The 57,671-nt window shown below is 44.3% G+C and carries 47 protein-coding genes (2 of these 47 cut by a window edge); 25 read left to right on the top strand and 22 right to left on the bottom strand.

Annotation, left to right across the window (positions count from 1 at the left end; genetic code table 11):
• From VNM22_10970 to VNM22_10945, 6 genes are all read left to right on the top strand, one after another.
• Positions 1 to 112: the final stretch of a hydantoinase/oxoprolinase family protein gene (locus VNM22_10970; protein HWP47673.1), read on the top strand. 1,925 nt of this gene lie to the left of the window's left edge; the window shows 112 of its 2,037 coding nt (coding positions 1,926-2,037); its start codon lies off the left edge, out of view; its stop codon occupies positions 110 to 112.
• Between the two features lie 334 nt (positions 113 to 446).
• Positions 447 to 1,724 carry an amino acid ABC transporter substrate-binding protein gene (locus VNM22_10965; protein ID HWP47672.1) on the top strand — a complete coding sequence of 426 codons (1,278 nt, stop codon included), beginning with the start codon at positions 447 to 449 and terminating at the stop codon, positions 1,722 to 1,724.
• A gap of 97 nt (positions 1,725 to 1,821) precedes the next feature.
• On the top strand, positions 1,822 to 3,096 hold the full coding sequence (locus tag VNM22_10960; protein ID HWP47671.1) for a hypothetical protein: 1,275 nt from the start codon (positions 1,822 to 1,824) through the stop codon (positions 3,094 to 3,096).
• Positions 3,097 to 3,279: 183 nt separating this feature from the next.
• Positions 3,280 to 4,068, top strand: coding sequence for an SDR family oxidoreductase (locus VNM22_10955; protein HWP47670.1), 789 nt, complete (start codon positions 3,280 to 3,282; stop codon positions 4,066 to 4,068).
• A 130-nt stretch (positions 4,069 to 4,198) separates the two neighbouring features.
• A complete protein-coding gene (locus tag VNM22_10950) occupies positions 4,199 to 5,068 on the top strand; it encodes an intradiol ring-cleavage dioxygenase (GenBank protein HWP47669.1) in 870 nt (289 codons plus the stop codon).
• 68 nt (positions 5,069 to 5,136) lie between these two features.
• Positions 5,137 to 5,925, top strand: a complete 789-nt coding sequence (locus tag VNM22_10945; GenBank protein HWP47668.1) for a fumarylacetoacetate hydrolase family protein — start codon at positions 5,137 to 5,139, stop codon at positions 5,923 to 5,925.
• Positions 5,926 to 5,955: 30 nt separating this feature from the next.
• Here the strand turns inward: VNM22_10945 and VNM22_10940 are convergent, their stop codons facing one another.
• The 4 genes from VNM22_10940 to VNM22_10925 form a co-directional block, all read right to left on the bottom strand.
• Complete coding sequence (locus VNM22_10940) at positions 5,956 to 6,180, bottom strand: hypothetical protein (GenBank protein ID HWP47667.1); 225 nt, start codon at positions 6,178 to 6,180, stop codon at positions 5,956 to 5,958.
• A gap of 21 nt (positions 6,181 to 6,201) precedes the next feature.
• The gene (locus VNM22_10935; protein ID HWP47666.1) at positions 6,202 to 6,978 is read right to left on the bottom strand and encodes a DUF1566 domain-containing protein; all 777 of its coding nucleotides are present in this window, start codon (positions 6,976 to 6,978) and stop codon (positions 6,202 to 6,204) included.
• A 76-nt stretch (positions 6,979 to 7,054) separates the two neighbouring features.
• A complete protein-coding gene (locus tag VNM22_10930) occupies positions 7,055 to 7,363 on the bottom strand; it encodes a putative quinol monooxygenase (GenBank protein ID HWP47665.1) in 309 nt (102 codons plus the stop codon).
• A 63-nt stretch (positions 7,364 to 7,426) separates the two neighbouring features.
• Positions 7,427 to 8,608: a mandelate racemase/muconate lactonizing enzyme family protein gene (locus VNM22_10925; GenBank protein ID HWP47664.1), complete on the bottom strand. Its 1,182-nt coding sequence runs from the start codon at positions 8,606 to 8,608 to the stop codon at positions 7,427 to 7,429.
• An 860-nt stretch (positions 8,609 to 9,468) separates the two neighbouring features.
• Between VNM22_10925 and VNM22_10920 the strand changes: the two genes are divergently transcribed.
• Complete coding sequence (locus tag VNM22_10920) at positions 9,469 to 10,788, top strand: right-handed parallel beta-helix repeat-containing protein (protein ID HWP47663.1); 1,320 nt, start codon at positions 9,469 to 9,471, stop codon at positions 10,786 to 10,788.
• Positions 10,789 to 10,967: 179 nt separating this feature from the next.
• On the opposite strand, the gene nudC is transcribed toward VNM22_10920, so the two are convergent.
• Positions 10,968 to 11,819 carry an NAD(+) diphosphatase gene (gene nudC, locus VNM22_10915; protein ID HWP47662.1) on the bottom strand — a complete coding sequence of 284 codons (852 nt, stop codon included), beginning with the start codon at positions 11,817 to 11,819 and terminating at the stop codon, positions 10,968 to 10,970.
• The gene (locus VNM22_10910) at positions 11,816 to 12,658 is read right to left on the bottom strand and encodes a class I SAM-dependent methyltransferase (protein HWP47661.1); all 843 of its coding nucleotides are present in this window, start codon (positions 12,656 to 12,658) and stop codon (positions 11,816 to 11,818) included. Before VNM22_10910 ends, nudC begins: the two co-directional genes overlap by 4 nt.
• Positions 12,659 to 12,849: 191 nt before the next feature.
• Between VNM22_10910 and VNM22_10905 the strand changes: the two genes are divergently transcribed.
• From VNM22_10905 to VNM22_10885, 5 genes are all read left to right on the top strand, one after another.
• Entirely contained in the window at positions 12,850 to 13,614 is a 765-nt protein-coding gene (locus VNM22_10905; protein ID HWP47660.1) for a hypothetical protein, read from the top strand.
• Positions 13,611 to 16,631: a DNA translocase FtsK gene (locus VNM22_10900; GenBank protein HWP47659.1), complete on the top strand. Its 3,021-nt coding sequence runs from the start codon at positions 13,611 to 13,613 to the stop codon at positions 16,629 to 16,631. Before VNM22_10905 ends, VNM22_10900 begins: the two co-directional genes overlap by 4 nt.
• A gap of 92 nt (positions 16,632 to 16,723) precedes the next feature.
• The gene (locus VNM22_10895) at positions 16,724 to 17,536 is read left to right on the top strand and encodes a hypothetical protein (GenBank protein HWP47658.1); all 813 of its coding nucleotides are present in this window, start codon (positions 16,724 to 16,726) and stop codon (positions 17,534 to 17,536) included.
• A gap of 244 nt (positions 17,537 to 17,780) precedes the next feature.
• Positions 17,781 to 17,927, top strand: a complete 147-nt coding sequence (locus VNM22_10890; GenBank protein ID HWP47657.1) for a hypothetical protein — start codon at positions 17,781 to 17,783, stop codon at positions 17,925 to 17,927.
• A gap of 329 nt (positions 17,928 to 18,256) precedes the next feature.
• Positions 18,257 to 19,444: a glycosyltransferase gene (locus VNM22_10885; protein HWP47656.1), complete on the top strand. Its 1,188-nt coding sequence runs from the start codon at positions 18,257 to 18,259 to the stop codon at positions 19,442 to 19,444.
• Here VNM22_10885 and VNM22_10880 read toward each other — a convergent pair.
• Positions 19,441 to 22,035, bottom strand: coding sequence for a PA14 domain-containing protein (locus VNM22_10880; protein ID HWP47655.1), 2,595 nt, complete (start codon positions 22,033 to 22,035; stop codon positions 19,441 to 19,443). The genes VNM22_10885 and VNM22_10880 overlap by 4 nt on opposite strands.
• 222 nt (positions 22,036 to 22,257) lie before the next feature.
• Between VNM22_10880 and VNM22_10875 the strand changes: the two genes are divergently transcribed.
• From VNM22_10875 to VNM22_10855, 5 genes are all read left to right on the top strand, one after another.
• Positions 22,258 to 22,554 (top strand): hypothetical protein, encoded by a 297-nt coding sequence (locus VNM22_10875; protein ID HWP47654.1) that lies wholly within the window; start codon positions 22,258 to 22,260, stop codon positions 22,552 to 22,554.
• Positions 22,555 to 22,798: 244 nt separating this feature from the next.
• Positions 22,799 to 23,710 (top strand): MBL fold metallo-hydrolase, encoded by a 912-nt coding sequence (locus tag VNM22_10870; GenBank protein HWP47653.1) that lies wholly within the window; start codon positions 22,799 to 22,801, stop codon positions 23,708 to 23,710.
• Between the two features lie 12 nt (positions 23,711 to 23,722).
• On the top strand, positions 23,723 to 24,034 hold the full coding sequence (locus VNM22_10865; GenBank protein HWP47652.1) for a hypothetical protein: 312 nt from the start codon (positions 23,723 to 23,725) through the stop codon (positions 24,032 to 24,034).
• 417 nt (positions 24,035 to 24,451) lie between these two features.
• On the top strand, positions 24,452 to 25,459 hold the full coding sequence (locus VNM22_10860; protein HWP47651.1) for a M23 family metallopeptidase: 1,008 nt from the start codon (positions 24,452 to 24,454) through the stop codon (positions 25,457 to 25,459).
• A 197-nt stretch (positions 25,460 to 25,656) separates the two neighbouring features.
• Complete coding sequence (locus VNM22_10855) at positions 25,657 to 26,775, top strand: alanine--glyoxylate aminotransferase family protein (GenBank protein ID HWP47650.1); 1,119 nt, start codon at positions 25,657 to 25,659, stop codon at positions 26,773 to 26,775.
• A gap of 175 nt (positions 26,776 to 26,950) precedes the next feature.
• Here the strand turns inward: VNM22_10855 and VNM22_10850 are convergent, their stop codons facing one another.
• Entirely contained in the window at positions 26,951 to 27,382 is a 432-nt protein-coding gene (locus tag VNM22_10850) for a hypothetical protein (GenBank protein HWP47649.1), read from the bottom strand.
• Positions 27,383 to 28,035: 653 nt separating this feature from the next.
• On the opposite strand from VNM22_10850, the gene VNM22_10845 reads away from it, so the two are divergent.
• From VNM22_10845 to VNM22_10835, 3 genes are all read left to right on the top strand, one after another.
• Positions 28,036 to 31,530, top strand: a complete 3,495-nt coding sequence (locus tag VNM22_10845) for a tetratricopeptide repeat protein (protein ID HWP47648.1) — start codon at positions 28,036 to 28,038, stop codon at positions 31,528 to 31,530.
• A gap of 86 nt (positions 31,531 to 31,616) precedes the next feature.
• Positions 31,617 to 33,464, top strand: a complete 1,848-nt coding sequence (locus VNM22_10840) for a hypothetical protein (protein ID HWP47647.1) — start codon at positions 31,617 to 31,619, stop codon at positions 33,462 to 33,464.
• Positions 33,461 to 34,141 carry a tetratricopeptide repeat protein gene (locus VNM22_10835; GenBank protein ID HWP47646.1) on the top strand — a complete coding sequence of 227 codons (681 nt, stop codon included), beginning with the start codon at positions 33,461 to 33,463 and terminating at the stop codon, positions 34,139 to 34,141. Before VNM22_10840 ends, VNM22_10835 begins: the two co-directional genes overlap by 4 nt.
• A 5-nt stretch (positions 34,142 to 34,146) precedes the next feature.
• Here VNM22_10835 and VNM22_10830 read toward each other — a convergent pair whose 3' ends face one another.
• Positions 34,147 to 35,520 carry a ribosomal protein L7/L12 gene (locus tag VNM22_10830; protein HWP47645.1) on the bottom strand — a complete coding sequence of 458 codons (1,374 nt, stop codon included), beginning with the start codon at positions 35,518 to 35,520 and terminating at the stop codon, positions 34,147 to 34,149.
• 176 nt (positions 35,521 to 35,696) lie between these two features.
• Between VNM22_10830 and VNM22_10825 the strand changes: the two genes are divergently transcribed.
• Positions 35,697 to 36,980, top strand: coding sequence for a CCA tRNA nucleotidyltransferase (locus VNM22_10825; protein ID HWP47644.1), 1,284 nt, complete (start codon positions 35,697 to 35,699; stop codon positions 36,978 to 36,980).
• Positions 36,981 to 37,067: 87 nt separating this feature from the next.
• On the opposite strand, the gene VNM22_10820 is transcribed toward VNM22_10825, so the two are convergent.
• On the bottom strand, positions 37,068 to 38,180 hold the full coding sequence (locus tag VNM22_10820; GenBank protein ID HWP47643.1) for a M23 family metallopeptidase: 1,113 nt from the start codon (positions 38,178 to 38,180) through the stop codon (positions 37,068 to 37,070).
• A 415-nt stretch (positions 38,181 to 38,595) separates the two neighbouring features.
• On the opposite strand from VNM22_10820, the gene VNM22_10815 reads away from it, so the two are divergent.
• Both VNM22_10815 and VNM22_10810 read left to right on the top strand, forming a co-directional pair.
• The gene (locus tag VNM22_10815) at positions 38,596 to 39,444 is read left to right on the top strand and encodes a hypothetical protein (protein ID HWP47642.1); all 849 of its coding nucleotides are present in this window, start codon (positions 38,596 to 38,598) and stop codon (positions 39,442 to 39,444) included.
• Positions 39,441 to 39,890, top strand: coding sequence for a hypothetical protein (locus VNM22_10810; protein HWP47641.1), 450 nt, complete (start codon positions 39,441 to 39,443; stop codon positions 39,888 to 39,890). The genes VNM22_10815 and VNM22_10810 overlap by 4 nt, the downstream gene beginning before the upstream one ends.
• Before the next feature lie 47 nt (positions 39,891 to 39,937).
• On the opposite strand, the gene hslO is transcribed toward VNM22_10810, so the two are convergent.
• The 3 genes from hslO to VNM22_10795 form a co-directional block, all read right to left on the bottom strand.
• Positions 39,938 to 40,816: an Hsp33 family molecular chaperone HslO gene (gene hslO, locus VNM22_10805; GenBank protein ID HWP47640.1), complete on the bottom strand. Its 879-nt coding sequence runs from the start codon at positions 40,814 to 40,816 to the stop codon at positions 39,938 to 39,940.
• 90 nt (positions 40,817 to 40,906) lie between these two features.
• A complete protein-coding gene (locus VNM22_10800) occupies positions 40,907 to 41,740 on the bottom strand; it encodes a carbohydrate ABC transporter permease (protein ID HWP47639.1) in 834 nt (277 codons plus the stop codon).
• Between the two features lie 87 nt (positions 41,741 to 41,827).
• A complete protein-coding gene (locus tag VNM22_10795; GenBank protein HWP47638.1) occupies positions 41,828 to 42,775 on the bottom strand; it encodes a sugar ABC transporter permease in 948 nt (315 codons plus the stop codon).
• 442 nt (positions 42,776 to 43,217) lie between these two features.
• Here VNM22_10795 and VNM22_10790 point away from each other — a divergent pair, with 442 nt between their 5' ends.
• On the top strand, positions 43,218 to 43,487 hold the full coding sequence (locus VNM22_10790; GenBank protein ID HWP47637.1) for a GlsB/YeaQ/YmgE family stress response membrane protein: 270 nt from the start codon (positions 43,218 to 43,220) through the stop codon (positions 43,485 to 43,487).
• 122 nt (positions 43,488 to 43,609) lie between these two features.
• Here the strand turns inward: VNM22_10790 and VNM22_10785 are convergent, their stop codons facing one another.
• The 7 genes from VNM22_10785 to VNM22_10755 all read right to left on the bottom strand — a co-directional run bounded on the left by VNM22_10785 (position 43,610) and on the right by VNM22_10755 (position 53,037).
• Entirely contained in the window at positions 43,610 to 45,298 is a 1,689-nt protein-coding gene (locus VNM22_10785; protein HWP47636.1) for a hypothetical protein, read from the bottom strand.
• 46 nt (positions 45,299 to 45,344) lie between these two features.
• Positions 45,345 to 47,108, bottom strand: coding sequence for a M20/M25/M40 family metallo-hydrolase (locus VNM22_10780; GenBank protein HWP47635.1), 1,764 nt, complete (start codon positions 47,106 to 47,108; stop codon positions 45,345 to 45,347).
• A gap of 162 nt (positions 47,109 to 47,270) precedes the next feature.
• Complete coding sequence (locus tag VNM22_10775) at positions 47,271 to 49,469, bottom strand: acetate--CoA ligase family protein (GenBank protein HWP47634.1); 2,199 nt, start codon at positions 49,467 to 49,469, stop codon at positions 47,271 to 47,273.
• A 69-nt stretch (positions 49,470 to 49,538) separates the two neighbouring features.
• Entirely contained in the window at positions 49,539 to 50,465 is a 927-nt protein-coding gene (locus tag VNM22_10770; GenBank protein ID HWP47633.1) for a MaoC/PaaZ C-terminal domain-containing protein, read from the bottom strand.
• A gap of 67 nt (positions 50,466 to 50,532) precedes the next feature.
• A complete protein-coding gene (locus VNM22_10765) occupies positions 50,533 to 51,468 on the bottom strand; it encodes an amidohydrolase family protein (protein ID HWP47632.1) in 936 nt (311 codons plus the stop codon).
• A gap of 48 nt (positions 51,469 to 51,516) precedes the next feature.
• Positions 51,517 to 51,732, bottom strand: coding sequence for a hypothetical protein (locus tag VNM22_10760; protein ID HWP47631.1), 216 nt, complete (start codon positions 51,730 to 51,732; stop codon positions 51,517 to 51,519).
• Positions 51,733 to 52,275: 543 nt separating this feature from the next.
• Positions 52,276 to 53,037: a hypothetical protein gene (locus VNM22_10755; GenBank protein ID HWP47630.1), complete on the bottom strand. Its 762-nt coding sequence runs from the start codon at positions 53,035 to 53,037 to the stop codon at positions 52,276 to 52,278.
• A 783-nt stretch (positions 53,038 to 53,820) separates the two neighbouring features.
• On the opposite strand from VNM22_10755, the gene VNM22_10750 reads away from it, so the two are divergent.
• Positions 53,821 to 55,218 (top strand): hypothetical protein, encoded by a 1,398-nt coding sequence (locus tag VNM22_10750; GenBank protein ID HWP47629.1) that lies wholly within the window; start codon positions 53,821 to 53,823, stop codon positions 55,216 to 55,218.
• An 84-nt stretch (positions 55,219 to 55,302) separates the two neighbouring features.
• On the opposite strand, the gene VNM22_10745 is transcribed toward VNM22_10750, so the two are convergent.
• Together VNM22_10745 and VNM22_10740 are read right to left on the bottom strand one after the other, a co-directional pair.
• Positions 55,303 to 55,740 (bottom strand): DUF1232 domain-containing protein, encoded by a 438-nt coding sequence (locus tag VNM22_10745; GenBank protein ID HWP47628.1) that lies wholly within the window; start codon positions 55,738 to 55,740, stop codon positions 55,303 to 55,305.
• A 187-nt stretch (positions 55,741 to 55,927) separates the two neighbouring features.
• Positions 55,928 to 57,671: the 3' portion of an FG-GAP-like repeat-containing protein gene (locus tag VNM22_10740; protein HWP47627.1), read on the bottom strand. It continues 314 nt past the right edge of the window; the window shows 1,744 of its 2,058 coding nt (coding positions 315-2,058); the start codon falls outside the window, past its right edge — the gene reads right to left on this strand; its stop codon occupies positions 55,928 to 55,930.

Raw genomic sequence — 57,671 nt, 5'->3', positions numbered from 1 at the left:
CCAGGGACCGGCTATTATCCTGGAAGCCCATGCTACCACGGTTATCCCTCCAGATTGTAGGGGGGAGGTAGATCGATATGGAAACCTGCTCATAAATATTGGAGTTAGATGAGCTTTATGGAAAGTCCGGGCGCCCCGCCTGCCTCAGATAAGTTTCCAATCCCGAGAACTTTTTATTGACAGCTTTCTATAAGAAGTGCCAAGATGTAATTTTAGCAAATCTGAATGGAAAGTTCCGATTCCCTGAGATCCCGGTGTACGTTCTGTCCTTATCAGGAGCGATGTGAGCCGAAGCAAAGGGAATCAAGTAATCTGTTTTTTGCGCTGGGACTTTGGCGGATTTCGGGCTTCTGATCAAATCCGAATTTTGATTTCCCATATACCGGCCTGGGAATGAAGGTTCAATTCCGCAAAAGTATCGGTATTTCAAATAAAAGGAGAAACTTATGATTTGGAAGGAAAAATTGCCGTTATCAAGGCGCATTTTGCTTGGAGTAGGGATAGGAATTCTGGTTTTTGGCTGGGTTCATATTTCTTCTTCCATGGCCCAGCCGAAACCCATTAAAATCGGCTTTAGCATGGGGCTTTCAGGATCGTTAGCTTCAGCCGGAAAAGCGGCAGTACTGGCCATGAAAATATGGGCTGAAGATATCAATGCAAGGGGCGGACTCCTGGGAAGACCTGTAGAATTGGTGTATTACGATGATCATTCTAAACCTGCCGATGTTCCTGCCATCTATACCAAACTCATTACCGTGGATAAGGTCGATTTTGTGGTTTCTCCCTATGGAACTCCCCTCATTGCGGCTGCCATGCCTATAGTGATGGAACATCAGATGGTATTTCCCTGTCTCCTGGGCCTGGGATCCAATCAGGCCTTTAACTATAAATACCATTTTGAGATTATGCCCTCGGGTCCAGACCCTTATGTAGACTGGAGCGAAGGCTTCTTTGCCATTGCAAGCCGTCAGGAACCCAAACCCCAAACCATTGCCTTCCTGCATGTAGATAGTGAATACGGTGCCAATAATCTTTCCGGCACAAAGAAACTGGCCGAGAAGTATAACTTTAAGGTCGTCTATGAAAAGAAATATCCCCCGGGAACCGTAGACTTTACTTCAATCCTCCGATCCATCAAAGCCGTTAATCCCGATATGGTCTATGTGGCTTCTTATCCTACCGAATCGGCAGGGATTGTCCAGGCAGCCAAGGAGGTGAATTTAAAACCTAAAATCTTCGGAGGGGGTATGGTGGGTTTACAGTATACCTCCATCCAGACCAACCTGGGTCCAACCCTCAACGGCATTGTGACCTACTGGTTTTGGGTACCTGAACCTACTTTAAAGTTTGCCGGGATTGAAGAATTCTTGAAGAAGTATCAGGCCAGAGCCGGACAAGAAGGGGTGGATCCCCTGGGATATTATTTACCACCCTGGGCCTATGCGTATGTGGAATTATTAGGACAGGCCATTGAAGCAACTCAAAGTCTGGATCAGGTAACGGTTGGGGAGTATATAAGAAGCCATGAATTCAATACCATTGTAGGGAAGGTGAAGTTTGCCCCCAACGGGGAGTGGGAGAAAGGTCGGGTACTTTGGGGTCAATATCAGAACATTGAAAGCCGAGATATCAGCGAATTTTCCAAATCTGGGAGAATGGTGGTGATATATCCAGATGAATACAAATCGGGGGAGTTGATTTATCCATTCCCCGGCTGGCAGTAAAAATAGATGGTCAAATCTGCATTAGGCTTCGGGGCAGTAAGCTACTTTTTAAGGCACTTTCCGGGTATTTCAGGGGTAAAAGTAGGAGGTTCAGATATTGAATAGTACGGTAACATCTCCAGGTGTGGCCAGAGGTTTAAAAGTTGCTGTAATAGGAGGATCTATTGCCGGTTGTGCGGCTGCTATAGAACTATCACGGGCCGGTTGTTGGGTAACTGTTTACGAGAGATCTACCGGGAAGTTAAAGGACCGGGGTGCCGGGATTACCCTTTCTTTGTCGTTGTTTAAAACCCTCGTAGAGCGCAACCTCGTTGATCCGGATATGCCCCACTTTCCCGGTACGAAGCGCCCCTTTGTAATCCGCTCCGGTAAGGAGGAATGTGATTCCGGACGTATTCTCTGGGAGCAGCCCATAGCGGTTGTTTTGACCAGTTGGGATGTGTTATACCGTAATTTACGCAGTCGGGTACCCGACAATATTTACCATCAAGGATGTGAAGTCACCGCCCTGCAGGAGATAGACGGAAATTCTGTATCCCTGCGACTGGGGAACGGTCAAGAATTTCTCTTTGATTTGGTTGTTTGTGCAGATGGTCATAACTCGCTGGGGCGTCGTATGTTGTTTCCTGAACAGTCCTTACACTACGCCGGCTATATTGCCTGGCGTGGACTCATAGAAGAGAAGCTTGTACCGGATATAGAATTATTTGAAGGTCGCCTTACCTTTGCCGTCTATGAAAGAGGTCATTGTGTCCTGTATATTGTACCAGGTCGTCAGGAAGAAACCCAGGTAGGTAAGAGGCGACTGAACTGGGTCCTCTATGAAAATGTAGCGGATAAGGATCTACCCGCTATGCTTACCGATAGCCAGGGTTTTGTCCATAAAACCTCACTTCCGCCGGGTAAGGTCCCCGATGCGAAAGTGGCGTATGTCCATAACCTGGCCAGACACCACCTGCCGGGTTGTGCCAGGAATGTGATATGTGCCACCACCCAACCGTTCATTCAGGCTATTTTTGAAGTAGGCATACCTTACTATCGTAAGGGTCGTATTTGTCTTATTGGAGATGCCTCGGTCATTACCCGCCCCCACACGGCGAGTGGGGTCGTTAAAGCGATAACTAATGCCATTACACTGGCCGATTCATTAACCACCCACAACTCTTTAGATACGGCTCTTAGCCGATGGGATAGCGAACAAAGTGCAGCAGGTAACAAACTGGTTACCCTGGGGCAAACCCTGGGTACGGCCTTAGTTCAAAAGGTACCCGATTGGAAGAAGATGAGTAAAAAGGACATGGAGCAATGGTGGACGGTTGTCATGAGTGGCAAATACTGGTATGCGACAGATGAGGGTCGGGAGCAAAGGTAATTAACAACGATCCCCTCCAGTTGCTACTTACTATTTTCTGTTCGCTTGTGACAAGGGTAGCGCGTAGCGGTTACACAGTTGGGTAATTGTTTTCTGGAAATGGAACTCCCTCCTCGCCCACGGGGAGGATAAGGAGGGGAATGTTACAAATTTAGGTAATTATTTTTGGAAACGGAGGGATTCATGAGGTTGGTAAATAAAGTGGCCTTAATCACCGGAGGAGGTACCGGAATCGGAAGAGCTACGGCAGAACTGTTTGCCCAGGAGGGAGCTAAAGTGGCTATAAGTGGGCGTCGTAAAGAGAAGCTGGAAGAAGCGGTGACGGCGATTACCTTAAAAGGAGGAGAAGCCATCGCCATTCCGGGAGATGTGACCCGACAGGAAGATACTCAACGGATGGTCAGGGAAACGGTGGCCCGCTGGGAGAGACTGGATATTCTGGTTAACAATGCCGGAGCGGTCGATCGGACCAAGATGATGGAATCTACGCTGGAAAACTGGGATCGTATCATGGATATTAACGTAAAGGGAGTTTTCTTAACTTCCAGATCTGTCATTCCCCAAATGATAAAACAGGGTGGAGGAAGCATCGTTAACGTGTCTTCCGTCGCAGGTCTCCGAGGAGGACTTCCAGATGCTCCCTCTTATTCTGCAGCCAAGGCCGCCGTTATCACCTTAACGAAAACCATGGCGGTGGACTTTGCTCGATACCGCATCCGGGTCAATGCCGTCCTACCCAGTCTGGTCGAAACAGATGTGGCCCGAACCCGGGTCAAACCGGGCCAGACCTGGGAGGAAATTAAAGAGAAATTGATTCCCCTCTATCCCCTGGGCCGTTTAGGGACTCCAGAGGATATCGCCCAGGGAATCCTCTACCTGGCCTCCGATGCTGCTGCCTGGGTCACCGGTATTGAATTAATTATCGATGGGGGATTTACGGCAAAGCTTTATCCCGATCCAGAGTCTCAATAAGTTTTCCGGTTATAAAGTGGTTTCAACCCAATCAGTCCAGGATTTTAAGCTATCGAAGCTCCCCCGGGATCAAAATCCATACCCCATACAAGCCCGGCGGACTTCGACTTTAGGGGGAAATGTAATAAACATGCGTAACCTGACAGAAGATAACGTAACCGAGGCTGTACTTCAACAAATCAAGACCGATAACCCACGTCTTCAGCAAATCATGAATAGCCTTATCCGAAATCTGCACAATTTTATCCGGGAGGTGGAGCTCACCGAAGAAGAATGGTCCTATACCATCCAATTTCTAACCCGCGTAGGACACCGGTGCGACGATCGTCGCCAGGAATTTATTCTCCTGTCAGATACCTTAGGGGTCAGCATTTTGGTGGATGCCATTAATCATCGTAAGCCTGCGGGAGCAACGGAAAGTACTATCCTGGGTCCGTTTTATCGAGCAAAGGCTCCAAACCTGGAGTTAGGTGCCAACATAGCCCTCAAGGAGGAAGGAGAACCGGTCGTAGTGCGGGGGCAGGTGACCGATCTGGATGGAAAACCCATTGCAAACGCGCTATTAGATGTCTGGCATGCCTCAGCTCAGGGTTTGTACGATATTCAAGATCCAAGCCAGGAAATAAGTATGCGGGGTAGATTTCTCACAAATACCAGGGGAGAATATTGGTTTCGTACCATCAAACCATCTAGCTATCCTATTCCCCATGATGGCCCGGTCGGGGAAATGCTGGCGGAGTTTAGACGGCACCCTTATCGCCCTGCGCATATCCATTTTATCGTCTCAGCGGAAGGCTATGAAACGGTGGTGACCCACATTTTTGTGGAAGGGGACCCTTATCTGGATTCTGACGCCGTGTTTGCTGTGAAGAATTCCCTGGTTGCAGACTTTGTATTAAACGACTCGGTGGAAGAAGCTAAGAGGTGGGGAGTAGTGGCTCCTTTTTATACTGTTGAGTATAACTTTAAGCTGGTCCCTGTGAAAAAAGCCCGTCCTTGATTTCATCCCTAAAAATCTGTTTAACCAGAATCCCTTATGCAAAGGGAAAACGGGAACTGAGGTAAGCTATGGATCCTATACAGGTACATCTGGCAGCCCAAATGCTTTGGAATGCCTGGCAGGAAGGTCTAAAAATCGAGAATCTACCTGAAGCCTGCCGCCCTCGAACCCTGGAGGAAGGATACGCCATTCAAACAGCCCTGGTGACCTGTTCCGGCCGGCCTGTTTTGGGTTGGAAGATAGCGGCAACCAGTCAAGCCGGACAGGCGCATATCGGTGTAGACAGACCGTTAGCAGGGAGATTGTTGGCGGGAAAGATAAGTACAAGTCCGGCTACGTGGCCTTTAGGTACCAACAGAATGCGTGTGGCAGAGCTGGAATTTGCCTTTCGCCTGGCCCGCGATTTTCCCCCTCGGGGTCGGGATTACACCGTGGAAGAAATTATGTCTGGTGTGGCAAGCCTTCATCCGGCCATTGAGATACCCGACTCCCGATTCAAGGATTTTGATCGGGTTGGAGCGCCACAACTTATTGCCGACAATGCCTGCGCCTGTTTCTTTGTGTTGGGAAATGAAACTACTGCCGATTGGCGAAGCACAGAGCTTTCGACCCATCCCGTTTCGCTCATCCTGAACAGCCTGCATACCGACCAGGGATCTGGAGCCAATGTTTTGGGCGATCCGCGAATTGCCCTTACCTGGCTGGCCAATGAGCTAATAACCCGGGGTGAAGAACTCAAAGCCGGCCAGATCGTTACCACAGGAACCTGCCTCCGACCTGTCCGGATAAAACCCGGGGATCGGGTAGTCGGGGATTTTGGTTTGTTCGGAACGGTTGAGGTGGTATTTACCGACTAGCCAGGGAGTAGTAGAAAATTCCTGAAGGATCTACTCCTCATGCCGGATTTTTTTCCAGGTATTTCCACTGAGCAACCAGGCATTCCCCGTTAACTTATCAAATTTAATCACCTGTCGAGAAGAATTACTGATCTCATAACGATTGGAAGATCCGGTGAAAAGGAGAATCCCTATGATTACTCCAAAAGTTAGACCATAAATGAAACTTTTCCAATCTAATTTTAGATGGCCTAAAAAATTGAGTAAACTGCGCATTCCGTCCTGTTTCCTCCATAGCTACAGTGAGCGAACTGCACGGACGTAGAGGGGATTGGTCAGAAGACCATTGGACACAAAACCCAGGGCGAAGTAAACTCCCCAGGCAGCCGAAGCACCCTTCACGAAATCGGCACTCCAGCACCAGATTTGTGTCGGATCGAATGCGGGGTCTATGTAGAGATTTCCATTTTTTTCTTTAAATTCCATCAGGGAAGCCAGCTCTTCCACCGTAGGTAGACGCCAGTCTAGATAACCTGCATAATGCTTTTTATTCAGTTGATCGATATAATCTCTGGCCTTCTCCCAGGTTAATAAGTTTGAGGAACCTGATTGTTGCCACATAAGACCCGTAACCTGATCTACGACCACTTTGTCGCCGTTTAGGATCAAGGATACATATTCATGTTGAAAATCTCCTCTGACTCGATGGGCCAGATCATATTCCCAGAGATCGTAGGGGTGGTTAAACCCTCGTTCTTCAATCATCCGGACAATTTCATCGTTGGAGAGGGTTGTAGGCTTGCTCCGAAGCCGAACTTTAGGTTGGTTATAACCGGAAGAAGACGTAGTTTGTTTGCTTCTTCGATAAGCTTCAATTTCTTCGTAAGCCTGGTTGATTTCCTTTAGTTTTTCCTGGGCTTTTTGTTGGAGCCGGGGGTTATGATGAAAACGATCTGGATGCCAGACGCTGACCAGATCTTTGTAAGCCTGTTTCACCTCTTCTGGAGAGGCTCCAGGTTTTAAGTCTAAAATTTCGTAGTAATGATTGAGATCTTCCATACTTTGTGAGCCCATTTTTGTCTCCCTTCTGTCGGAAGAATCAGTCTGATAAAATCTCTTTGGGTAGTTAAAAATTCTGCAAAACCATTTTTTAGGCGGGCTGAAGAATCTGCAGACTGGAACTGACCACCCAGTCTTTGACTTTCCTACGATATTCCAGTACATGGGGTGCGTTGAGGTGCGCTTGCAGAAATGGGATATCTTCCCATTTTTCCATGATGACTACCACGTTATCCCGAATGGGTCCTTGAGCAGCAAGGGTTGTCTTTACATCGATGGCAGGTCCATATTCCAGACATCCTTTTTCTGCTCTAACTTGGGGAACTATTTTACGAAATTCTTCAAGAAAGGCTTCCCGTTTTCCTTCGAGTAGTTGAATGGTGGCAATGACGTAGATCATACTCTGCTATAGACAATGGACCATGACCCAGGTCATGGTCCATTGCTCCAGGTTCATAGGTTGTTATTCGGTGTTCTGGTTCTGGGCTCGCTTATGCCAGTCTGGATTCACAAACATATTTAAGCCCGGATCTTGGATAACGCCATCTATTTCTTTGGGCTTATGGGATTCTAAAAAGTCATAGTTTAATTCAACTCCCCAACCTGGCCCCTCGGGTAGGCTAAAATGCCCATCTATAACTTCAGGGTAAGGACGTCCGGCCTGCTTGACCTGTACATCGGCAAAGTCATTAAAGTGTTCCACGATTTTACCATTGCGTAATCCGGCCATCAGATGAAGGACCGCCGTCGTCGAGATAATCCCTCCCACATTATGAGGGGCAACCATCACAGAATAGGTTTCGGCCGTCGAAGCGATCTTCTTTACTTCTAAAAGACCCCCACACTGATTAATATCCGGTTGAATGATGTTTACACAGCGCATGGGGAAAAGATCCCGGAACTGCGCAGCGCGGTACAGGCGTTCACCGGTAGCGATGGGGATCGAGGTATGTTGGGCAACCATCTTCAATGCTCCTAAATCCTCTGGACGGCAGGGTTCTTCGATCCAGCCGGGGTTAAATCGTTCAATCTCTTTGGCGATCTCAATCGCCTGATGGGGAGAAAACCGACCATGCATTTCTATAAAAATTTGTACATAATCCCCTGCTACCGAATGAACTGCTTCAATCAACTCTATGGATCGAAAATACTCCTTCCGGGTTAATTCCATATCTCCATTCCCAAAGGGATCAAATTTCATGCCCAGATAGCCTCGACTGACCACCTTTTCGGCTGCCTTGGCAAATTGTTCTGGCGTACGTTCAACGGTATACCATCCGTTGGCATAGGCGGGAATCTTGGTTCGAACCTTGCCGCCCAGTAATTTGTAGACCGGAAGATTTGCTTTTTTACCAATACAATCCCAGCACGCCATTTCAACTAAAGCCAGGCCTGTCATAACAACTTCACCTGGAGATCCAAAATCCAATAATGTAAATCTCCGGTAAAGGTCTTCAATGTCATAAACATCGTGTCCCACAAAATGACGTTTGACGTCTTTCAAGTACTGAAGCACCGTGTGGGTTTTCCCTAAAACTCGAGCCTCACCGACCCCCCGAATCCCTTCATCGGTTTCGATTACCAGATACGTTAAGTTGCGCCAGGGAGTTCCTACCACGTAAGTTTGATAGTTGATTATTTTCATTGCAATCCTCCTTAAATTAACCCGATGTTGGAAGTTTTGCCAACATACCTGGATGAATTTTATCCTTAAAAGCGGGTCATTTAAATCTGAGAGGATCTTAAAACTTCTCAGGAAGAATGTCAAAGAAAATAACTTGCTCTTTCTCTTCTTCAGCCGATTCCTTCTCATTCACCAAACTTATAGAATTTTAGGTTAATCTTAAACAAATTTAGAAATAAGATCATATTGGCAGAAAAATTTTAAGTTCTTAAAAAATAAGTGCCATTTTGACTCTAAATTTTTTTTGTAAAAAAACACTTGACTAAAAAGTAATCATCGAGTACTCAAGTTTCCCTATGTTGGGTAGGACTCGAAAGAGCGAAGTGATAACCTGTTTAAGAGGTTGAATGGAAAAACAGGCGATCTGGCTTATCCTTCTTACCTGCTGTTTATTTCTCTGCTCATCTTGTGAAGAGTACCTGGTAAGGTTAATTTTGGGTCATTCACTGCCCTCACCTCCGGCCCCTCTCCCACAGCGTGGGAGAAGGGAGCCGACAAATCTCCAGGTCAACTTCTCAACCCCTCTCCCGAAGCTTCGGGAGAGGGGGTTAGGGGTGAGGGTAGAATAGTTATTCAAATTTAACTTTACAAAGTAACAGTCCCAATTTGTATTTTATGGGGTCCCTATACAGGCCTTAGGGAGGGATCGGTTTCAAACCGGCTTCTACGGTATGAAATACAAATTGGTATGAAAAATCATCGGGGAAGCGGCAACTTCCCTTTGGTTATGTCTAGATCAAACCTTACTCTTCTGGGCCCTGGAATAGGATTTTGTGTTTTCTTATTTCAGAGGATACGAGAGGGGTCGGGTTTTGGAAGGTATGTTAAATAAGATTCATCGGCTGCGTTCCTTACAACCCCTAAATTTAGAGAAATCCTTGGAATACTCCTGGCTAGCAAACCCTCCAGAAGATAAGTCTTACCGGATAACTCAAAGGATCTTTTTGGGATCTACTCCTCAAACCATCTACCTTATCTTCCTGACCATTTGGATTCTTTTATTTTCCTGCACCCGGGCCTATGCTTTGGATGTGGTGGTAAGCAATGTTTCTCAACTCGTCAATGCCATCGCTAATATAAGTCCGGGTCAACGAATCATCCTGATGCCAGGTACCTATGTTCTGACCGATCGGCTTAGATTCCCCTCCAGTCGATCCGGAACCCAGGCGGCTCCTGTGAGGATTATGTCAAGGGATGGTTTGGGAAGTGTGACCATTGATGCGAATGGGAGTGAAGAGGCTTTTTACTTCACAGGAGCCAGATTTGTAATTATTGAGGGATTAAGAATTACAGGAGGAGCTTATCATGGTATCAAAATAGACGCACCGAGCACAGATATTGTCATCAGAAATAATATCCTGTTTGATAATACCCGGGCCAATTCCCAAAGCCAGACCAGTGCCATCAAGGGAGGGGGTACGGCTCCGGTAAATGGCGTTTATGCCAGTCGGGTAACCATTCAGAATAACGAAATCTATCAGCTAACTCCCTTCCGGGGAAGTAACTTCCAGGGCATAGATTGCAATGCCTGTAAAGATTGGGTTGTACGGTACAACTACATCCATGACATTTGGGGGGCAAGGTTGGCAGGTACCTGCATCCAGTTTAAGAGTGGGTCGGCAAATACCATCATAGAAGGGAATCTCATTACCGGCTGTGGTCTTGTGGGAATCAGCTATGGAGGATTCGGCAACCCAAGCTGGGGCGGAGAGACCTATGAACATGTGGGAGGTATCGTCCGAAACAACAGGATTGCCATTTGCGCCGATGCAGGGATCTCCGTGATCAAGAATAAAGATGGAAAAATTTATAACAATACCCTTTACAACAATGGGTTTACCCCGGATGTGAGGGTCAGTGCCCTAAACGTAAAATACATCAACAACATCTTAGACAGGCCCTTGAATTTAAGGGATGGAACCATCGTTACGCAAAGCAACAATCTTGTTCTATCCTGGCCGTCAGATGGTAGTCTGTTTGTGAATGCACCGAGATATAATTTTCATCTAAAGTCGACGGCTGTTTTGGCCATCGATCGTGGTTACAATCTAGGTTCAGAAGTTCCTATAGATTTTGAGGGTAATCCCAGACCTCAGGGTCCGGCCTTTGATATTGGAGCCGATGAACTTGTTAAATACTAAGGGAAAAGCAGGTTCTTTTCTTGCCCAAAGCGGAAGGTAGCGAAAGTTTTCGTCGGCCATACAGTCGATTAAAACCAGGTAAACGGATCTTCCCCTGCTGTGAGACTTGACCCCATGAGGGTGAGAGCTATGTGTTGGAGCTCAAAGCCCGGGAAGATCCCTGTTCCTTGGGGTCCCGGTCAGGTAGCCTTGCCTTGCTTCGCCAAAAACCAGTCTATCAACTTGCGTGCAATACTGATTTTATTAGGTAAAGCGGGCAGGTTGTCGGCCGTAAACCAACCTGCTGCTTCAATCTCTTCATCCTCTACAACGATCTCACCCCCTGCATAAACCGCCGTAAATGCAATCATGAGGGAATGGGGAAATGGCCAGGGTTGACTGCCGAAGTAATGGATATCTTTGACATCAATTCCCGTTTCTTCCTTGACTTCTCGCACCACGGCTTCTTCCAGGGTTTCGCCCGGGTCTACAAAGCCTGCAATGACACTGTACATACCCGGTGGAAAACGGTGGGATCTGGCCAGCAGGATTTGAGAGTCGCGTTCAACGAGAACGATAATAGCCGGAGATAAGCGGGGATAGTTTACTAAACCACATTGGAGACATTCCTTGGCCCGTTCCCTGGATCTGGTTATCATTCTGGATCCACACTTTCCACAAAACTGATGGGTTCGATCCCAGTCTACGATCTGCACAGCCCGTCCGGCTATCCAGAAAAGGTCTTCTTCCAAACGATTGAATAACTGACGTAAACCTTGAAAAGCCATGCCTTCCGGCGGTTTGGTATCTTCAGCCAGTTCAATTGAGTAACAGGGGCGCCCTTCTAGAAGACCCAAATAATGTTGCCGGATGGCGGTTACCCCTAATCGGGAAAAGTCCACCTCACAGGGAATACGGACCGAAGAATCTTCCAGGTAAACCAGAAGATTATTTCCCTGGAAGGCAAACCACCAGGATAATCCCGTATACTTGGTTGGAGGTACGATACCGGGGATAAAAGTCTTTTGTAAGGAAAGGTTGGGAGCCGTCATATTTGTTCCAAAAGGACAAAGGTATAGGTATTACGAAAAATTTCTTGTTTCTCCTTAAATATCTTAACCAGAAACCGCCAGAACCATGCAAAGGGCATTTCTCGTTTCAGGCGACGACCTTCTTCTACCGAAGATCGAACTTCCAGGACCTTCCAGCCATACGGATTGAAAAAAGTAGCCCCTTCCACCGGAGCGAAGTGAAAGGCAATACGACCTGTACCAAGTTGCTTCTTCCATAATTTCTGAATTCGTTGAAGCGCAAGGGGAGATATTAAATCCAGTAACCACCACCGGAAAGTGGGTTGGGTGGAAAGATCCTGGGCCAGGGAAGCAATCTGATCGGAGGTGAGATAGGGGCTAAGACCTTCACTTACCACAAGTACACGTCGAGAGAGGGCACCTATCTGGTTGAAAAGAGCCCGCCGCGCGGTGACGTCCATCAGGTCCATCTTTACAATTTCCAAAGAACAGGCCGGCCTTATATCGACCAGCTTTTTTTCCTTATAGGTAAGGATATCGGGTAAATCCACTTCGATCCATCTTAATGAAGCGGGTAAGGGGAGCCGGTAAGGCCGGGTATCGAGACCTGAGGCGAGATTCAAAACAGTATCCACCTGTTGAGTCTGAACAGCCCACAGGATCATTTCGTCAAATACACAGGTACGTACAATTACGGCCCAGGCGCTGGACATACCTCGTGGTAAAGTTCGAACGATCCTTTCCCCCTGTTCCCCGGCTAAGAGACGTGCATAGGGGTCTCGAAAATGGGCATCCGTCCTTTCCGTCTCCATCGCACGATATACAGCAACCCAACGGGCCGTATCGGATATATGTTCCATGGGGGTCGTCCTGCTAAGTTTCCGGTAATTACAAGCAATTCCTATCTTACACCCTGAACCTGCAGGACGTCAAAATATTTTTAGGAAAATTTACCCCGTAAGAATCTGCTTGCTTTTTTATCCTGAAAGAGATACAAAGCTATTTTGAGATTCTAGACGGTTCTAAACCCTGTTGGGATACCGTTAATCCCATGAAAAAGAGAATAATTCACGGAAAATTTTTACCTGACATGGAAAATTATACTCCGTCCCATATCGAAAAAGAAATTCTGGATTTATTAAAAAAGAAAAACCGGGATTACCTTACGGTTAAACAAATTGTAGACGGAATTTCTTCCACCTCGCGGAAACACTTGGGTCTCTCCAGGGAGGCGACAAATTCAGAGATCCTGATTAAATTGACTTCCCATTTGGGCGATGGTTTACAAATTTACCAGGCGGCGAGGTCTACCTACATTGGTTACAGAAAATCGGTGGAAGAACTTATTCTAAACAAAATCAGACAAAAACCGGGCTTATCTTCCAGACAATTGGGTCGAGAGCTTCCCGTGCTCAAGAAAAATTACCTCAAGGCCCTCAACCATCTCCTGGAGAAAAGTTTTGTTGTTTGTATTCTTAAAGAAGATCATTCGGTTTCTCTCAAGATTTCTGATAAAGTTCCGATACCTGGGATAGACAAAGAAGCCCCTACAGATGATCGGACGGCTTTTAAGCAAGCTTATTACCGGGTTGGTAAGGGGCGTAGTTTTATTCCGATTCATCAAATTCGCGAGTATCTTCGCTGGCCTCGGGAACGGTTTGATAGGGTTCTTACGGAGTTGATGGCCGATTATGCCGTAGAACTCCATGGAGGAGATCCTTCAACGATGACCGAAGCGGAGATAAAAAACTCTTTTATGGATGAGAGCGGGATGCTTTATATAACCTTAAGTTGGAGAGGTGAGGAAATAAGATGACGACCGAGGAGAAACTTGAAATTTTAAGATGGAGGAATCCCTTTACTTCCTCCAGTGTTGGAGATCCCCGGGAAGGAGTCTATCCGGATGTTCCTTCCATTAATGAACATGCTTTCAAGGGACTTTGCCAGCTTATTAAACAGAAATCCCAAAACCCGGGTCTCAACTGTGGAGCGCTAGTACTCGGAGAAGTCGGCAGCGGTAAAACGCATCTGATCGGTAAAATCCTTCAGTATACGGAACAGATACAGTCGGAACCGGGCACACCAGGTCTCTCCTTCGCCTACATTCAACCCATCGAGGATCCGGAACAGACCTATCGCTATCTTCTGAGGGAAATCATCGTTAATCTTTGTTATCCGATACATGCAGCTTCTCCGGTAACACAACTGGAGAAGATTATAGACGAAATTTACCGGGAAGTAGTCCAGAAGTATGGGTCCACGCGGGATAAACAAAGGAATATGCTGGGGACTTTGATTTTTAAATATATTATTCCCCATCGGTTTAAAGAGGTTGAAGATAAAGCCCTCGATCTGTTGAGTAGGGCCTACCCGGAGATTTCCACCAGTTTTTTAAAGGTTTTGTTCCAATATCGGATTCCGAGTAAGCGGGTAGCGGCTTTAAACTGGCTTAAAGGTTACGTTCTGGATCAGGCCGATGCAGCTTTACTCCAGGTATCAGATCGCTTTCAAGTATCGGAGGACCAAACCGGTCGTTCCAACCTCCTTGAGCAAGAAGCACGGGATATTCTAATTTCCCTGGGCCTTTTGCTGGCTCGTTACCGTCAAACCCTGATCATTTGTTTCGACCGCTTAGAGAATTTAGAAACCGAAGGGAAAATATATGCCCTGGGGAAGATGTTGGAATTCCTGATAGATAAAGCCAAAGCCATGTTGCCTATTGTCTGCTTCCGGGGGGGAGAATGGGAGGGAAAATTCCGATTAAAGTTAAACCAGCATATTATCACGCGTCTTGAGACGAACCGATTTGAGCTGCGGGGTTGTACGGCAGATCAGGCTATGGCAATTATCCAAAATCGTCTGGCTTCGGTACTTGGAGAAGATCAAACCAACCCGTTTTTTCCCTTTGACCGGGAAGAATTATATAAAACCTTTAGAAAACAGTTGTATATCCCCCGGTTGGTCATTGCTGAGGCCAATAAGCGGTTGAGGCAAATATTGGATCAAGGGCCTTCGGTCGAAGTTTCTCCTTCTCAAACCCTCGAGGAAGAATTTGAAAATCAATATCGAACGATTTTACAAGATTTTGATCGTTATCAACCCGATCGAGGCCGGTTAAGACGAGCTTTAGAGGTTTATCTCAGCTATGGACCCACTAAAATCGGAAAGTCAGGCCAATCTGTAAAATCCCGTACTGCGGAAACGTTTCAGGCGGGTTCCTTTCAAGTTGAATCTTTACAGCGTCCGGAGGGTAAAGAAAAGTATATTGACTTTACAGGTACTCTCCGGGTTTCTTCCTCCTCAGAGGTTCCCGTGATTTTTATGATCGATGTGGAGCAGAATCCTATGGCGGTAGGGGCCTGTCTTCTGAAGGGGATTGAGTTTTTAAAGTCTCATCCCTCAGGGAAAGCTTTTTATATTCGAGATGCCCGCTGTCCTATTCCACCCCCTCCCCAGTGGAAGGCAACCAATGAGAAACTTCAACTTTTTAAAGATCTGGGGGGTCACGTGATTATTTTAGATTCGGAGCAGGCCGCCCGATGGTATGCCCTGGCCCTGCTCAGTTATGCGGTTAAGGAAGGAGATGTAACCCTGGTCGGTTTCGATAATCGGGTGAAATCGATCACAGCGAACGAGTTTGCTACGTTTATAGGGGAGAAACTCCATGGTCAGAAGCACTCAGGGTTTCAAGGCTTCGAGGAAGTCTTGGGAACATCTCCTGGGGAAAAATCTGAGACTTCCCGGTCTTCTGTTTCAGATCCCAATTCCAGAGAAACGACCCAGGAAGCGGAGCAAGGCTTGAGGGCCCTTATTCAGGCTTTGGATACGTTAAAGCTACCCGTTGAGCCTGTAGGTTACATAGCCGGGCCGCGATTTATCCGATATAAGATCAAACCCAGGCTGGATCAAGGTGTTACCGTTAAGAAGCTGGTCAATCAAGCCGAAAATCTGCAGGTGGCTTTGGGTTTACAGGTTGCTCCTCTGATTCAGCCCCAGGCGGGTTATGTGAGTGTGGATATACCTCGGAAAGTCCGGGTTCCCCTTACCCTGGGAGAGGTGTGGCAAAAGGGACAACGTAACCGACCTCCTTCTAAAGTTGCATTTCCCCTGGGTATGTCTATTGACGGCTCGATTGTTTGGGCGAATCTCAGCGATCCCACCATGAGTGGTATGCTGATAGGGGGCACCTCAGGAAGCGGCAAAAGCATTTTTCTGAAAGCCAGTGCCGTAGGCCTGGCTCTAAATGCAAAACCTACCGAAGTTCGATTGATTTTGATTGACCCTAAGCGGGTGGGTTTTATGGACCTTGCCTCCCTCCCCCATCTTTCCGGATCTATCTTGATGGATACCGAATCGGCCCTTGAAAAACTGCACCAACTGGTCGATGAGATGGAAGAGCGTTATCGTACGTTTGAAAAAAAGGGGGTATCGGATATCCACGCCTATAATCAACTGGGCGGATCTTTAAGCCATCAGGTCATTATGATTGATGAATATGCAGATCTCATGGCAGACAAAGATACCCGGACAGAATTGGAAACCTCCATTCAGCGCCTCGGACAAAAAGGCCGTGCCGCAGGCATTCACCTGATTCTGTCTACCCAGCGGCCAGATGCTCGGATAGTCACGCCGATTATCAAAGCCAATCTCCAACTTAAAGTGGCTCTTAAAGTTACCAGCGCCGCCAATAGTACCATTATCCTGGATACGCCGGGTGCAGAATACCTGATCGGGCATGGAGATATGCTGATTGGGGGGAGCGTTCCTCTTCAGAGGCTTCAAGGCCCACTGGTCACGAAGACCGAAATTGAAATGGCTATGCATAATCAATAGAAACCATCCCATAAAGCTGTCCTATTTTTAATGACCCAGGACATAGAACAGCTCTATGCGGTTACTTTCACCCTGGAAAGGAGTCAAAATATATGCCATCTGTCATCGTCAGTTGGTCGGGTCAATGCTCTGAGTTATTTGTTCGTGAAAATCTGTGCTGGAAACTCGAGGAATTAGCAGAACTTTCTCATGGCTACTTTGAGGTTCCCCCGCCTATCCGGCATTTCGATCACACGATCCAAGGAAATATTCTTCTAAGTGGCTCTTTATTTAGCACTCCTCCTTCGAGTTCCAATCTCATCAGAGTCTACGAAAGTTTACCCCAGGAAGTCGACCCTCTGGGATTTGAACTTCGCGTTGCAGGTCCTCTGAGACAAAAATTAGTAAAGATCCATGAGGATTTATTTTCAATCCCCCAGGTTAATCTTTATGGAATTGAGTTTCGTCTTTTTGACGGTCGGTTCTTGTATGAGGAGGATGATAGGGTGAGCTTCGTTTTCCTGCGTATGGAGGATTATCCGGAGTTGGATGGGGTAATCGTTTATGTTGAAGATCATAACCAGTGCCGGTTTTACGAAAATGAAATGATTCAACAGGCCGATTGGTTTTTAGGAAAACCCCACATTCATCTTCGCTATTATTGTGAATCCTGGATGGATATGCTACTGGGTTGGATTAAACACTTCTATATCCCCAATTTGAATTACTGGCGTTACAAAGAATTACCCGGCTATGAGATTTTTTCAAATATAGATCCCACCGATTCTGAGTTAAGGGATGAGTTTTTCGAGGTTTTAAAAGAAGGTTTTCACGAAGAGGTCCGAAACTGGAGTGGGATTGCCGCAGAAGCCTCTGAATTTTGGCGAAGAATTCGGGAAATACAGCAGCAAGAAGAGGAACCTTAGGGAGCTATCTGATAAGATTTGGAGCCTTTATAAGATTTGGAGCCTTTACCAGAAGATGATTTCTTTTTCGAGGATTTTTTAGAAGAGGTAACTCCTTTTTTCTCACTTTTAAGACCCTTACCCTTAAACCCTGGAGAACTGGAAAAAGGAACCCAAACCCCCTCTTCATTAAAATATCCGTAAGGGGAGAGAGGAGGCCTGGGGGGGCCTGGTTTAGAAAAATACTCCCCATAGGGGGAATACCGTGGGGGCCGAAGATATCGAGCAGATGGAGGAGGACAGGAATATCCCAATCTTCCAAACCCTGGTGGGCAAGGAGGAATCATTCCCCAAGGAGGCGGTGAAGGACAAGGAGGATAAGAATACCTACTCCAATACCCATGTGCCGTAACTTCCTCGCTCGTGGCCACTCCGAAAAAAATCGTTGTTATAAGAAAGGACAGGAAGGATTTTATTAAATTTTTCATAAGACTTTCCTAAAAGTCACGAAAACCTATATTTAGGTAAAGTTAATGTTTTACATTTATACTTTAATTTTTTACACTGGATGAGAAAGATGTCAATAAAAATTGTTAAGCTTAGTTGAACTTATAAAGGAAACAATACTAAAAATTTGGGCAATCGAATTTGGGCATTCCCTATCAAAGCTGGTATAAAAACTGCACAAAAGAAACAGAAACTTTTGATTCATGGGTAAGCAGAAGGGAGGAGGGGAAGCGTATGCCCACACTTTCTATAGTGATTCCAGCGTATAATGAAGAAAATTCTATAGGAGCCACGATTCTGGAAGTTCTGGCGGTTAAAAAGGAAATTCTAGAGACAAAAATTGGCATCTCCGAGGTAGAAATTATCATTGTAAACGACGGCTCCCAGGATCGAACAGGTGAAATTGTTCAGGGTTATCCAGATGTGGTCCTTATCCATCATAGGAAAAATTTAGGATACGGATCTGCTCTGAAAACTGGGTTTGATAAAGCACGAGGGGAGTATATGGGATTCCTGGATGCCGATGGGACTTACCCCGCCCGGGCCTTCTTAGACCTTTGCAGGGTCTTAAGAGAAACAAACGCCGATATGGTCATCGGCTCCCGAATGATTGAAAAGAAAACCGGTATGCCTTTCATTCGACAGATCGGTAACAGGTTTTTTGCCAGACTTTTGAGCTGGATCGTCGAGCATAAAATAACAGACTCAGCCAGTGGGATGCGGGTCTTCAAACGATCTATTTTAACCCGATTATATCCTTTACCCGATGGGCTCGATTTAACTCCTGCCATGAGTACCCATGCCTTGCATGAAGGAATGAAAGTCGTAGAAGTTCCTATTGAATACAAGGAACGGATAGGAAAATCTAAACTTCATGTTATCCAAGATGGACTCCGATTCCTCTCAACCATCCTCCATACCGCCAACCTTTATAACCCGCTCAAGTTTTACGGAATGATGGGATTACTGATGATTTTCATAGGGGTATTGTTGGGAATTATGCCGGTGACTTACTATATCAAATTGCGGGAAGTAGAGGATTGGGAAATTTATCGGCTCTTTACCATTATGGTTCTGTTTATAACAGGTATCAACACCATGACCTTTGGAGCCTTTTCGAACTATATTTTGTCCATCATGCACCGAAAAGAGATTCATCAGCGTAGTTTCTGGAGCCGATATATTTTTAAACCAACGATCATGAAAAAAATAGGTCTGATCGGCTGGCTTTCCATTTTAAGTAGTATCGTTTTGAATAAAAATACCATTTATGAGTATGTAACTACCCAGCATATTCATGTTCACTGGTCCTATATCCTCACCGGAGCTACTCTATTCCTGACGGGAGTCCAGCTCGTCATGATGAGCTTTATCATCAAGACCCTGGATAATTTGAAGAAGCGCCAGAATTTCTTTTCTTAGTTTATTCCTTGATAAGGCCGGAAAGCTTCCGCCGGAATAATTTCTTTTTGACCGTCGGGTCGTATCCAATACAGGATGAGTTGGGAATTGGAAGGATGTAGTTCCTTCAACCGAATCCGAATGGAGTGATCCCCCTGGGTCAATTCCCTGGGAGTTTTCCCATCTACAACCATGGGATCCCCATCTATAGACAGATAAAAGAAAGCCCGTGGGGAAGTGATTACCTGGAAGATATAATTTCCTGACGAAGGGACTATCAGATATCCAGACCAGTCCACAGAAAAGGAAGAAAGATTCACCGGGAGAGGAAAATTTCCTACCTTGACCCGGAACATATCCAGATGTTGTATAAAAGAAAAGTCGAGTGAGGGGTCTCGTCGAATAACCCGAGGAACTCCTTCCCAGGCTTCATTATCATAATATTTACCTATCAGACCCTTTCCCGTCCAGGGTAAAGTGAAAAACATTTCATAGCCGGTAGCATTTTGCGTCTTGGGGAGAATCTCCTTAACTGAAATCCAACCTCCCATCAGGAAAAGAAAGCCTAACACTATGGGCAAGAGTAGGAGGATGGGGGTATGGGGGTATGGGGGTATGGGAGTTCTATTTCTTATACTTCCATACCTCCCTACCTCCCTGCCTCCATACTCCCACACTCCCACACTCCCATACTCCCATACTCTTTTTTTCGATTCATAGTAACAAAGTGCCAGCAAAGTTAGCGTAACACCTGCCCAGAAGAGGGTTACTTTAGGATTTTTATCTGTACCCATCATGGCAGGAAACAGGGAAGTCAGATCTAGAAAGGCACTACTATAGGTATAGAGGAGGTTACTTCGAAGTTCTTGATAACGATAAGCCATCTGGTGATAAAGCAGTAAAGGCTCTTTTAAATAGAGGCCAACCAAAAGAAAACTAAAAACGAAGAAACCGTTTCGAAGGGCTGTTGCCAGGGGCCCCCGGAAGGATTTCAAACCAAAGAGCATCAAAATACCTAAACACCAGATAACGGCTATGACCGGGCGATTCATGACACTGTATCCGCCCCATCCTGCTGTCGGTTGGGAGGTATAAAAAAAGATGTAGCTCAGAAAGATAAAAAGTAAAGCGAACATCTGAGGTCGATAGGCTTTCTTTCTCCATAGGGCTAGAATACCGGCCAGCGAAAAGAAGTAAAGGGGGCTATGAAAAAGAAGACCGATCCTTTGATCCAGGAAAACCCCAGGAATTCCCATAAGACCTCGTTTTAATTTAAATTTTAAATCCCCCAGGACTGAATAAGACCCCGGCTTTTGTCCTGGAATCGGAGAGGCCTGTCCATACATGGCGGTTGGAGATATGGTTTTGTACATGGAATAGGTAAACCAGGCATGAAGTACCCCCGACAGGATAATAGGAAATAAAAAAAGGAGAACAGATAAATAAGAAAAATGAGTCCGATATCGTATCAAACTGAACCCGGCTAAAAGAAACAGTACCAGGGATAAAATAAGGTACTTCACTCCAAACCAGGGTAGAAGAGAAATGGCCCCGCCTATGCAAAGCGGGTATAGCAAGGGTCTTCTATAAAACAAGCGCCATTTTCGGAAAGCATATAACAAAATCAATCCGGCAGGGACTTCCGGATAGATCTGGTAAGAGTAAAAAAGGACCGGCGTGGTAAACCCAAAAATAAAGGTGGTTAGCAAGGAAGCCGGAAGATTCCGGGTCATCTCATAGGCCAGCAAATAAAAATTTGTAACCAGGAGAGCCGTGAGTAAATTCATACAGGCTCTGGGAAAAAAAACCATATGATCGAATCGATCTCCTAAGCGATAAAACGGAACGAGCAGAAGGGGAAGTCCGATGCCGTGTCTAGGATAGATCCCACCATCTTTACCGATGTTACCAAATCGAGGATATTCACCTGGAAAAAAACGTAAATAGGCCTTTTCTCGATAATTATTGTTTAACCTTACATCTCCATCTTTGGAAAGGCTGTCGGTAATCATAAGATATGAGGGCTCATCTCCAACCAGAACATGGAGGGGCGAGAGAAGTTTTGTGGACAGGCTCAGGTAAAATCCGGTAGAAAGGATAAAAATAAGAACAGGTATAATCCCCCGGCGGAAGTGTGGAGACCTGGAAACAGGGAATAAGCGAAATAAAGTTAAAGGAGCGAGGATCATCCTTAAGAATCGATATTTGCGGATTAAGATAAAAATAAGAATGATGGTGGGAAGAAGGTAACCGGGTTTATAAAGGACGTAGCGGAAGCTAAGCCAGTTCAGAAGAAGTAAATAGCAAGGCAGGTAAGTTTTGGCGTCTGCATACAGACAGATGGGGAAATCTATACCGGTTGCCAGGTTCAGAGTCCGGGCATATAAGAGCCAAAAAACGGTTAACCCTGACATGCACCCTGCTAAATACCAGAGAAGTTTAAGATGGAAGAAGTTGAAATATAAATAGGTCTGGAGGTTTCCTTGATCTAGAAAAACAAGCGGATTAACCCGCATCCAGACATAAAATCCTATGGAGGCTCCGGCTGTTAGAACCCAAAAAAGGGAGGTTAACATTTTACTGACCTGTAAAGCATAAACTTTCCTTTTCATGTATGCTGTAAGTTTTACCTTTTATGTAAGGGATTGTCAAGGGAAAGGCCAAGATTTTTTGGTTTGGAAGGCAAGTTACTAAAATAGGGTTGACAATTAAAAAGGTTTATTTTACAGTTATTTTACAGGAGGTTTATTCTTCAGACCATGTTAGGAGGGAAGGGGGAATTCAATATCCCATAAGGGAAGTCCTAAAATGGCCGACAAGCAGGAGATCTAGAGATGAACGAACCCATTAAAGAACGTATTTATCTGGGAAGGTGTGGAGTTTGTAATCAACGCTTTAGAGTCAGTTTCGGTGATCCACCCTACGAGAGCCCGGACAGTATTTCTCCAGAAAAGGTTTCGATCGGGAGACAATACGAAGATGGGGGGGTGGATAAAAGGTACATATTTATCTTACCCTGTGGACATCGACTAGATCTTCGCGTTGAGAAAGAGGGATCAGATCAAGAGCAGATCAAAATTTATTTTCCCGATGACATTTCAGATGAACGTTCTAAACTACCTCGCGTATAATCCTTATAAGTTAAAATAAAATATAAATTAATTGAAATAAAATTTGGATGTAAAAATTTAACCTGGTAAGATTTAACAGATCTCGCGGGAGAAGATTTAAAAATCTTCAGGGGGGGAGCTTAAAGGTATCCTTTTAAGTGGTATAAAGATTGCCTGCAAGTAAGGCAGAGAATTTCTTTAAAAAGGGAAGATTCTTTTTAGAATTCAGGTTGAAAGTATTTGTGTTTCGAGAGAGGGTAGAGCAATGAAAGTGAAATTCTGGGGGGTCCGGGGTTCAATTCCCACCCCAGGTCCTCAGACGGTTAAAGTGGGTGGAAATACGTCCTGTGTGGAAGTGAGGACCGATGATAACCAACTTCTTATCTTTGATGCTGGGACAGGCATTCGGTTGCTGGGGCTTAGTTTAATGGAGGAAGGTTTTGACAAAGGTGGCAAGGTCGGTCATATCTTTTTTAGTCATACCCACTGGGATCATATCCAGGGATTTCCTTTCTTTGCTCCTGCCTTTGTGAAGGGGAAGTCTCATTTCCCTGCCTTAAAATCATCTGGAGATGAGGAAGAACCTGAACTGAGCAATACGTTTAACCTTTACGGAGCCAAAAGGGTTTTTGAGAAATTAGAAAATACCCTTAGAGGACAGATGGAATATCAATACTTTCCCGTATCTTTAGATCAGATGGGTGCTACGGTCAATTTCCATGAAATTCAAGATAATCCCATAAAAATCGGAGAGAATCGTATCATTCCTGGAAGGCTTAATCATCCTAATGGAGCTTTGGGTTATAGAATCGAAAATGCTAAAGGAGATAAGGTGGTTGTTTATGCAACGGATACAGAACATTATTACGGAGGAGATCTCGACCCCCATGTTTTAGCCCTCGCTAAGAATGCAGATATCTTTATTTACGATTCTCAATATACTCCCGAAGAGTATCTGGGTGATCCGGCCAATCAAAAACGCTCAAAAATTGGATGGGGCCACAGCACATGGCGAGAGGGAGTCTTACTCTCTAAAGCTGCAGGAGTCAAACAGTATATTTTGTTTCATCACGACCCTTCCCACTCCGATAGTTTCCTTTCTGAGATGGAAAAACAAGTTCAACTCCATTTTCCAAATTCTCGCATAGCTTATGAAGGTCTGGAGATCATCCTATAGCTTTAGTTGATTGTGAAACTTAAAGAGAGTATCTATAAAGCTATCCAAATTGTCTGGTATCGTCAGAAGTTAGCAAATGTAGGGCGTAAAAAAGAGAAAATTTTTATTAAACTCGGTCAACTTTATTATAATCTTCTCAAAAAAACCTTCGAAAATCCCCTTCTACATCCCTCTGTTAAGGAATATATCAACCGGATTATTTATCTTAATGAAGAGATTGAGAAACTCCAGAAAGAATTGAATGAATTAGATCGTTCATTTCCCGCCTTGAAAACTCCAATTATTGTAAAGGGCCACAAATCGGAACCTAAAGATTTAGAATAGTACATTGTTTACTTAGTTTTGTTTAACGTTTGAGCGGCCCTCACTCCTGGCCTCTCTCCCTTCACCCCCGGTCCCCATATGCACCAGGATAAGAGTGAGATCCCTGAGAGGGCCCCCTTAATGTCAAACGAGACGTCTAACCTACTAACCTTTCCCCTCTTTGCAGGGGAAGGAACTTTAAAGCGAAGTTCCCTCCCCTACCTCCTCCGATACAATTCCCCCTTTACCGAGAAAAAAAACCATGACTTTTCCCTTGACAGTCCCTCATTCCTTCAATTAAGACAGTTCGGATCGGTAAAATCCTCTAAAGGTTCTATAGGGGCATCAAAATTGAATAAAAATGGGAAGCAAAAATCGAGAAGTTAAAGAAGCAATGGTATGGGTTAGAAACGGTGGGTAAAAATCGGAGGGTTGAAGATGAGAATATATCGGTTTTTAAGATGTTTTTTTGTCGTAAGTGTTATGGGGATAACGGTTCTTTTTGGGGAGATACAGAATCTTTCTTTCTTTCCTTCCCCGGCCTGGAGTGCCGGTCAGTTTATCTTTCCTCTGAACTGTGAATTAGGGAAAACCTGTTTCATAACGAATTATATGGATGACGATCCGGCGCCGGGAAGTGTCAAAGATTGGAACTGTGGTTCCATGACGTATGATGGGCACAATGGGACAGATTTTGTCATCGAGGGATGGGAAGCCATGGATCGAGGTGTTGATGTCCTAGCCGCCGACTCCGGAGTTGTAACCGAGGCGGTCGATGGATATTACGATCATTGTCAGCGTAACTGTCCCTATGAAAACTCCAACCATGTATTTATTCACCATGCCAATGGTCTTCGGACTGTATATCATCATATGAAAAAAGGTTCTATTTTAGTCAAAACAGGTGATCGTGTTAAGAAAGGACAGAAAATAGGAGAGGTCGGGAGTTCTGGAGATTCCGATACACCCCATCTCCATTTTATTGTAACGGATTCTGCCATTAATCTCATTAATCCCTATGCAGGTCCCTGTAGCTCCAACAGGTCTGTGAGTTACTGGGAAAATCAGGAACCTTATCAAGGTGGGGCTTTTAAAGTGGTGAAAACCGTGCTTACCAATCAAATCCCCCAGAATGGTTCTATCCCACCCTCAGGGAACAAGTTTTATGCAACAGACTCCTATGTAACCTTTTGGGTAAGGGTTTTAAACGTACAAGCAGGAGATGTTTCAGAGTGGAGATGGTATACCCCTAAGGGGGAACTCTATTCAAGTTGTAGAATTAATCACGATCGGTCTTATGCTTATAGCTATTGGTATTGTTACACCACCATAGCCGGATATCCGGCTGCCAGAAAATTTGGGGTCTGGACGGTTCACTACCTCTACAACGGGACCGTTATGGAACGAGCCACCTTTACCCTGGAACCTTTACCATCCAACGGATAAGGTGTTCTTTTTCCTCTGTCAGATTTCAAAATTTCATACTGACTCAGCAATTCAGTTAACCGGTCGGCTTCGTAGTATATGGCTTGCTTTACTGAGGGAGTGAGTGTATATTACCATTTCAAAGGTTATTGAACTGAGTTAAGGACTCGTTTATTTAAAACCCAATTTTTCTATAGGACCTAACAAGGAGGAGATACGTGAAAGAGAACCTTTATTCTGAGTTTCTTCCATCCCCCCGGCTTCTACTCGGCCCGGGTCCGGCAAATATTCATCCGCGCATTTTTCAAGCTATTTGTGCTCCGGTCATTGGTTATGCCGACCCCGATTTATTTCCAATCATGGATGAAATCCAGGAGATGCTTCGGGTTGTTTTTGAAACTAAAAATCCCATAACATTCCCTATTTCCGGAACAGGGAGTGCAGGAATGGAAGCCTGTCTGGTTAACATTCTGGAGCCAGGTGACACCCTTATTGTAGGAATCAAAGGATATTTTGGGGAACGGATCAAACAGGTTGCCGAGCGCCTGGGAGCTAAAGTGATAGAAGTACGTGGAGAGGTTGGGAAAATCGTGGACCCCCAACAGGTTATCGAAACTCTCCATCAACATCCGGAGGCAAAGGCCGTTGCCATTGTCCATGCAGAGACTTCAACCGGAGTTCAACAACCTCTGGAAGAGATAGGGACTGCTGTTGCCAAAACAGATACCCTTTTCGTGGTGGACTGCGTGACTTCTCTAGGGGGACTTCCGGTGAGGGTCGATCATCATCATATTGACGTTGCCTTTAGCTGTTCACAAAAATGTATTGGAATGGTTTCGGGTCTGGCCCCCATAACTTTCAGTGCCAAGGCCTTGGAAGTCATCAGGCGTCGCAAAACCCCCGTCAGCAGTTTCTATTTAAGTATCGATTTACTCATCGATTATTGGGGGGAAAAGCGAATTTATCATCATACTCTCCCCACGACCTATATTTATGGACTGCGTGAAGCTTTGAGAATCATCATGGAAGAAGGGTTGGAACAGCGGTTTAAACGGCATCAAGAGGCCGGAGATTTGCTAAAATTAAGACTGCAGAAGATGGGATGTACGTTATTTGCTCAAGAGGGATATCGGCTTCCGATGCTCACTTCAGTGATGCCCCCTCAACATATCGATCCTTTGAGTGTTCGCGCGGATCTGCTTAAAAAGCATCAAATTGAAATTGGAGCCGGCTTTGGAGAGTTGAAGTCAAAGATCTGGAGGATCGGCTTGATGGGTTATAATGCACGTCGGGCTTCTATTGAACAGTTGTGCGGGGTCCTTGAAGATTATTTGTAAAAATCCCCGGTTGTAAGGCAAATACTATTTCGCCATTGTTGGACGAAATAGCGTTTTGCCCTACAACGGAGAGTTTAGACAAAGAGGGCCATACTAAACTTTCTGGATCCCCGGGGTTACCCTCTCCCCTGAAGGAAGGACAATCTGGGTCTTGGGACTCTTCCATGAAAAATCCTTAAAAGTTGCTGGATTTCAGTTCACGAGGATCTATTTCGTAACTTACAGGAAAAACATGTTCTTCTCCTATTCTACCCTCCAGTAAAGCCAGTCGGTTTTCTATTCTTTCCAGAGCGGAAATCATCGTTAACTCCAAATGGCTTAATCTCTCAGTCTGCGGGGTAAGCCCATCAGGATTTTTTATCTTTTTAAATTGTTGGAAAACATAGAGGAGCCGTTCATATAGAAAGAGAACCAGGTAAGCGAAAATGAGGGCTACCGCTAAAATAAGTATGGTCATACTCAGGGTGAGGAGTAAACGAATATCTTGGGTGGTAAGGGTAGATCCGGTTAATTCAAAGAGCCTGTAGAGTACGTAAATTCCGGCTATGCTACTGGAGCCGGCTAGGATCCTCAAACAATCATCCAAAGCGTTTCGGGGCTTTTGCATATCCTTCTACCTCCTGAGGCCAAGGCAAAACTTGGCCCGCTCAATCCAGGGTTTTCAGTTTAACGGATTACTCTGCTCAGGCTTTATCTGAAATACTTCCTGTAGGAAGTCTCCAGGAAGGGTCAAACCTTAAGTTCACCCTGCGTCCTATGAACGAGGGGTTTGAAAACAATCGAAGAACTTAATTTATAAGATAGGCGAATAAAAGGAGAAGTCAAGAAGAAAATTTAAAAGGGAGAATTTTCACAAATTGATGCCCACCCCAGGATGATCCGATAACCCGTGTACGGATCCCTTAAGACCGCAATTTTAGCGAATGGGTATAAGGCGATAACCTTTATACTTACAAAGGGTTTTGAGAAATTCGGGAATTGTAAAAAATCCGACTCTGTCCTTAAAAGTTAAAGGAAATTCTGAAGACAAGGAAGGGAATTACCCATCTGGTGAATCGATAAGGTTCCCTTTTTTCTTGACGCTCATTTTTGAGCTAAGATATTATGTTAAGTAGAATATGAATCGTAAATAGCAGGTTAAAGAGGATAAACCCTAAGGTCTTGAAGGGAAATGGGGATGGTTAAGTTAGAAGGAGGAAGGTGTAAGTCTTTACATTATTTACGGTTCAGTACCTATCACCTGGCCTCTGGGAGAGGATCTTGAAATTTAATCAGCTACTACTCATAGGATTACTCATCTTTTTACTGGCAGTGTCTTTATCTATTAAGTACCAAAGTGTAGTAACTTACCTGTTTGGGGATGAGGCCGTTTATTATATAATGGCCCAAAGTTTAGCTTTTGATCGCGATCTGGAGTATACACAGGGGGATCTGATTCGGTTTTACAAGGACTGGCATGGAGGTCCCCAGGGAGTTTTTCTAACCCGGGTAGTTCAAAATGGAGAAGAGAAAATATATTATGGGAAACCTTTTATTTATCCGCTTTTTTTAGCTCCCTTTGTCTATTTGTTTGGATTAAGAGGATTTTTAATTTTTAATACCCTCCTGCTGGTTTCCATGATTACGCTGGGATATCTTTATTTAAAAAAATATAACTCAGAACAACTGGCGCTTCTCTTCTCCCTGACCTTTTTCCTGGTAACTGCCGGCTTTATTTATACCTTTTGGTCCACTCCCGAAATCTTTCAAATGTTCTTGATAACCTCCGGACTCTTTGTACTATTCTACGAAACCCCTCTAGCAAACTATGGTCAGGCCTTTGGAAAAACTCCAGGTAGAAAATACTTGAGTGCTCTTTTGATAGGTCTTGCAACTTTTTCCAAACCCCACAATGGAATCTTTATTTTACCCCTCTTAACCAGTGTTATCTTACCGCGAAGCGAAATTTATCTGACTTCCAAGAAGGGATTTGTAGCCAGAATCCACTATTTTTGGCAGCGGTACAAATATGTTTTAAGCGTTGGTCTTGTTTTTCTACTGATTCTGGGAATTCTTTCGGGGATTCAATTTCTGTTCATGAGTCAATGGAATGCCTATGCCGGAGATCGTAAAACTTTTTACTGGCATTTCCCCCTGGAGTCAGCCGGAGCTGGATTTGATAATCTAGGGACTAAACAAACCCATGATGTTTATTTTGAAGAATCCTTTTATTTTAATCCTAAAGTCTTTTTATATAATTTATTTTATTATCTATTTGGACGGTTCACCGGGATTTTCCCTTACTATTTTCCGGCTTTAGTTGCGCTTTTCTGTTTTCTATTAAACCCGCGTTCCTCTTTGCGATTTGTCCTGCTTGGAACCATCGTTATCCACATTCTCATCTACATCCTGTGGGCCCCCTCTAACTATCATGGAGGGAGTGGAGCGATCGGAAATCGATTTTTCTTAAATATCTATCCGGCTTTTCTCTTTTTGACAACCCAAATTCCAGGGGGGTTTGGAACCATCTTGATAACCTGGCTGGTGGGTTTTTTATTTTTAGCTCAAATTCTCATTAATCCCTTTTATAGTTCCAATAATCCTGCGCAACATGCCTTCCGATTCCCTTATCGAATACTCCCTGTAGAGTTGACAGAAATTAATTCTCTCCCCATCAATACCAATCGTCATATGATTCAAAACTTCTCCGGGGATAGCCCTTCCTATGATCTTTATCTTCTGAACGATAACTATATGGGGCGTAGCAGTAAAAATTTCTGGGTACGTGGTGAAGCAAAGCTGGAAGCGGTGTTAAAGGTGAATGAAAAGCAAGACGATTTGCTGGTTATCCTGGAGAATGGACCTTTTCAAAATACGGTTGACCTGGAAGTAGCCGGTGTACGGCGTACTTTCCACTTAGAGGGGGATGAAAGGAAAGAGATTATTTTCCCGTTAAAAACAGCTTTTCCGTTTTTCAAGGCCTATCTTTATCCCATTAACATAACCTCTTACTCGGGTTTTATCCCTCGATTCGCCTATGCAAATCCTACCGAAAGACTTCCTTACCTGTTTTCGCTGGATAAGGTCAAGGATGATACCCGCTATTTGGGATGTCTGGTCCAGATTTCTTTGAATCCAGGTAAAATAGGCCTGGCTTATCAAAAAAACGGAAATACCGACAAAGCTCTTTTCTATCTGGAACAGGCTGTGGAGCAGGAACCGGAAAATTTAGCTCTGTATATCGCCCTTAGTGAGGCCTATCAACAGGTAGGCCGGTTTACCAGGTCCCGGATCGTACTGGAAAAAGCAAAGAAACTCATTCCAACTTACGTAGCAAACTTTAACAGGTCTATAGGGAAAAGTGGAGGAGAAGAAGTAGATGGCGCCGCTCTTACCTCCGATTCCTCGCTAAAGTTTCTTCAGAGTTTATTAATTCAGAGTTTTGAAGCCGAGAATCTCCGAAGGACTACCGGAGGGGTGGTTCTGGATTCAGAAGCTTCCGGTGGTCGAGCGGTTTCATCCAGACCGGATACTCCCATCTCGGGGGAATCGATAAACTCCGCGATTCTAACTACTTCAGATGTTCCAAACAGCCAGTCCGATATCCAATCCTTTGAGATTTTAAAAACTTCAACCATCTCTACGGGTAAAGGTTTTTTAACGTATGGACCTTTTCAAGATTTTCCGGCCGGAGCCTATCAGGTTAGATATAGACTCAAGATCAAAGATCATCTACCCCCTTCAGAAGCAGTTCCGGCAACCCCTTTACTTGCCATGTTAGATGTTCGAAGTGGCCGATATGGAATCCTGGGGCGGCGCTCCCTGCTTAGAGAGGATTTTACCGCTTCCGATACCTATCAAAACTTTAGTCTCAGTTTCGTAAACCCAGAGACCTCTTCTTTGGAATTTCGAGTAGAAACATCGGGCATAGGAACCCTTCTGGTAGATAAAATTGATGTTTATCCCTTACTTCCCTTTCAAATCCCTTACCTGATGGGAGTTTCTTATGCAAAGGAGGGGAACTGGGAGCAGGCCCTGACCCAACTTTCACCTTTATTTGCATTAGATCCCACTTACCCCCATCTCTCTTATTATATGATCTTAGGTTGGGTTAAATTAAAAGAATGGGAAGAAGCTCTAAAGGTTTTACAACATGAAGTCGGGCGAGAAATTCTATCTTTACAGGATTCCGGCAGAGTAGGAGAAGATTTTGAATCTACACTGTCGCTTTCTTCTCTTTATGAGGAAGTAAAACATGAGCCTATCCCACAAGAGGTTCCTCTTTATAAATATTTCATCCAGATCCGGGAATTACTTCAACCTCAGATCCCTGTTCAGATCAATTTTGATAATCAACTGGCTTTTATAGGATATGACTTACCTAAGAACCAATTTAGACCTTCCGAGACCTTTCCCATTACCTATTACTGGAAGGCCTTGGCTAAAATGGATAAGAATTATGCGATTTTTGTTCACTTTTCAAAGAAGAAGTTCATTTCTTCTGATCTGATCCGTAAAGTTAAACAAAAGCTGGGAATATCCCTTGTAGACTTCTTCCAGCAGGATCACTTCCCTCTTCAAAACTTACACCCCACGGATACCTGGCTTCCTGGAGAAGTGGTCAAAGAACGGTATCAGGTTCAGATTCCTCCTTATCTGGTACCTGGAACTTATGAAATCTGGATAGGTGTGTGGGATCCTAAAAATACCGGCCGAAGACTCAAAGCTGGAGGTCAAGAGAAGATGAAAATTGGAGAAATAGAAATACAGAAATGAGTCCTCAGTCAGAAGCCAGGAGTCCGGGGTCAGAGGCCAGAGCTTCTGGTTTCTGACCCCTGACCCCGGACTCCTGGCTCCCAGGAATGGATTGGGTAACCATTTTTCTCATAAGCTTATTAAGCCTTCTTGTGTTCGTTTTACTCTTTGTACGCGAAAAGCAAAAAAAACAGATTATTGAAGAGGTAAAGAAAGATGTAGAAGAACTTCAAGAAGTACCTATCATCCAAGTAGATAATCCAACCGAGACCGATCTCAAGGCTTATGAGTTAATTAAAGAGTATCGAAGCAAGATTTGGTGGAATGTGGTTGTGAGTACGGACATTAATCCACGCATGATTTATCAACTTGCCTATGAACTTGTTCGAGAGATTGCCAGGCTCTATTATCCCCTGAAAGATCGACCCGAGTTTCAAGCTTCTCTTCATGATCTTGCAGAACTTAATTATCGGATCAGCGAACGTATTCGGGCGAATCTGGAGACCTTTCCGTTTAATAAAATCAAAGATTTCAATATCGAGAATATTCTCAAATATAAAAACTTTTACAATCAAGTTACCAGCCATAGCGCTTTTAAATTTTTCAAAAAGCATAAATATCTTTATGATATTGGGAAGGCCCTATGGGCCGCCTACAACTATTCTAATCCTTGGTACTGGGGACGACAGGTCCTTATCACGGTTAGTCAGGAAAGCATTGTTCGTTATTTTTTATCCATGATCATGACCGTTGTAGGGGAAGAAGCCATCCTGCTTTATAGTCGAAGGGGGGTAAAACCTAAGTCTGCTATCATCGAGTATAGCATTGCAGGTGAAATGATTAACATGGCGGTAGCGGATGGTTTGGTGACTTCCCAGGAGTACGAGACCCTCTTGGCCTACATTCTAAAGAATACCGAATTGAACGATTCACTAAAAGTAAGCCTTTTACGTTCCCTGTTGGCTAAGAAGCCGGCCTCTTATGATTTAACCGTTGTTTCTGAGAAAGGAGATAAAGCCCGACTCCTCAGACAGGTAGAGAAAGTTGCGCAAGCCGATGAGATGAATCTTACAAAAAAAATGGAGCGGCTGCGTAATCTGGAAGAACGGTTGGGCGTTTCTTCAAAATATCGAAATGAATTAGAGAAAAAAGCGTTGCCCTCTGGAGAGTTGGATGTGGTAAGTGTTCAGCAAATTAACAAGAAACGGGAAGCTGCCATCTTGAAACTGATGGTTCAGGCAGCCACAGCGTGTAACAAATGGTCAGAATCTTTAAAGGAGTATATCTGGGCTCGGGCTTTGGCATATCCTTTGGTCCCTTTCTCAGAAGCAGAGTTTGCAGATATTTTGGTCGAGCGGGAACGTCCCACAGACCTCAAGGAATTGGTTAAAGTTTTAGATGTACCCATCTTTAAACAGCAGGCCCTCCTGGAAGTACTGGATGTTTTACTTTGGCAGATACCCTTTACAAAGGAAGATGAGGCTTATTATTATAATCTTTGCGACCTTCTGGGTATGAAAAAAGAAGGAGAAAAGCACCTAATCGATAAATTGAAAGCCAAACTTCCCAAGCACGATCTGATCTCGACCCCTCCCTTTGAAATTCTCCGATATATTTTTAGGGAATTAGATCCAACGGAGGGGATTCTGGCCATCCGGGAAACTTCTACCCGGTTTCGGTTCAGGAATGTAGATAAAACCCGTGCACGGGATGCCTATTTCTGGATTGTTGTAACAACCCGACGGCTGCTGGCCGTTGCTACTGCTCAACTTCAGGGAGTTACTTACAGGCATTCCCTCGAATTTGGTCCGGATACTGAAATTTCTGTTAAAAAAGGTCGTTTCTACGATGAATATACCCTCAAAGATCCCAGAGGGACTACCTTAACCATCTCAAATACTCTGTTTGGAGGGGCTGGTCTGGAGAGGATCTTTGAGGTATGGAGGAGTAAATGAACGGACTAAAACAAGTACGGGCACACGGCCGTGTGCCCGTACCAAGATTAATCTCTGAAAATAAACCTTACGTCGATTGGAGGGCTGGCTTTAAGTTCCTTCAATCAAGCCAGATTGTCGCCTTTATTTTAATTTTGCTTTCTTTTCTTGGAGTAGGGGCACACGGCCGTGTGCCCGTACTTAGTTCTGCCGCTGAGCCTGCTGCACCTCCGGGTTTGAAGCTTCCGGAAATTGTTATTACCGGGGAAGACAAAATCAAGGTCAAACGCAAGCTGGAACCACCTGGCTCCTCTACTTCAGAAATCAGGATCCTTCCGGCCAATGGAGATAAATCTCGAGATCTGGTTAAGCAAGGAGATCTACTCTACATAACGGATAAAGATCAAGCCCGAACTTACTACCTGGAGGCGATCCAGATAGATCCTAAGAATGCCACCGCTTATTTGCGTTTGGGTGATTTAGAGGTGCATCAAGGTAATTATCAACTTGCTGCAGAAAATTATGAAAAGGCCATTCAAATTGATCCGAATCTTATGGAAGCTCACTATAAACTAGGAGTTTTATACGATAAAAATCTTAAGAATGCAACGCTGGCCAAAAATCACTATGATATTTATCTTCGATTAGGCGGAAAAGACCCCAGGGTATCTTATTGGTTGAAGAGGTTATCCCAATAAGACCTTTACTCTTCTTCCGATTTAACCAGCTCGATGGTCGCTCCAACCCGGTTCATGTAGTGGCGGAATTTCTCCGCATTGAACTTTTCAACGTTTCTGGCAATGGTACAGGGCACCGAATTGATCAACTCTTCAGGGCTTCGAACAAGACCTTTAACTTTAAAGAGCATTTGAAGCACTTTATCTTTTCTATCACCCACTTTAGTAAGACGTATATCGAATCGCTCTCCAGATAAGGCTTGAGGTTCTTCTGTTTCTGAATCAGAGGGGCTTAAACTCTGGGTTGCACCACCCCGGGTGAGCACAGGTTCTGCTTTGGGCTCCGGTTCAGATGGAATCCGCCGGGTACGGGGATCCTCTTTCTCGTAAGAGGTTGGGGCGACTTCTCCCTTTACAGTTTTAGCCGGCTCCTCTTTTTCTAAAGCACCTGTCGTCTGAGCCAGCTCTTTCCAGGAACTTTGATCCATTGGACCCTGAATTTTATCTGGAGTAAGAGAAGGTTTTATTTTTTCGGTCTGGCCTTCAAACTCCTGGAATGGAGCTCCAGATTTTGGGATGGCTTCTCGGGGAACACGATATCGAAAAGTGTAAACAGCCAGTCCGATCAAGAGACCCAAAAGAATAGGGATTAAATAAAGAGACCAACTGGATCCGGATGCTCCTTCGGCTATCTGTTGTTTTAAACTTGCATTTTGAGCCGATAAAGTCTCAACCTCTTTAGTTTTATCGGATAAGGTTTTTTGAATCTGGGATAATTGATTTTCCAAATCTTTTATCTTGTTTTGAGCCTCCTCCAGGGTTCCTTGAACCCCTTTTCCTGCTTCATTAGACCGGGTAAGTTGGGTTTTAAGGGCTTCTATTTCCTGGTTTAATTGAGCTATCGTATCATCCTTGGATTTTAATTCGGTATCTTTAGCTTTTATTTCATTTTGCCGTTCAAGTAAAAGCTGCTTAAATTGATCCAATTCCGCTTCGTATTTTTTCTTTAACTCCTCTAAGTTGTCTACAGGAGTCGGTTGTTTAGGGGCCTCAATGTCAGAGGGGGTTACAGATTCTGGAGGGGGTTGTGTTCTGGCCGGAGTCGACGGGATGACAGATTTAGGAGTCGAGACCGAATTCTCCTGAATCCATCCCTGTAAGCCGCTGGGTAATCTCACTTCAAGCCAGGGACCTTTTCGATTACCCGTCCATTCAACCTTGGTATTACGTAAAATAACAGTTTTTGGTTTACTTCCAGCTTGTGGAGCAGATTTTAGTTCCGCCTCTTTGGTTACGGTGAGTGTTTCTGCACCTTCTACTTCTAGGACTTTAACAAAGAGAGAGAGACAAATTACCCACAGTACTAAACTCAAAACTGAGGACTTTAATACTCTTCTCATAGGTGATGCTCTCCAGGCTTTCAAGCAAAGTATTTTGGGTGTAAATTAAGAAGGTCTAACAAACATCTTTTATACTTACAGAAGTGCAATATTATTATTAAATTGTCAAGATTTTTTGTGGGTTTTAATAGACCTATGTTTTGACAATAAACCGGCTTATAACTTTGCCTGAGAGTATGAAGATCTTTATGGAGATACCCGATCACGTCCAATTCATTGTAAAAAAACTGACAGACGCTGGTTTTGTAGCCTATCTGGCCGGGGGGTGCGTAAGAGATCTTATCCTGGGGCTTAAGCCTAAGGACTACGATGTTGCTACCACTGCAACTCCTGAGCAGATCATGCAGTTATTTAAACGGACAGTTTCCGTGGGGGCCCAGTTTGGTGTTGTGAAGGTTCTTCTAAACCATGAAAGTTATGAGGTCGCTACCTTCCGGGGGAAAAACGCAGAGGAAGATGTGTTAAGGCGTGATTTTACCATCAACGGACTGTTGTATGATTTAAGGGAACAGCGTGTAATAGATTATGTGGGCGGCTTAAAAGATATACAGATGAAGCTTATTCGGGCTATTGGAGATCCTCAAGATCGATTCGAAGAAGATAAACTACGTATGATACGAAGTGTACGACTAGCGGCTCGCTATCGGTATCAGATCGAAGAAAAAACCTTCTGCGCCGTTCAAAAACTTGCTTATAAAATCAAGGAGGTAAGTCCTGAGAGGATTCGGGATGAACTGGTAAAAATCCTGACCGAAGGGAATGCGGCAATGGGGATTCAACTTCTTCAAGACAGTGGCTTACTGGTCCATATTCTTCCCGAAGTTTCACGGATGAAGGGAGTCCCTCAACCTCCTGAATTTCATCCCGAAGGGGATGTTTGGACCCACACGTTAAAGATGCTAGAAAATCTTCAAAATCCAACTCCTGAGCTAGCTATGGGGGTGCTTCTTCATGATGTGGGTAAACCTGTGACTTTTAAAATCAAAGACCGAATTCGATTTCATGGTCATGCAGAGGTTGGGGCGAAGCTTGCTCTGGAAATTTGCCAGAGATTGAAGTTCTCAAATAAAGAGAAAGATACAATCTTTCAGTTGGTCCGGGATCATCTCAAGTTTCTGAATGTAAAAAACATGAGACCGAGTACTCTCAAACGTTTTTTACGAGGGGAACATTTTCAGGATCTTCTGGAGTTGCACAGACTGGACAGTATTTCAAGTAAAAGAAGTTTGGAAAATTGGGAATTTTGTAAGGACCAATTGGCTCTTTTAGGGAAAGAAGCTTTAAACCCACCCCCTTTATTACGGGGGGAAGATCTCATTGCCATGGGATATGTTCCAGGTCCGATCTTTCGCGAAATCTTGAACTTTGTAGAAGAAGCTCAATTAGAAGGAAGAATCTCCACGCGTGAAGAGGCTCTAGAGTTGGTCAAACAGACCTACCCTAGAGAAGAAAAGGCTTAAATGCAGGATAAATAAAAAGGGAGTAGGGGCGTACGGCCGTACGCCCCTACGTTCCACATGTCCACTCTTCTGCCAGAAGAATAGGTTCTATCTCCCCTTGGCATGCATCCTGGGAGATCCTATTCGGAATCTGGAGGGGTTTTTGGCGATATTGGGAATATACTCCAGAGGATCTATTTTGAGATCTTTTCGGAATAGAAGTCCTTCAAGATTCTCTCGGATAGCAGCTATTTTGTTTTTGTGGCTATTACAAATCTGAGCTATGAAACTATTCAGGTCTGTTTTTCCTTGCCATCCTTTATCCAGATCGATCATCTCAAAATGAAGATGAGGCGATCTGGCATTACCACTTTCTCCAACTTTTGCAATCACCTCCTGTTTCTTTACTTGCTGACAGGGTTTTAGATCAGGATCTTTTAAAGTATGGGAATACAAGGAGGCAATACCTCCTTTATGTAAGACGATGGCATAGTAGCCATAGCGTTTTCGAACTCCCGCATCTAACACGATACCATCTTCCACAGCCCGTACATTATCCCCTTTTCCTTTGGCCGTAGCCATATCTACTCCACAATGTCCTCGACCGTACCAACATCTTGGATTAAGTCCGCGGATAATATAAGCATTATCCACAGGGGGGACGAAGAAGGGGGATACCTGCAGGGCCGATTCACTGTCCTCCGAGATGAAGGGCGTAGGGCGAATAGGTATCCTGGGAGAGGGGGATGGATAGATAGGATGACTAACTACAGAGAAAGCCGAAGGGTTAGGGTTCATTCTGTAAAGATGAAAGGGTTGGGCCTGGGTAGAAAGAATTTCCGAAGAATCAACCTGCATCGAAGCTTCCAGGAATTTAAGGGTATCTGGACTTAATCCGGATTCCCAGATTTCAGTGAGTTCCTCTTCCTGGGTAAGTTTCTCCTGATCAGAGGGATTAAATCTCAGAAAGAGTTCATACTCAGAAGGCTTGGATATGGAAAGATAAGAGTTACCTGGAAGCGAGGTCGGAGAGGTATTTAATGTCTCTAAGTCTTTCTCTCTTTCCGTAGATCGAGCCAGGGTCCCATCTCCCTGATTCAGGGGTCTAACCGAAGCACAACCCATAATTCCCAGTGAGAGAACCAGGACTGAGATTCTCCTATATCTACAGAAAGAGAGAATCTGAAGCCAGATAGATTTATCTATCGTTAATGGATACATCTTACCTCCTTTCAAGTTTAAATCCTAAACCAGCTCCCTCCTCTTGCCCCTCTACATAAATCCATCAAAATTTACCTCCACTATTTTTCAATTTACCCGATAAGAGCTTTAAAAAGTCAAATAATACAGGATTTTCAGACCTTTGACAGTAAATACATAAACCCTTTTTTTTGTCTACAAAAAAAATGAAATTTTTTATAAAGAAAAATAAATTTTTATAACTTACAGTTTATTCATAATTTGGAGAAATAAAGTTGGCATACTTGATTCAGGAATCGGAAGGATGAAAAAACCCTGTCTTTTAAGAAAAAAATTTTTTGTTTCGGAATCCAACAAATAAGGAAGGAAGGCGTAAAAGGGAAGTAATAAAAAAAGGTCTTGTCAGGGCAGGTTTTATTCGATTAAACTATCCAGCATGATTCTCATTTTTTTGCTTCTTACTCAGCTTTCTATCGGTAGCATGATAACGTTGTTGGCTGTTCCTCTCCATGAAACCGGGAGGGGATATTTTAGATTTACCAGCCTAACCAGCTTATTTTTGTTGGGGATAGCTTTCTTTCTCTGGTCCTATCCCCTTGTAACCTGGCAAGAACTTCTTTCTGGATATGGAGCGATTCTTTTTACCAACTGGACGGGAAGGACTCTTCTTCTCTTGGTGGTTTACACCCTTCTCGTTTTACTTTGTTTCTTTGTCCTGACTCCCGAACGGCCCTCTTTGAGCCGGAAACTATTGGGAGCTTCAGTTCTGGCAGGTATCCTGGTCTTGATCTGTCTGGCAATGGTTTATCGTAATCAGTTGGGGTTAGGTTTATGGTGGGAAAATCTCCTCTTCCCGGGGAATTTTCTAACCTCTGCCCTTCTGCTGGGCTCAGCCAGTTTTGCCATGGTTCTGGGTCACTGGTATTTGGTGACTCCAGATCTCTCCATTGATCCTTTAAGATCACTTTCTCTTCTGTTTATCGGTTCCCTGATCCTCCGACTTGTTTTAATTCTTTTAACCTTGGGGCTTTATTGGACCGAAGGAGAAACGGGTCGTCAGCTCCTAGAGATTCTCTTAAATTTGAAGGGTTACGGGGTCTTTTTCTGGTTTCGACTCCTCTTTGGACTTTTGGCTCCATTAGCTTGTAGTTATATGATCTGGGAAACAGTCAAAATTCGCTCAACCCAATCTGCAACCGGCATGTTGTACGTGACCATGCTCTTCGTTCTGGCCGGAGAACTCCTGGCAAGATTTCTTTTGTTTGTAACCAAAATACCGGTATGAAAATTACTTTTCCCTGTAAATTCTGTACGGGCGTACGGCCGTACGCCCCTACCTTGACCGTACCTCTTTCTCAAAGCATATCCAATCTGGTTTGCCCTAAATGCTTGAAAGAGATTCCTATACGGGTTTCTGAATCCTTATCTACCGGGATTGTCGATTCTTGTGCTCTATGTGGGCGGGATAAATTTTATATTCGGAAGGCGTTCAATCGGAAACTGGGGGCTGTAATAGTTTTTATAGGGATTATTTTAAGCAGCTATTATAGTAGCAGCCTGCTGGGTCTTTTAATTTTGATGGGAATCACCCTTCTGGATGCTATCATTTATTACTTTTCTCCGTGGATGACCGTTTGTTATACTTGCCAGGCGGAATATCGAGGATTTAAGAAAAATCCCAGACATAAGGCTTTTGACCTAAGGATGCAGGAGCAGTATAGGAGATATTAAAGTCTATGGGTAAAAACTTAGATCGTAGGGCGAAACCACGTTTCGCTCTACGATTCAATTTCTTCCAAAAGTTGTCTGAGCTCATCTCCGGTAACCACATAATCTCTCTTACAAAACTCGCAGAGGGCTTTCGCTTCTCCCTCCTTTGCCAGGATATCCCGAATTTCTGCGGCTCCCAGGGCAATCATAATCCGAACGACCCGCTCTTTACTACAACGGCACTGGAAGGAAATTTCTTTTTCCTCCAGGAATTTAATCATAATCCCGTTCATGACCTGCATAATGATATCCCGGGGGCCCATTCCGTTTAAGATCATCTCGCTACAAGGGGGAAGTGCCGAGATATTCTCTTCCACAATGGAAATATCTTTATCTTGAGCTCCTGGCAGTGCCTGGACGATAAATCCTCCCGAAGCGGTTACCCGGTTATTACCCTCGATATAAACGCCTAAGGCAACCGCCGAGGGAATTTGTTCGGAGTTAACCAGGTAAGAAGTCAAGTCTTTAGCGATTTCTCCAGAAACTAAAGGTATAATCCCTCGATAAGGTTCTTTCTGATTGGCCTGGATTTTTAAAACTTGAAGGGTCCCTGCACCGATGGCTTCTTTTACGCTAATTTTTCCTTCACGGAGGGGGACCTGGATATGGGGGTGGCGGACAAAACCCCGAACGTGGCCAAAGGCATCAGCATCCACGACAATACTACGAAGAGGCCCTCTTCCATTGATCTGAAGGTTAATTCGCTCCTCCCCCTGCAATAGACCACCCAGGAGAATTCCTCCGGTCAGAGCCCTTCCCAAAGCTACCGTTGCAGTAGGATAGGTATCATGCCGGGCACGCGCTTCTTCCACTAGATCAGTAGTGACAGCAGCTATACAGCGAATATTCGCATAAGCTCCGATGGCTCTTACAAGTGTATCTGGCATATTTTCAATAATAAGTACTGAGTGCTGAACACTGGGTTTTAGTATTTACTCAGCACTCAGGACTCAGCACTCAGTACTTACTACTTAATATCACTTAATGGCACCTGCTGTCAAGCCCGAGACGTAATAATCCAGGAAGAATACATAGGCAATTACAATAGGTACCGAGCCCAGTACGGCTCCGGCCATCAAAGACCCCCAGTAGTAAATATCTCCCCGGATGAGATCTCCTGTAATCCCCACAGTAGCCGTTTTCTGGGCGGTGGAAGAGATAAAGGTAAGGGCATACAAAAATTCATTCCAGGAAAGGGTAAACGAGAACAGGGTGGCGCAGATAATCCCCGGCGTGGCTACCGGTAAAACTATTTTTGTCAAAGTTTGGAACCGGGTTGCTCCGTCTACCATGGCACATTCCTCTATTTCCCGAGGAACGGTTTTAAAATACCCTAAAAGTAACCAGGTACAAAAGGGAACCAGAAAGGTGGGATAGGTGAGTATCAGGGCCCAGATGGAATCGGAGAGTCCCAGTTTATGAACGACCTGAGAGAGTGGGAGAAATAATAGAGCCGGAGGAACCAGGTAGGTAATAAAAATAGCAATCCCAAAACTATGGGCTCCCCGAAAATTTAATCTGGCCAGGCTGTAAGCAGCTAGGATGCTGATAATAACCGAGATAATAGTACTCAGTACACTGGCCGTTAGACTGTTACTGATCCAGGTTAAGAAGGGAGTCTCGGCTAAAAGAAATCGATAATGGCTCAAAACCACCCCCTTGTATATCCAGAATGGAATGGAGTTCAGATCGTAAAGCTCTCCATCATCCTTAAAAGAGGTTACAAGCATGAAGTAAAAAGGGAAAAGGGCAAAGATTAAAAAGGGAATTAAGGGTAAGTGAGACCCGAAAAATTGTTTTAAAGATTTCATCTGTCTGGGGCTCATCGTCCGTCGTCTGTTGTTAGATAGCCGGGTTAACCTACAAGCTTAACCCCTAACAAGGGGCGACGGATAAGATTACTCTTTTCGGATCATTTTTAATTGAAAATAGACAATTATGACCAAAATAGGGAATAAAAAGAGGGAGATCGCTGCTCCTTCTCCAATATTTCCGGAAACCAGACCTACCTGATTTGCAAGGGTAGCAAAAAGGTGGGTGGAATTGATAGGTCCTCCACGGGTTAACACATAGACAATATTAAAATCACTTAGAGTGAAGATGGTTGAAAATAGGACCACAATGACTAAGACCGGTCTGAGGAGAGGAAGGGTAATGTAGAAAAACTTACTCACTTTGCCCGCTCCATCGGTTTCTGCTGCTTCGTACAACTCCCTTGGAATAGCTACAAGGCCTGCCAGAATAGAGATGGCAAAGAAGGGTAAACCTCTCCATACATTTACAATAATCACGGCTGCCATGGCTAAGTGGGGGGTGCCTAACCAGTTAAGCTCAGAAGGTGATCCCAGTAAACCCAGATGATAAAGGGTCCAATTCACCACACTATAGAGGGAATCAAACATCCACCACCATCCCAGGGTACTTAAAGCAGTTGGAATTACAAAAGGAAGGAGAACAGCGCCCCGAATGAACTTTTTAAACCATAGCTGTTGGTTTAATAATAAGGCCAGCGTAAGACCCAGTATGGTTTTAAAAAAAACCGAAACACTGGTAAAAATAAAGGAATTTTGTAAGGTTTGTAAGAAAATATCGTTGTGGAGAAGATTGATAAAATTTCGGAATCCTACGAAAGAACCGGGAACTCCTACCATGGTATTGCTTACACTAAAATAAAGGGCGATACAGAAGGGATAAGCGACTAAGGTCAAAAGGAGAAGCAAGGCCGGGCTTATAAAAAGATAACCAACCACCGTATCCCGTTGAAAGTAAGCTCTTAGCCTTTGCCATAGGGAGTCCTTCGATGCAGAAATAGAAAGAACTTTTTCTTCAGATTTTTGGGTTATCACGTGTTTAAAATAAAAGCTATTTAAAGTCTGCCCTTCGGGATCAAATTCCCTTATCCCTGATAGGGGTCTTTATCAACCATAAGATAAAAAAAGAATAGCAGAAAATAATCTATTTTCAAGAAAAATCTTTTTTATTCACCTGTCTCCTAAAATTTTTGGTTATAAGTTCTTATTAAAAAATAAGATTACCTTTTAGTTTTAAAATACCTGGCTATTCCTCCAGAGATTTCCCCTAAGCGGGGTAAACTTATACCCCCCCTGTTCTTTTTGATCTCCCTGGAGAACTCCGATAATGTCCCGTATAGAGGGCTAAGTAATAAGATCCGAGTCCTTGTTCTTTGTAAGCCGGGATTGGCATATCTTTTGCCACTTAGTGAAATAGCCGTTAAAACAGGAGTTTAAGTCAAACCCTATATTAACTAGTCATGGAGGAATTGATAGTATGAACTTTATTATTTGGCTCATTGTGGGTGGTCTCATTGGTTGGATAGCCAGTCTGATTATGCGTACAGACGCACAACAAGGTATTTTCCTTAATATTGTGGTAGGTATTGTAGGAGCTTTTCTGGGGGGATTGCTCCTCTCCCCTATATTTGGGGTAGGTACAATCAATCAAAACAATTTTAGTCTGGGGGGATTACTGGTTTCCCTCCTGGGGGCCATTATTCTGCTGGCCATTGTTAATATGTTCCGGCGTGGTACGGTACGCTAGTATCAACGAGCCGTATCAGAAGGGATAAAAGGGGGTAGCTTTTGTAGGGGCGACCGGCCGGTCGCCCCTACAAACTCAGAAGTTTGCCTGACTTCCTTTGAAAACAAGGCAATCCTCTAAAGCTACCCCGAGGGTTTGCGCTGAAAAAGGACGATTCTATACTCCTTTTTATATTTGAAAACCGGTTGATGGATCGGTTGGTACTCAGACTGAAATTCTGGATTATGAAATAAATCCTCCTCCCCCACCCAGGTAGCCTGGTAGACCCGGGTTTCAGGATCATATCGCCCTATCAGAATAATAAAATCAGGATGATAGCTAAGAATATAAGCACTATCGTATTTTTGGTGTAAACCTCCCATTTTAAGATGGGCAATATGGGAATCGGTTAATCCGGTCATATCTAAAGTGTTTAACCGGGAATAATAGGGTATAGCCCCGACCGGGTTAACGGCTATCAGCGAAAAAGGTGAAACCTGCTTCCCCAACCACTTTCCAAACTCTACGAGGGCCTGAACTCCCTTACTATCTTCCATTATCCTGGGATGCTCGGTTAAAGTTTCCAACAAAGGAAATATCAAGGAGAACCCCATCAGGATAAAGAGCAGGAGGGCAGCAGAGCGGGAGGACGAGGGAGTAAAAGAACAGGAAAATAAATCATGTTTCGCTCTTCCATTTTCCCAATTTCCCGGTTTGGATGGAGGATTCATCTTTTCCAGGAAAAGAATCAGCCTCCTATAAATGCCTTTAAAGGCTGCGGTGTTTAAGATAGCCAGCAGGGGAAGCAGGGGAACCAGGAACCGATGAAGCGGCATCCAATCCCCTCCAGATAAGATAATAAAGGTGGTGTAAAGGCCTATTTGAGATAGAATAACCCGATGATCAAAGGCGTCATAATTCCATTTAAAAAAGTAGAAAAGAAGGAAAGGAAAAAATCCACCCTGGGAGAGGATATAATCCAGTAGATAGAAAACTCCTGCCAGTATTTGATGCCATCCACCACCTGTTTTCATGTAGAAGGTATTGGGAAACAAGGATCCGTAATACTGCCAGCGCCATATCCAAAACAGGCTGAATCCTCCCAAAGGGAGGAGGAGGAAAAGATAATCAGAAGTTATTCTTCCCTTCTCCTTTTCTTTCCTTCTCTCCTTCACCCGGCCAAACAGGTGCATAAAGAAAACAGCTCCCCACAGAAGGATGGCGTCAGGGCGTGTAAGGGAGGCCAGAGTAAAAAAGATGGCGGAAGTAAGAAAATGGGCCGTGAAATAACTTTGTAGAGCCAGAAGATTCAAAGCCGTAACCAGGTGGGTCTCCAGACCTCCCATGGCCCAGGCAGCAAAGGATCCTGAAGTAGCAAGAAAGAGAAGAGGCCAAACTGCCCATAGATTTTCTATTCCTCCTTTCTCCGATTCCCCTTCTCTCCGATTCTCAAATTCTCCAACTTCCCCACCTTCCCATTCTCCCGTTTTTCCATTAATGGTACGGGCTATTCGATAAGTAAGCCCTAATCCCAGGAGACTCAATAAACTCCCAAAGACTTTTGCGGTGATGACCGGATCCAGCTTTAGGTAAAGAACTCCGGCGAAAAGGAGTGTCCAAAGAAAATTGGTATATCCTTCTACGGGATCTCCGATTCGATTGAAAACAAGTCCATGCCCGGTTACCAAATTCTCCGCATAACGAAAGGAAATAAAGGCATCATCCATGAGAAAATCTTTGTAAGTATACTCATGAAGGAGTAGGCCAAAAGCCGCAAGCGCAAGGACCGGCCAGATATAAGAGACCCGGCAGGTAGTCAAAATTTTGAGCAAGTGAGATAATCAGAGAAAGGGTAAGCTCCTATGCTTCCCTTCTTCTTTAATTTCTCCCCGTGGTTAGCAAGTCAAAAGCGGTCAGGAAAACCACTTTAGCGACCTGAGCGACTTTATCCGGTTGTATGCGTGCCGGAGTATCTTGAAGGGTATGAAGTTCGTTAAAATTGGAGGCATAATATTCCATAGCAGGAACTCCTTTTAGATGAAAAGGATAATGATCGGTTCCATACTCAAAGGCAAAATGATCCAGGTTTGGGCCTTCCTTCAATCCGAGCTGGGCCATGTATTTTCGACTTATGGAAGCCAGCTCAGGATAAACGGAAGAGCCTACCAGGTGGATTTCCATAGGCTTACCTTTGCCGATAGAATCCAGATTTAGCATGGCTATCACCCGATCCAGGGGAACAACCGGGTGATCCACATAAAACTGGGATCCCAATAGTCCCCATTCTTCAGCTCCAAAAGCTATAAATAACGCGCTCCGTTTGAGTTCATGTTTTCTGTTGGAAAGGGCTTTAGCAATTTCCAGAAGTGCTGCTATCCCCGATGCATTATCATCGGCCCCGTAAAAAACTTTCCCTTCAGAATTGGTTCCCAAATGATCATAATGGCCTCCTAGAATGACGACTTCATAGGCGCATTTCAACAGGATCCCTTTACAGCTCTGGATATCTTGACCTGGAAGAAATCCCAGAACATTGGTCGTCTTAATCTCTTGAGTCTTATATCTTATCTCCAGGTCAAGGGTCCAGTTTTCTAAGAAATCCACTTTCCAGGAGGAAGTGACATCTTGACCGTTGGAAGAGAAGGCTTGTTCTAAGGACTCTTTAAGCTCTGAGAAAGTGGTTTTCCCATCCAGCCATACAGGGGTATCCGCCGGATAGTAGGGAATCAGTACTACAGGGATCTTAACCTCAAAGGGAGGTTTCTTAACACTACTCAACATCTTGGATATCTCCATTTCCAGGGAAATGAAATTTTCCTGCTTTCGAGCTTTGTTAATTTCCTGGGCCATAGGCTCTGGAAGCCGGGACGGATATAGGAGGTAGGGCGCAAAAACATTTAAATTAGCTTCTACATACAAGATGAGGGCTTTAGCACCATGCTCTTGCGCCGTTTTTATCTTCTCAAAGAGAAGGGGAAGGGTCCCCCGGGTTCTCAAATAACTTCTAAGAAAGTCCGGGACTTCATCCAATATGATGACGGCCTTGTTTTGAACTGTTAAGCCCTGGTAGGCATCATAACCAGAAGTTATTAATCCATATCCGGCAAAAACCGGATCCAACTGGTAGGTCCCTTCCGGAGAAAAAATTAAAGGAATCGGAGATGACAAAGTCGGCCGTTCAAACCGCTCATCATTTTCTATTCTATCTGCCTGATTCAGCCCCTCCCTCACCCTCCCTGCATGGGGGGAGGGGGTGAATTTCTTAAATTTTTTTTCTTCAACCCTATGGAGAGAAATCAAAGGCTTTTTCTTAAAATTCAGATGAAACGTTTTTAAATCCCGAATCGTTATAGAAAAGGGTTGCTCATAAACAGGGACAGATTTCAAACTAACCCCCATATAGGGCAAGGGAATGGGAGAGAGTCCATATTCCTTAAACTTTTCTTTGATATACTCGACAGCCTTTTGAGATCCTGGAGTTCCAGGATACCGTCCCTTGAGGTCTTCCGAGGCCAGATATCGAATATGGTTTATGAGAGCCTCAGGCTGTATAGAGGTGGTTAAGTCGGCAGTCAGGGAAAGAGCGGTCAGGGAAAAAATGAAAAAGAGGATCCCACTGAGAGTTACAAGTGATTCTTTCATTATAACCGAAATAAAGTCTTCGTCAACGGATTACCGATACCTATTAATCCTTGTCAACGAGTGCTTCATTCAGACTTAAAGATTACTTTCCATTTAATTTCTTTACCATATTGTCAAACGAGATTGTCAAACGAGACGTTTGACCCACTACAGAGGTAAAGATCAGATCTGATGAGGTTTAAGGATCATCAAAGCATCTACGGCTTTTACGCCTTTTCCCCGGTTTAAAACCATGAGGGGATTTAGATCAATTTCTTTAACTTCTTCTGATAATTCCATAGCCAGTTGAGATAATCGAACCATAGTATCTATGAGGGCTTCCAGATCGGCCGGAGGCCTCCCCCGAGCTCCGAGGAGGAGGGGATAGCCTTGAAGTTCCTGGAGCATAGATCTGGCCTGGGCAGGGCTTACAGGGGCCATTCGCCAACTGACGTCTTTAAGAATTTCCATGAAGATCCCACCCAATCCACACAAGATGACCGGACCGAAGCGGGGATCTTGGACGATACCTAAAGCCATTTCGATACCTTCTGTAACCATTTCTTGAACCAGGATTCCCTGAAGTTTAGCCCGGGGAGCTTTCTGTTCCAGGGTAACCATGAGATTTCGATAAGCCTTTCTTACCTCATCGGGGTTGGAAAGAGAGATCTTTACCAGACCAAGTTCGCTTTTATGAGGAATCTCAGCGGAGCAAACCTTGAGCACCACGGGATAACCCAGCTCTTGAGCTGCAAGCACCGCTTCTTCTTCCGAAGAAGTTAATTTCTCCCGGCACGATGGAATTCCATAACCGGCCAGTAAATTCTTGCTGGTATGTTCATCCAAAATCGATGAATGGGCAGGCAGATGAGCAGGTAGGGGAGTAGCTGGACGGGTTTCTGTTCTCTTACCCTCCCATTTTCCTCCATTTCCTTTAGATTCTTGAATCCGGTCTACATACCGGACCAGAGTGGCCAGGCTTTTAAGGCATTGGGTAGGATCTCTATAAATTATAACCCCGGCGGTTTGCAAATTTTGGAAGGCATCTTGAACTCCGACCATCCAGGTCACAAGGAAAGGTTTTGTGGTTGTTTGGGATAGGTGGATGAGATCCGGTACAATTTTATCCAGGGGGTAAGTTCCCCCCATCATACCCAGGAAAGCAACGATGGTGTCTACGGGTCCTTCTTGATCTAGGAGTCGGACAATGCGAGGAAGTACTTCCGGTTGATCCAGCATCGCTAAAGACATATCGATAGGGTTACGGGGAGATCCGAAAACCGGAATAATCTGGGCAATTTTCTCTTGGAGATCTTCCGAGAAGGAGGGTACTTCCAATCCCAAATCCACACAGGTATCTGCCATCATTACACCGGTTCCTCCGGAGTTCGTTATAATCCCAACCCGTCTCCCCTTCGGAAGTTTTGGTCGATGAGACTTGGGGTGGTGGGGGATTAAAGCAGAATTACAATCTGTCAACCTTGCTGCCTTACTTTTCCCTCCTATGGATCGGGCCAATAAGTTGGCACTATCCATAAGTTCTTGAAGGTCGTAAACCCGCAGAATTCCCATCTGTTTCAAAACTGCATCTGTGAGTCGGGCATCTCCGGCCAGAGACCCTGTATGGGAAAGAGCTGCCCGGGCCCCTACCTCAGTCCTTCCGGCTAAAACTATTATGACAGGTTTTTCTTGTTGATGGGCTATCTGGACGGCTCTCTGTAATTTACGACCATCTCCCATATTTTCCAGATAACCCAGGATGACCCGGGTATTTTCATCCTGAGCCAGATAGGTTACACAATCGGCAAAATCCAAATCGACTTCATTGCCAATACTGATCCAATAACTGAACCCCAGGTTATGTTCAAGTCCTAGGGGGTAAATAATGCCACCTACCATCCCACTCTGGGTAACCAATCCCAAAGGACCCGGTTTAGCCCCATAGCGAAGGAAACATGTAGAAAAGGATACATTCAGACCTGTGTAAAGGTTTGCAATTCCCTGGCAATTCGGGCCGCAAACTCTCAAACCACCGGTCCGGATAAGTTCTCGCATCTGATCCTGAATCCGTTTTCCAGCCTCTCCTATCTCTGAGAAGCCCGAGCTGTAAATTACTACGGCTTTGACCCCTTTGTTTATACAGTCTTCTAAAGCCTTCAGGACCTGATTAACCGGAACCGAAATGACGACCAGATCAATCTCCTCTTTGATTTCGTTAAGATGGGGATAACAGGGCACTCCAGCGACCGTTGTATATTTGGGATTAATGGGAAAAAGCTTCCCCTTAAAGCCGAATTTAAGACAATTTTGGACGGGCCGATATCCTATCTTCAGAGGATCATCGGAAGCTCCTATAATCGCCACAGAGCTGGGATTAAACATGGGATTTAGATCTGTAACCATACAAAAGCGAAAGAGGTAAGGGGTGAAGAATTCTTACCTAGGGATTGTTCATGGTTGAGGGTTGATGGCACTGGCAATTCCTACGGTTACCTTTTGTCCTGCCTGATTCTCGCACCAGACTTCAACCAGGGTCCGGGGATATGTGCCTTCGATAACTTGTTCCTTAACCACTCCCCTGGCTGTAATTTCATCACCAGCATAAACCGATGCAATAAATTTAACAGAAAGCTCTCCATGCTGGATCCAACCCATTCCGAAGGTTTGGGCCATCAATTCCGAAATGTAATCCACAAACATAAGACCCTGGGCCACAGTTCCTTTTAAACCTGCTTTCCGGGCTACTTCTTCGTGGATATGAATGGAAATACCTCGTTGGGCGGTCTGGCTATCCTCGGAGTAGGCGGTCATTTTTTCCTGGGTGATCTTTCGAATAACGGGTCCGAGAACGGTACCCGGAGCCGAAATACCCTGGGACGTGGAGGGTAGCTCGAAATTCATGCGTCTCGGCGTCTGGGCGTCCCTGGGTTCGATAGGGTTTCTATGTTCTTCTGGCTCCCTGACAAAGCCAGGTAGAACCTCGGTTATCCGACTGTATCCCAAGTCCTGCTCGTCTTCATGGTAAAAATAAGCTTCATAGACCACCCATCGCTTACCCCGTTTTATATATTTATCCAACATTCTTCCCCTGGAGAAAAGCTTACGATCCAGGCGAATGGGACGGAAAAACTTCATCTCCTGACTTGCATGGATGGTTCCAGGTTGTCGATAAAATTTGGTTTCAAGTAGACGAAAAGAAAGATTACCTATCAGGGTAGGGGGAACAACAGGGATGGGCGTAGAGTTCTCGAGGATCTGCCAGGGATAAGTACTATCTATGGCGGCACAGTATTTTTGAACCAGTTGTTTGGTTAAAGGATGCTGGTAAGGACCCAGGTCCTCTCCAACTTCAATCTCTTCATAGATAAGGTTTTTCATTTGGGCCATCTGGGTTATTCAGAAATCAGAAGCCGGTATAGGCTGGTTCCTAACTCCTGGTTTCCAATTATGGAACAGTAAGATTCAGAAGGGCCAGACTATCCCGATAGATAATTCCATCCAGCACTTCTTTGGGTATTTTAGGCAATCGGGTCCCCTCCACCAGGTTGTTAAGTTCATAGAGAGCCCGGATGGTACTGGCCGGGGTAGTGAAGGGATAATCGGAGCCAAATATTAACTTGTGGGTCACCCCGTATTCCATGGCTAATATCAGGGAATTGTAAAGCTGCCAGGGGCGATAATAAAGGGCTGAGATATCCGCATAGAGATTCGGCTGCTTTCGGATTAAAACAAGGGTATCTACTTCCCAGGGATGACCCAAGTGGGCAATAACCATCTTCAAGTCGGGAAACTGAAGTGCAACGTCTTCCAGGAGAACTGGAAGGGCATTTTTGAGATTAACCCGCCTGGGAAAAGTAGCTCCTTGGTGGATAAGAACAGGTAATCCCAGTTTTTCGGCTTTTCCAAAAATTCGGAGCAGGCCGGGATCCGTTGGAGGGACATTTTGATAAATAGGGGAGAGCTTAAGCCCCTTGAGACCCAGATCTTCAACCGCATGTTCTATCTCTGCTATAGGATCTGGATCGTGGGGATCTACCGAGGCAAAACCGATAAGCTTATCTGGATGTATTTGCACGTACTGAGCCACATATTCATTGGGCACATGGACCTTTAAATGATTACTTTTAAAAGCCACTACAATGGCTTTGTCTACCGGCTCCATGGCCTTCCAGTGATCGTCCAGGTTTATATTCATAATGGGGTTTATCTTTTCTTGTTGTCCTCCAGGAATCCCACCGACATGGGAAGCATCGTAGACAAATTCATCGCTTAAGTGCTCGGGATATCTCCAAACATGGGTGTGACCATCCACAATCATAGCTTCTTTTGGACTGGAAAAAGGATTGAGAAACCCGTTTTCATTAATCAGGTAGTTATCCAAAATCTAAGAAAACGGGTTTCTGGTGTGGTTCTAACCGATTTTAAGAGGCTAATGGGTTTTTACGGATTTCCGTCTACTTTCATTTTTGGTATCCAGATCGGATTTTAAGTATCTATAGATGGGAGCATCTGAACGAACCTGTTTTTCCTTTACCTCGGAAATCTCCTCAACCTCTTTTTCTTCCATCTGATCCTGTTTTTGTTCTTGTTGAATTCGGTTTTTTAGCCAATTTCTATAAATTTCTTCTTCCCACTCCCAGCACATAAAAGCACCTCCTGGTAAAAAGTTAATCCTGTTTAAAGGCCTTAAGACTCAAGAATTAGGGTAAGGAGTCTATCTATGGAAGTCAATAAAAATTTTATGATTGCACTTGTTATAGTTACCAACTCGTATAATAGATCTCTGGGTAGCCTTGTGCATCAAACCAAGCAAAATAAACCTTATGAAAGGTGTTAGGATGCGCGGCTGGCATCCCGATTAAACCTGTAGATGACAAAACAGTTGCATAGTAAAACCAGGTATCTCCCCCATACCTGTAAAGATAATCAATTGCAGTTCCTCCTGATCCTGTATAATATCCCGCTAACATTTGGTAGAAACCAGCAGAGGGTGTATATTCTACGTGAACGTTCTCATGACTTTCGAGGGATAGATATTATAGTCTTTCCATTAAATATCAAACCCGATGTCCCCATAGTATATCGTTTGATTTTAGTACGAGTAATATCGTTTGTATATAGCCATACATTACCGGTAAAAAGTACCATAGAAATCCTGTTTTAAGTAGTCTTTAAGTAAAAGGAGAATTTATGGATTTTTGGGACATCCTAGAACCCCATAAATGCTTGTTTTATCACTCGAAAATTCTTTGCGTAGAAAAGATGAGGTAGAGTCATTTATGTACTGAGATTGATCATTGTAGGTAACCATATACGTGACATGATGCTTAAGAGCTAACATACAAAACCCTTCAAAATCCCCGTTTTTTAAGTAGTTAAGCATTAAATTTCTATCAAAAACACGAGAGGACCAATCTACATAAGGATTTGAAAAAAAGCCATCCACAGCAATCACTTTACGCCCGGATGCTCCCACCAGGAACAGGGCTAAATCATCGGGAGCTAAAAAGACATCCGTTGGCTGAGTATGTTCTCGAATCCAAATAAAGGCTTTCATATCCTGTTTTTGGCTCATCTGTTGAGCCAAGATACGGAATGCAGTAAAATCTTCCCGAGATAGGTACGATGGATAAACTTTTACAAAAGCAACTAGGATTAACAAACATAGAACTGTTTTTTCATACCACGGTTTAAGCGGGATTCTTATAAAGAACGATCTGTTAACAAATAGTATCAGAGACTTAATTAAAACAACGATAAACCGACTGATAGTAACCATTCCATAACCAAATAAGATCGATTCTAGAGCTTTTAAATAAAATAAAAAATGGTATCCAGGAACTATACTTGGGATAGGTACCTTATTTCTCGGGAGGATCTGACCTAGATAGCTATAGGTAATAAATCCTATAGAGCTTACGAACCAAAATAAAAGTAAGGTTCTCTCCATATATTTAGACTGCTGTAAGATTAACCCTATCATTCCCATACAGATAACAATGATAAGTAGATAATGAGACAGAGTATCACGTATAACAGCCCAAAAATTGGACAAGTTTAAGGTATAGTAAAGCCAGATACCAGGAGCCCAATTCAGAATTTTGAGGCGATAATGTCCTACAATAGAGGATTGGTTATTATCATAATAGTGATTATCAATACTATCATTAATAAATAATGATAAATTTCTAGACAACAACTAAGTTTTGATAATGTGAGGACAATGTAAAGCCCTAAAATGGAAAATTTCCAAGGATATCTCGTTTTCTGGGACAAACTCTAAAGATACGTTTGTTAATCACCGGTTTAATACTAGTATTTGTATACTAAGTTAACAAATGCCTTGAGGAGTTTATTACGGCAATAAAGACACAGCATCCTAATAAATAGGTTTTCCTCGAATTTCTGCTCAAACCGACCATATCTCAAACAACTTCAAGGTTGCTCTTCCAAAATCCATCGCTGCCTTTTTGCACTATTGTTCATAGCTCATCACACTAACACTAAATTTAATGGGGAAATCTGAATTATTCCAGTTTTAGGAGAGTATTGTTCAACAAATGAAAAAATCAGCTCAGGTGGGCAGGTCATTTTTTATATTGACTTTGACATTTTGCGGAGTATATTCTGTACATTATTTTCTCTTTGCTCGAAGGAGATCAATTTTAACCTTTAAAGGGCTGTTTTAGATAGATGAGAGGCTATCGTGGGTGGAAGAGGAGGTTCTAAGGGCATGGTTGGAAAGCGTATCATAGGGGGATTATCTATTTTTCTTCTCTGTATAGCTTTAGAGGTCTGGGCGGAGGAAAAATCTCAGGAAGGATTATTTGAAAAATTTATTGTTCAGATTGATCCTTCTTCCTGGATACCAGGGTCTTTTAAGATAAGTCCGGACGGTAGACGAATTGCCTATATCGTTAGAGTAGGGGGGCAACAGGCCGTGGTTATAGATGGAAAAGAAGAAAAACCTTACGATGCTATTGGCGAGGGTAATCCCGTATTTAGTCCGGATAGCAGGCAGGTAGCCTATGGAGTCAGAAAGGGTCTTAAAGGAGTTGTGGTTGTAAGTGGAAGCGAGCAGAAACCCTACGATGATATTGGATCCGGTAAGATTCTTTTTAGTCCAGACGGTCAACGGATAGCTTATGGAGCCAGAATAGGGGATCGATGGACTTTAGTCATCGATGGAAAAGAGGGAAAGCTTTATGATAGCATTGGAAGCAATTTTATCTTCAGCCCGGATAGCAGGCGGTTCGCTTATAATGCCCGTATAAAGGATAAGCGAGTTGTCGTCGTGGATGGAAAAGAAGAAAAACTTTACGATAGCATTGGAAGTAATTTTGTTTTCAGCCCGGATAGCCAACATCTTGCCTATGCGGCTGAGGAAGGCGAAAAATGGTTCGTGGTTGTGGATGGAAAGGAAGGAAAGCCTTACCAGGCCATTGCCGCAGGTTCTCTCACTTTCAGTCCGGACAGCCAGCACCTGGCTTATGTAGCTCAGGTAAACGATAAGTGGGTGATGGTCGTGGATGGAAAAGAAGGAACCCTCTACGATGGAATCGAGGTAGATACTCCCATCTTTAGTCCGGATAGCCGACACATTGCCTATAAAGTTATAGATGATCGGAGACGTTTTGTGGTTATAGATGGAAGAGAGCAAAAGCCCTATGATGACCTTTTAGAGGACACGCCGGTTTTTAGCCCGGATGGTAAGCGGATCGGTTACGGAGCTAAACAAGGCGATAAATGGTTTGTAGTAGTAGATGGAGAGGAAGGAAAATCCTATGACAGAATTGGATACCCTCTTCTCTTCAGCCCGGATAGCCAGCGTATGGCTTATCGTGCCGGGGTGGGAAATAAACAATTTGTTGTTGTAGATGGAAAAGAGGGAAAAGTTTACGAAAGCATCTCAACGGGTACACCTGTTTTCAGTCCCGACAGCCGGCATGTGGTTTATGTGGCTAAGGAAGGAAATAAATTGTTTCTCGTTGTGGACGGACAGGAAAGAAAACCTTATGATTTTATCTTTACCCCTCCGAGGGGAGGGATTATCTTTGATTCTCCAAATGAGCTTCGTTATCTTGTCATCCAGAACAATGGTATCTATCAGGTAGAGGAAAAGATAAGATAATTCTCTTTAGATCTCTTTCCGGTCCTCTTGCAAAACCCACAGGTAAGCTGGTCTAATTTGCTTTTATTTTAAAACCTGAAAGGTTTATTTTGATTCCAGGTTCTGCTTGATTCTATTCCATAGACCGCTCCCCACCATCTGATCGGCTTGAGCCACAATTTTTTTGACCCATTCCAGGATGTCTCCTTCTCCAGGCCAATTTTCTTTTATAATATTTGGATCCAGGGTATTCAACATCAGGTTTAAAGCATAAGCACTGACGGCAATATCATCCAGGTATCCCAAGGGGCCTAGCAGGAACTCAGGAATAACATCCACAGGAGAGACATAATAGGCCAGAGCAAGGCCAAGTTTCGCTTTATGGCCTGATGGAACTCTTGAATCGAACATGAGCTTACAGAGTAGATAGAATAAATCCGGTGCCAACAGGACGTATTCTATCCATTTACTGTTTTTTCCTTCATGGGCTGCCCAATCCTGGACTTTCTTTCGAAGGTTTTTATAGAAATCCTCTGTTTCCATATCTATCTTGTTTTAATACGTTTCTGATATTTCTTATTTTCGCGTTCTTTATACCCTTCTTCTCTAACTTATGAGGATAAAGTTTTATGGAGAAAGTACAAAGTTCGCAAACAGGATTAAAGAAACAGTAAATAGAACTAGGGTTAATTTATGGCGTGTGGAAGATCTACGTCAAGGAAAAGATTTTCTATTTGGGGCCGATCGCCCTCCAGGTGGAATTAACTGAGCCTGGGCTGGGAGAAACACTTCGATTTAAGGTGGTTCCATTCATAAGCCATATGACCAGTCGACCGTTCTTATCCTCCCAGAGGAGGTCAGGTTGACCGTCTTGGTTGAAGTCTCCTGTTCCGATGACCTTCCAGTTTGAATCCAACAGATTGGGATTGGGGTAAACGCCTTTTTGTAGGGTTGTACCCTTCAGGAGCCATAGGTAAATACGTCCATTCAGATGTTGCCAGAGGATATCTGGAGAGTTATCCTGATTAAAATCTCCGATTCCCACCATTTTCCAGCTTGGATCGTTTCTATTAGGGTTCAAATAAGTCCCTCCATTCTGAAGAATTCCCTTCATGAACCAGACATAGAGCCATCCATCTTTATGTTGCCAGAGAATATCCGTCTGTCCATCCCCGTTGAAATCCCCGGTAGCAACAATTTGCCAGTTTGAATCGGTTGGGCTGGTATTGAGATACCTGCCGCTACTTCCCAGGATACCCTTCATAAACCACAGGTAGAGTAAACCTGTCTTATTTTGTCCGATCAAATCCACCTGTCCATCTTGGTTAAAATCTCCTGTGGCGACGATTTTCCAGCTCGAATCAAAGGGGGTGAGAGTAAGATAATTCCCTCCATTTTGGGTGGTTCCTTTCATAAACCATACGTAGATACGTCCATCCGGGAGTTGCCACAGAATGTCTGTTTGGTTATCTTGATTAAAGTCGAAAAGCTGCTTTGATGCGACCGGTTTATAGGGCGTCAGCCAATTTTCTACAGACCATCCTGTAAGGCCATTATCCCATCGAATCTTCCACCATACATAGAAGGTCCCCAGGTAAGAAGCTCCTTCTGGACCTCCTGTGAGGGTTCCACGGGCACCTTTAGGCACCTGACCTATCCGGGTCCCTGCTGGGGTTGATCGTACGTTCAACCCTGTGGTCGTCTGGACCTGGCTTCCTACTCTGACATCCGGTCTCCAGAGAAACTCCACCGTAATCCAATCGTTATCTTTCATTTTTAGATCATCCCAGAAAGTTCCATCGGCCAGATCGATGCCGGCCGGATTTCGGACCACCTGAAAATCCTTATTATTTCCGAAGTCTCCACTCCATCTTCCATTATAACCTTGCAGGTATGCTGCCTGGGCCTGGGGTACTCCTGGGCCTAAACCCGGTTTACCCCCATGGTGCAGGTGTTTGTAAATCTCTCGGATATTTTCCGGATTCCAATAATCATCGAAAATATTCCAGGGTCCCACGTCCCAAACCGGTGCCACTACGGACCTGCCTTTATAGGTTAATCTAACCTGGAAGTCATAGGTACGGTCGTTGGCGTTCAGTGCCCGGTAAGAGGGCAGGGCAACAAAATGATCCCGTGGCTTGATGACATGGCCATTTGCAGTAGTGCCCCCCACAAGACCTTCCCGGGTGGCAAAGATCTGATATCCCAATCCCTTACGCTCCAGCCCACGTACCTTTGGAATCGCCCTGACCACAACTTCTTGATGCCGATACCGTACAGGTGCCCTGGGATCATCTCCTTTGAACAGGATAGCAGTTTGGATTCCCCGCGTTACCCTGGTTAATCTGCAGGTCACTTTCAAAGACATGGCGGCCCCTGGAAGGACACGAGCCTGATCAATCACACAGGGATTATATCCAGAAGCTCTTATGACAATGGTATATAACTTGAAAGGAAAAGGAGTAGGAACAGAG

Source organism: Candidatus Limnocylindrales bacterium (genome assembly GCA_035559535.1).
Lineage (GTDB): Bacteria > Moduliflexota > Moduliflexia > Moduliflexales > JAUQPW01 > JAUQPW01.
The sequence above is the reverse complement of the archived record's forward strand: the minus strand, read 5'-3'. Positions and strand labels throughout refer to the sequence as shown.

Excerpts from the sequence above, each read along its gene's own strand:
- VNM22_10965 (HWP47672.1), top strand. The coding sequence starts at position 447 with ATGATTTGGAAGGAAAAATTGCCGTTATCAAGGCGCATTTTGCTTGGA.
- VNM22_10955 (HWP47670.1), top strand. The coding sequence starts at position 3,280 with ATGAGGTTGGTAAATAAAGTGGCCTTAATCACCGGAGGAGGTACCGGA.
- VNM22_10950 (HWP47669.1), top strand. The coding sequence starts at position 4,199 with ATGCGTAACCTGACAGAAGATAACGTAACCGAGGCTGTACTTCAACAA.
- VNM22_10945 (HWP47668.1), top strand. The coding sequence starts at position 5,137 with ATGGATCCTATACAGGTACATCTGGCAGCCCAAATGCTTTGGAATGCC.
- VNM22_10940 (HWP47667.1), bottom strand. The coding sequence starts at position 6,180 with ATGCGCAGTTTACTCAATTTTTTAGGCCATCTAAAATTAGATTGGAAA.
- VNM22_10935 (HWP47666.1), bottom strand. The coding sequence starts at position 6,978 with ATGGGCTCACAAAGTATGGAAGATCTCAATCATTACTACGAAATTTTA.
- VNM22_10930 (HWP47665.1), bottom strand. The coding sequence starts at position 7,363 with ATGATCTACGTCATTGCCACCATTCAACTACTCGAAGGAAAACGGGAA.
- VNM22_10925 (HWP47664.1), bottom strand. The coding sequence starts at position 8,608 with ATGAAAATAATCAACTATCAAACTTACGTGGTAGGAACTCCCTGGCGC.
- VNM22_10920 (HWP47663.1), top strand. The coding sequence starts at position 9,469 with ATGTTAAATAAGATTCATCGGCTGCGTTCCTTACAACCCCTAAATTTA.
- nudC (HWP47662.1), bottom strand. The coding sequence starts at position 11,819 with ATGACGGCTCCCAACCTTTCCTTACAAAAGACTTTTATCCCCGGTATC.
- VNM22_10910 (HWP47661.1), bottom strand. The coding sequence starts at position 12,658 with ATGGAACATATATCCGATACGGCCCGTTGGGTTGCTGTATATCGTGCG.
- VNM22_10905 (HWP47660.1), top strand. The coding sequence starts at position 12,850 with ATGAAAAAGAGAATAATTCACGGAAAATTTTTACCTGACATGGAAAAT.
- VNM22_10900 (HWP47659.1), top strand. The coding sequence starts at position 13,611 with ATGACGACCGAGGAGAAACTTGAAATTTTAAGATGGAGGAATCCCTTT.
- VNM22_10895 (HWP47658.1), top strand. The coding sequence starts at position 16,724 with ATGCCATCTGTCATCGTCAGTTGGTCGGGTCAATGCTCTGAGTTATTT.
- VNM22_10885 (HWP47656.1), top strand. The coding sequence starts at position 18,257 with ATGCCCACACTTTCTATAGTGATTCCAGCGTATAATGAAGAAAATTCT.
- VNM22_10880 (HWP47655.1), bottom strand. The coding sequence starts at position 22,035 with ATGAAAAGGAAAGTTTATGCTTTACAGGTCAGTAAAATGTTAACCTCC.
- VNM22_10875 (HWP47654.1), top strand. The coding sequence starts at position 22,258 with ATGAACGAACCCATTAAAGAACGTATTTATCTGGGAAGGTGTGGAGTT.
- VNM22_10870 (HWP47653.1), top strand. The coding sequence starts at position 22,799 with ATGAAAGTGAAATTCTGGGGGGTCCGGGGTTCAATTCCCACCCCAGGT.
- VNM22_10860 (HWP47651.1), top strand. The coding sequence starts at position 24,452 with ATGAGAATATATCGGTTTTTAAGATGTTTTTTTGTCGTAAGTGTTATG.
- VNM22_10850 (HWP47649.1), bottom strand. The coding sequence starts at position 27,382 with ATGCAAAAGCCCCGAAACGCTTTGGATGATTGTTTGAGGATCCTAGCC.
- VNM22_10840 (HWP47647.1), top strand. The coding sequence starts at position 31,617 with ATGGATTGGGTAACCATTTTTCTCATAAGCTTATTAAGCCTTCTTGTG.
- VNM22_10835 (HWP47646.1), top strand. The coding sequence starts at position 33,461 with ATGAACGGACTAAAACAAGTACGGGCACACGGCCGTGTGCCCGTACCA.
- VNM22_10830 (HWP47645.1), bottom strand. The coding sequence starts at position 35,520 with ATGAGAAGAGTATTAAAGTCCTCAGTTTTGAGTTTAGTACTGTGGGTA.
- VNM22_10825 (HWP47644.1), top strand. The coding sequence starts at position 35,697 with ATGAAGATCTTTATGGAGATACCCGATCACGTCCAATTCATTGTAAAA.
- VNM22_10820 (HWP47643.1), bottom strand. The coding sequence starts at position 38,180 with ATGTATCCATTAACGATAGATAAATCTATCTGGCTTCAGATTCTCTCT.
- VNM22_10815 (HWP47642.1), top strand. The coding sequence starts at position 38,596 with ATGATTCTCATTTTTTTGCTTCTTACTCAGCTTTCTATCGGTAGCATG.
- VNM22_10810 (HWP47641.1), top strand. The coding sequence starts at position 39,441 with ATGAAAATTACTTTTCCCTGTAAATTCTGTACGGGCGTACGGCCGTAC.
- hslO (HWP47640.1), bottom strand. The coding sequence starts at position 40,816 with ATGCCAGATACACTTGTAAGAGCCATCGGAGCTTATGCGAATATTCGC.
- VNM22_10800 (HWP47639.1), bottom strand. The coding sequence starts at position 41,740 with ATGAAATCTTTAAAACAATTTTTCGGGTCTCACTTACCCTTAATTCCC.
- VNM22_10790 (HWP47637.1), top strand. The coding sequence starts at position 43,218 with ATGAACTTTATTATTTGGCTCATTGTGGGTGGTCTCATTGGTTGGATA.
- VNM22_10780 (HWP47635.1), bottom strand. The coding sequence starts at position 47,108 with ATGAAAGAATCACTTGTAACTCTCAGTGGGATCCTCTTTTTCATTTTT.
- VNM22_10775 (HWP47634.1), bottom strand. The coding sequence starts at position 49,469 with ATGTTTAATCCCAGCTCTGTGGCGATTATAGGAGCTTCCGATGATCCT.
- VNM22_10770 (HWP47633.1), bottom strand. The coding sequence starts at position 50,465 with ATGAAAAACCTTATCTATGAAGAGATTGAAGTTGGAGAGGACCTGGGT.
- VNM22_10760 (HWP47631.1), bottom strand. The coding sequence starts at position 51,732 with ATGTGCTGGGAGTGGGAAGAAGAAATTTATAGAAATTGGCTAAAAAAC.
- VNM22_10755 (HWP47630.1), bottom strand. The coding sequence starts at position 53,037 with ATGGAGAGAACCTTACTTTTATTTTGGTTCGTAAGCTCTATAGGATTT.
- VNM22_10750 (HWP47629.1), top strand. The coding sequence starts at position 53,821 with ATGGTTGGAAAGCGTATCATAGGGGGATTATCTATTTTTCTTCTCTGT.
- VNM22_10745 (HWP47628.1), bottom strand. The coding sequence starts at position 55,740 with ATGGAAACAGAGGATTTCTATAAAAACCTTCGAAAGAAAGTCCAGGAT.